Here is a 56005-nt window from a genome sequence, read left to right on the forward strand (position 1 = left end):
GTGCGCCACCTGCAATCACACAATCGATGCTGAAGGTCCATCAATACGGGATGATGTGTGCCCCGACACTCGTTCAATTCGCGGGCATTGAAGCACTGCGTTCTCGTCATAAAACGGTCCCTGACATGGTGACGAGTTATCGTCAACGCCGGAACTACTTCGTTAAGGCATTAAACGATGCGGGTCTCCCGACACACTTACCGGGTGGCGCCTTCTATGCCTTTCCGTACATCGGTCATACCGGACTAACGAGCGAGCAGTTCGCTGAGCAATTGTTACTCGCTGAGCGCGTCGCCGTCGTTCCAGGATCCGTCTTCGGAGCAAGCGGTGAAGGTTATGTCCGGGCGAGTTATGCGAGTTCGATTGAACAACTGCAAGAAGCGATCGCTCGGATTCATCGCTTCATGAAAAAATGGCAGGCTCAAGATGAGGCAGCATCGTCTCATTCACATTAAAAAATGATCCGCCTTGCTCAAAGAAGCAGGCGGATCATTTTTTAGTCTACATAGAGAACGAGAAACATTCGATGGTCGTCTTCCGCATGATACGGCGAGATCGGACCGAGTTGTGGCGCAAAGACTTCTAAGCGATACGGTGAATCCTTGAAGTCAAGCGGTGTCCGCTCTTTGATCAAGCGTCCCATTTCGTCCGCTAGTTCTTTCACTTCAACCAAACTACGCGAGCGTTCCATCGGTGCTTCGAAGACGAATGCCTCGATCCCCTCAATCGTCGCACATCGGAGAAAACGCCGGAGTGACGGCAATGCTGCTTCCATGTTATCCTCTATCGTTTGGTTCTCCTCGTACACAGGGGCTCCCCAGAGGCGTGCCTCGCTTCCTGTCGCACTTCGGAAATGATCAATCGTCTCTTCCGTGATGGGATCACGCGTCAACGCGAAGCGTGTTTTATCCCGCTTCAGATTCTTTTCATTCGTCCGGTCGATTTCTGTCAGTAAATCAAGTTGAAGTGGTCGTGCTAACCGAAACAGTTCGCGTTGCAGACGTGCTAAGGAATGACCAATCGGAACAATCGTGTCTTTCGCTTTCGGTGGTTTGTCCCCTTCATAACCGTTCATGACACGTGCGATTTGTCCGGCCTCATGCACGAGTCGATAAAACGAACCGTCCTGATCATCATTTACTGTACCGAGCGTCTCATGCTGTGCTGCAAGATCCGTCACGTATTGGTTCGCAAGACAGGTCGAGATCATCAAGACGTCGACAAGTTCAAAACGAAGGGCTTCTAAATCATTTTGTTCCAGTGCTTCTCCGACTTCACCGACTTCTTCCGTCAGGCGCGCGAGACCAGATAGCGGTCGAAAATAACCACCGAGTGAGCGAATCGTCGCATCAACCTTTTGTTGCAGTGTCTTCATCTGTTCCATCTGTCTGACCCTCCACGATTGCCTGGCGTACGTGCATTTCTGTCTCTTGTTTAACGCGTTGCGTAAATGCCTGGTTTTTCTTCCATTCTCGGATTCCGACAGATGTCGCAGCAATCAACGCAGCAATTAGTCCAATTTCTCTTTTACGCATCGAGATCTCCTCCTTTTGAATGACTCGTAACCTATCTAAACATGATATGATGATATCAATTAATTCTACATAATTCAGTAAGAGGTGTTGCTTGTGTCGACTGAACGTCTTTGGCAAATGGCCCGGTTCCTGACGGTGATCTTCGCCTTCTTAGTTGGTGGATGGTTACTCATCCGCCTCTCGTCCATTTTGTATCCGTTTGTCTTTGCGTTTCTGCTTGCCCTTTTGAGTCGACCGCTCGTCGATTTTTTCCAAAAGCGGTTACGAATCACTCGCGGATGGGGTGCGTTGTTGTCCATCATTTTGATCAGTGGCTTATTAGTTGGTTCGCTCGCCTTGATCATCATGCAGTTGATTCGCGGTCTTGTATTTGTCGCCAACCAATTACCGGCGCAAATCCAAGAGTTGAGCCTGTATTTTCAAAAGCTGTACAATGAAAAACTGGCACCCATCTGGAACGATGCTTCTGAAGCCTTACGCTCACTAGAGCCATCGCAACAAAATACGGTTCAAAACAGTATCCAATCTCTCGGTAGTTCACTTGCGAGTGCGATTGGCGAAGGCTCAAAAAGTATCGCCATGATGCTACAGACGGTCCTTGCGACATTGCCATCGATTGCATTGATTTTCGTCATCGTCTTACTTGCTTGGTTTTTCATCGCAAAAGATTGGCACCAGTACGAGATGCGATTGAAGCGCTATGAGATGCTTCCTTGGTTCGCTCGTTTCGAGTCGGTCTTCCTGAGCTTACGATCTGCCTTATTCGGCTATCTCAAAGCGCAGCTCACGTTGATCACGATCACGTTCTTCATCGTCTTGATTGGTTTGTTCATCATTGGTGTCGAGCATCCGTTCGCAGTTGCTTTTATCGCTGCCTTTTTTGATATCTTGCCGTATCTTGGCACCGGTTCCGTCTTCCTGCCTTGGATTGCCTATTCGATCATCACGGGTAATACAACACTTGCGATTGGACTCGGGATTCTATACGCTCTCGTCATTCTGCAGCGTAACATCATGGAACCGAAAATCGTCGGCGATAATATCGGGATTCAACCAATCACGGCGTTGATTGCGCTGTTCGTCGGGATCAAATTCTTTGGTGTCTTCGGACTGATTCTCGGACCATTGATCGCTGTCATCTTAAAAGCACTCTACAACGCCCAGATTTTTCATTATATCTGGGACTTCGTCAAAGGATCACCCACACCATTTCGGTGAGGGTGATTTTTTTGGTACAGCTGCATATAACGGATATCCTTCCGGATCCACCGGTCGACTCGCCGGCAAATAATCACACGGAAAACGGGCGCCCGTCGCAAGCAGACAAGCGTCGAGCCAATCATCGACCGCAACATGCGACTGACGCTGTTCCCATAACGGCGGACAATCAAAACGCTCGAGCAATTCAATCCGTTCCGCAATGCCTTCGGTCGTTTTCTTTGAAAAGCGTGCCGGATGACCGGCGAGTCGCGCGAAACAGACTTCCGGATGGGCTTCAATCATCTCCGTTCGATATACGCTGCGAACTTCTCTGATTTTCGGTAATAGATACCACGCTTGTTTTGAAAGCCCGATCCCCGCATGTTGTTTGGCTAAATCATTTGCTTCCATATAGCTAGAAGCTGTCAGTGCACTGAGGAACGGGGCATTGAAGACACTGCTCGTTCGCCCAGGGCGTAATTCCTGTCGCAACAGTTGATCCGTTTCCCGTCGTCCTTCCATCAAGCCGATCGGCATATCGATCCAGATCCGGTCAGCTAGCGGAATCTGAGTAAGCGTCGGTTCGACGAATCCCGTATAACGACCATTTTCGTACATAACGACGACCCACCCCGCCTTTGCCGCATCAATCCCGATGACGTGCATTCGTCTTCTCCCGGAAAGAACGCAGTAGTGATAAGACGGTGAAGATACCGATGAACGTCGCGAGACCGAGCGATAGACGGTCGCGCGCATCCATATACCAGACGACGGCAAGAATCGTCAACAAGACGCCGAGTAGATTCCAACGTCTCATTTTTCTTGCTCGACGAACCGGTACAGACTACGGACCATGACGCCCGTTGCTCCTTTTGGACCAATCTCAGACGCTTGATTCTGTTCCGATGTTCCTGCGATATCGAGGTGTAGCCAAGGTGTGTCACCAACGAATTCGCCGACGAACGCACCACCGAAGATCATGTGTCCCATGCGTCCCGGTGAGTTGTTCAAGTCTGCGACTTCCGAACGGCGGACTTGTTTGATGAAGGCATCGACATACGGCATTTGCCAGACCATCTCATTCGTCTCTTTCGTCACCTGCTCAAAACGCTCATAGAGTGATGCATCATTCGTCAACGCACCTGTGATTTCCGTTCCAAGGGCGACTAGGACACCACCTGTCAGTGTCGCGAGATCAATGATCGCTTTTGGCTGATACTCTTTGACGTACGTGACCGCATCTGCAAGAACAAGTCGTCCTTCCGCATCCGTGTTCAAGACTTCAATCGTTTTTCCTGCCATCGATGTGATGACGTCATCCGGCTTGAAGGCATCCCCGGAAATCATGTTGTCGGTTGCTGGAATGACACCGATGACGTGAACATCTGGCTTCAGTTGACCGAGTGCTTCGAACAGACCAAGAACGGCTGCTGCGCCCCCCATATCGCCTTTCATTCCGACGATCCCGTCTTTCGGTTTGATCGAATAACCACCTGTATCGAACGTGACGCCCTTCCCGACGACCGCGATTGGTGCTTCTGCTGATCCTTTATATTCAAGGACAATCAATTTCGGTGGAATGACGGATCCTTGGTTGACGGCAAGCAAGGCACCCATCCCGAGTGCTTCCATCTCTTCCTTATCGATGATCCGGAGATCATGCCCATGCCGTTCCGCGATGAAACGTGCTTCGTCCGCAAGCGCTGGCGCTGTCAAAAGATTCCCTGGCATCGTTACGAGACGACGCGCTAAGTTCGTCGCTTCACCCAAGGCTGTACCACGAAGGACGGCTTCGTTATCAGAAGGTAAGACCGTCAGTTGTAACGTATATGCTTTCGAAGGCGACGTCTTATAATGTTTGACCTCATATGTAGCGAGGGTGAATGTCTCGGCAATCAGCTCGACCGGTTGCCCTGGGAATGTTGTTGCGTCAACTGTGACATGTTCTAAGCGACGTGCTTTGACATGCTGTGCCGCTTTCCCGAGCAAGCGACGTAAATCGTCTTGCGAGAGCTGATCAACTTTTCCGAGTCCAACGAACAGTACACGTGCGACGTCGCCCGCTAACGTTGGCAATAGACGCAGTTCTCCTCGTTTCGTTGAGATATCGCCTTGACGAACCCACTCTTTTAGTTTGTCACCATACAGTGCTTGTAACCGTTCATCGAGCGGTTGATTTCCAGAAATCCCGACAACGAGTACATCTACGGATTGATTCGTTTGCATATAAAACTCCCCCTTTGACTAGTATCTATTAGTATGAAGTGTTTTCAGTCATTTTCCAACTGATAGCCTCTCGACTGACCGCAAACGCTTTCACTACTTCTGTTCGACAATTTGTCGAAATGCTTGGTTTCAAACAATTGTTGCCCGTTTCACAATATGATAGGATTATACAGGTGAAATGTTGAGACACTTCAAGAAACGATGCGTTTGCTGTTCCGAGAAATGTCTACGTTTTCATTCAAGGGAGAGTGCGCAGAAGGCTCGTTAAGAGAGAGGCGTTTATGGGTATCTATAGATAGCTAAGAAACGAAGTCGTCGCGTTAAAAAAACTTACTGAAAAGAGGGTAATGCACATGGCACAACATATCAAGGGAATTGGCGCTTCTGCAGGGATCGCGATTGCAAAAGCATTCGTGATGGAAACACCGGTCTTTGAGATTCCATCGCACAAAATCGAGGATGCAGCTGCGGAAAAAGAACGTTTCCAAGCAGCGATCGCAAAATCGAAGACAGAACTCGAAGTCATTCGTGAAAATACCTTACAAGAATTAGGTCCAGATAAAGCGGAGATCTTCTCGGCTCACCTTCTCATCTTAGAAGATCCGGAAATCGTCAGTCAGGTGAACGCAAAAATCGAGGACGAGCAAGCAAATGCTGCAAAAGCACTCGATGAAGTCGCAAACATGATGGTCATGATTTTCGAATCGATGGATAACGAATACATGCGCGAACGTGCAGCAGACGTTCGTGACGTCACGAAACGGACGATGGCTCACCTTCTCGGTATCACGTTCGTCACTCCAGCTCAAATCAACGAAGAAGTCATCATCATCGCGGAAGACTTGACTCCTTCGGATACAGCTCAATTGAACCGTAAATATGCTAAAGGTTTCGCAACGAACATTGGTGGCCGGACATCGCACTCTGCCATCATGTCACGTTCACTCGAAATCCCAGCAGTCGTCGGAACAAAAGTCGTCTTGACGGACGTTAAACACGGCGATCTTCTCATCCTTGATGGTGCAGAAGGTGACGTCATCGTCAACCCAAGCGAAGAGCAAGTTGCTGAGTATGAAGCAAAACGCGCAGCATACATCGCACAAAAAGAAGAGTGGAAAAAACTCAAGAACGAAAAAACAATGACGGCTGACGGTCATCACGTCGAGCTCGCTGCAAACATCGGTACACCAAACGATGTCAAAGGCGTTTTGGATAACGGTGCAGAAGCAGTCGGTCTCTACCGTACGGAATTCCTCTACATGGATGCAGAGACATTCCCAACGGAAGATGAGCAGTTCACAGCTTACAAAACGGTTCTCGAATCTATGGGCGATAAAAAAGTCGTCATCCGGACACTTGATATCGGTGGCGATAAAGAATTGTCGTACCTTGATCTCCCACACGAGATGAACCCGTTCCTCGGTTACCGTGCGATCCGTCTCTGTCTCGATCAAACAGACTTGTTCCGTACACAATTACGCGCACTTCTTCGTGCGAGTGCATACGGTAAACTCGCTGTCATGTTCCCGATGATCGCAACGATCGAAGAGTTCCGTGCTGCAAAAGCACTTCTCCTTGAAGAGAAAGCAAACCTCCAAGCTGAAGGCGTTACGGTATCGGAAGACATCGAAGTCGGTATGATGGTCGAAATCCCAGCAACGGCAGTCATGGCTCGTCAGTTCGCAAAAGAAGTCGACTTCTTCTCTGTCGGAACGAACGATTTGATTCAATACACGATGGCGGCAGACCGGATGAACGAAAAAGTATCATACCTGTACCAACCGTTCAACCCAGCGATCTTGAACCTCTTGAACAACGTCATCACTGAAGCACACAAAGCAGGCAAATGGGTCGGCATGTGTGGTGAGATGGCAGGAGAAGAATTGGCACTTCCGATCCTTCTTGGTCTTGGTCTCGATGAGTTCTCAATGTCAGCATCATCTGTCCTTCGCGCACGTAGCTTGATGACACGCCTCAATAAATCAGAGTGTGAAGCAATCGTTGAGCAAGTACTCGATATGGATACGGCAGAAGAAGTCGTCGACTTCCTCAGCACGACTTTCGACATCAAAAAATAAGTTTTGTCAGACGAATCTGGAACAATCCAGGTTCGTCTTTTTTTGTCTAATTCAACAAAAAAACAACGCCTCTTTCTTATAAGAAAGAAGACGTTGTTGAAATGGTGATTATTGAGCTTGTTTCTTCTTCGCGGGAGTAGCTTGTTCCGACAAAATCGGACGCTCGTTCCCCATCAAGAAGATAAAGATGACACCGAGTACTGCTGGAATCAACGCCCAGAAATAGACGGTTGAGATCGATTCTGCAAGCGACGTCTTGATTGCTGTCGCAACTTCTGGTGGCATCTTCGCAAACGCAGCAGCCGTTGGGAACTGTCCACCGGACGGCGCTCCACCTTGCGGCAACCGATCCGCTACAGCTGACGCGAACGTCCGTGATTGGATGATTCCGAGAACCGTGACACCAAGCGTCATCCCGATTGTCCGGAATGTCGAGCCCATCGAGGTCGCTGCGCCACGACGTTGCATCTCGATGCCATTGATACTCGCTAGATTCAACAGAGAGAAACTAAAGCCAACACCAAAGCCAAGAATGATCATATAAATCGTTATCGCTGTCCGCGATGTCTCAAGCGTCATCGTACTAAGGAGATAGACACCGAATAGGAAGAAGACCGCTGAGACGATCATGACGTTCCGGAATCCAAACTTGTTCGGCAACTGTCCACCAAGTTGCGCCGAGATGACCGAGGCGATCAACATCGGCATCAGGATCAGACCGGAGTTCGTCGCGCTTCCACCAAAGACACCTTGCACGAAGATTGGAATGAATACACTCGCTGAGATGAAGACGAATCCATAAAAGAACGCCACGCCTTGTGTTGCCGCAAATAAGCGACGGCGGAATAGACTGAACGTAATGACGGGATCCGCGGCACGTCGTTCAGCAAATGCGAAGGCAACGAACGCGACGAACGCTGCTCCGAACAGACCAAGAATTTGTGGCGAAGACCATGCATACTCTTTGCCACCCATTTCGAGCGCGAGTAAGAATAACACCAATCCGGCGACAAGCGTAAAGGCACCGACGTAGTCGATTTTCTGTGTCCGGTGCACCGATGATTCCTGATAGAAGACCGTCACGAGACCAAGGGCAATCAAACCAAGTGGAATATTAATGTAGAACACCCAGCGCCAGTCGAGGGAATCCGTCAATACGGCACCAAGCAACGGTCCGAAGATACTCGAGATTCCAAAGACTGCTCCGAACAATCCACTGACTTTCCCCCGTTTTTCCGGCGGGAAGATATCAAAGATGATCGTAAAGGCAATCGGCATCAACGCTCCACCACCAAGCCCTTGCAAGGCACGATAGGCAGACAATTCAATGATCGAGTCTGCCATTCCACATAAGATACTTCCCACCATGAAGAGGAGCATCCCAAAGAGGAAGAAGCGTTTTCTTCCATACATGTCACTCAATTTACCGAAGATCGGCATTCCGGCAACGGTTGCGATCATGTAAGCCGACGTGACCCATGCATACTGATCAAACCCATTCAGTTCGCTGACAATCGTCGGCATCGCTGTCGCAACGATCGTGTTATCCATTGCTGCGACTAAAATCCCAATCAATAATCCGATGACGACAGGTGTCGTATTCGTTTTTGTTGTAGTCGAAGACATCGACGCACCTCATTTCTCAAAAAATTAGCTAACTCTTATAATAGCTAACTCATTGTATCATCATATGTGCAAAATCTCATTATCAAATGTGCTCTATGATCGTTTCACACAAAAAAGACGGATCGCTCAGGGCGATCCGTCGCTTTTCTTCTTTACTCTACTCGATACGAAATCGCTTCTCCGGCTTCGACCGTCCGTCCGACATCAACATCAACTTTTCGATCCCCACTATTCGTGACGATGATCGGCGTCAGTAATGATGGTACGAGTGGTCGTACTTGTTCAAGATCGACATTGAGGAGTGGCGTCCCCGGTTCGACACGATCGCCGGCTTTCGCCAACGCCTCGAATCCTTTTCCTTCGAGTGACACCGTATCAATACCGATGTGAATCAAGATTTCATCTCCATTATCCGCAAGAATACCGATCGCGTGTTTCGTCGGGAAGAACGTCGTGATCTCACCAGAGACTGGAGAGACGACATATCCTTCCGTTGGTTCGATCGCATATCCGTCACCCATCATGCGACCGGAGAACACTTGATCTGGTACATCATCGAGAGAACGAATGATACCGCTCAGTGGTGCGACATATCCATCTTCAGGCACGTAAGCCCCACCACGATCCCCAGCGAGTGGACCGGCATCTGCTGTACCAGTTCCAGAAGTCCGTGCTTCGTCTCCCGTTGGTACTTGTGGAATTGGATCTGCTTCTGGTGTTTCTTTCGGTTTATAATTTGGATCTTTCATGATATCTGCCATTTCTGTCTTGATCCCATCGGATTTCGGTCCAAAGATTGCTTGGACGTTATCTCCGACTTCAAGAACACCAGCAGCACCGAGTTCTTTCAAGCGATCCTTGTTGACGCCTGATTTATCATTGACCGTAATCCGAAGTCGTGTGATACAAGCATCTAAGTGTTTAATGTTTGATGGACCACCGAATGCTTGTAGAATTTCATACGGTAGATCGCCGGCTTGTGCCGTTGAGGTAGCGGCACCTTCCTTAATTGCTTCGCGCCCCGGAATCTTCAGATCAAACTTCGTGATGACGAAGCGGAATCCGAAGTAATAGATGACGGCGAAGACAAGACCGACTGGAATGACGAGCCACCACGAGGTTCGGTTCGGTAGAATCCCGAACAACGTGTAGTCAATCAATCCACCGGAGAACGTCATCCCGATCTTGACGTTCAGTAAATCCATGATCATGAATGAAAGACCTGCAAAGACGGCGTGAACGGCAAACAAAAGTGGTGCGACGAATACGAAGGAGAACTCGACTGGCTCCGTGATCCCAGTTAAGAAAGAAGTCAACGCAGCTGAGAAGTAAAGACCTTCGACGGCTTTACGACGATCCTTCGCAACGGTATGGTACATCGCAAGACAGGCTGCTGGAAGACCGAACATCATGAATGGATATTTCCCGGTCATATATGTCCCTGCTGTAAATGGTACACCGTCCTTCAACTGTGCGAAGAAGATCCGCTGATCCCCATTGATGATCGTTCCTGCTTTATCCGTATATTCCCCAAACTGGAACCAGAAGCTTGAGTACCAGATATGGTGAAGACCAAACGGAATCAACGAACGTTCGACAAGTCCAAAGATGAAGGCAGACAACGGTTCGTTCGCTTCGATGATTGTTTTTGAGAATGTGTTGATTCCACTACCGATCGGTGGCCAAATATACGACAAGGCAAACCCTGCGACAAGACTGAATAAGGCGGTTGCGATCGGAACAAAACGCTTCCCTGCGAAGAATCCGAGGAAATCAGGCAGTTTGATTTTAAAGAATTTATTATAACTGTACGCTGCTATCAAACCGGCAATGATCCCTCCGAATACCCCCATTTGCAAGGTCGGTATCCCGAGGACCGTCGCATACGACAAGTCACTCGCTTTCTGTGCTTCCGTGATTTTTTCTGGTGTGATCTGTAAGAAAGAACTGATGACCTTGTTCATGATCAAGAAACCGACGATCGCTGCTAGACCGGCGACCCCTTCCCCATTCGCAAGACCAATCGCGACCCCGACGGCAAACAGTAACCCGAGGTTCGCAAAGATGATATCACCCGCATCCTGCATGACCCGCCAGATGACGACTAGCGAATCGTTCTCGAGGAACGGTAAATATTGCGTCAAGTTCGGGTTTTGAAACGCTGTCCCGAACGCGAGCAATAGCCCCGCTGCCGGCAAAATCGCTACCGGTAACATCAAGGCCTTACCGATCCGCTGTAAGACACCAAACACGTTTTTCCACATGCGTATATTCCCTCCTTTTTTAAACAAACTACTTAATTCATACCCTAAAATATTCTAGTGCAAAACGATTCTAAAAGATTTTTCCAAAAAAAATGAGCCCTTCCGCAGAAGGACTCATTTTAAAAACATTAGACTGTTTTTTCTTGTTTACGTGATGCGATGACGGCTTGGATTTCAGACTTGATGTTGTCTGATTTCGGTCCGTAGATCGCTTGAACGTTGTTACCAACTTCAAGGACACCAGCAGCACCTAATTTTTTCAACTCATCTTTGTTGACTTTTGATTTGTCGAGAACTTCGACACGAAGGCGTGTGATACATGCATCCAAGTGTTTGATGTTCGACTCTGAACCGAGTGCATCAAGAATACCTTCAGCGAGTTCAGAACCTTGAGCAGATGAAGTCTCTTGCGCTGCATCTTCACGACCTGGAGTTTTCAGGTTGAATTTGCGGATTGCGAAACGGAATCCGACATAGTAGATGACAGAGAGTGCAAGACCGACGACGATGACGAGCCACCACTGCGTGCGTCCTGGAAGAACACCGAAGAGAAGGAAGTCAATCAAACCACCAGAGAATGTCATACCGATCTTAACGTTCAACAATTGCATCGTCATGAACGAGAGACCTGCGAAGACTGCGTGAACTGCGAACAAGATTGGAGCAACGAACAAGAATGCGAATTCGATTGGCTCTGTGATACCTGTCAAGAATGCTGTAAGTGCTGCTGATCCAAGAAGACCACCAACGACTGCACGGCGCTCTGGACGAGCTTCGTGGTACATAGCGAGTGCTGCTGCTGGAAGACCGAACATCATGAACGGGAATTTACCAGTCATGAACGTACCAGCAGTCAATTCAACGTTATCTTTCAATTGAGCGAAGAAGATCGCTTGGTCACCACGAACGACATCACCTGCTGCATTCGTGTACGAACCGAATTCGAACCAGAATGGTGCATAGAAGATGTGGTGAAGACCGAATGGAATCAACGAACGTTCGATGAGACCGAAGACGAACGCTGCAAGTGTTGGGTTCTTCTCCATCATGAAGTGGGAGAATGTGTTTAATCCGTCCTGAGCGAACGGCCAAACGAATACAAGTACAAGACCTGCGAACAATGAAACGACAGCAGTAACGATTGGAACGAAACGTTTACCAGCAAAGAATCCGAGGAACTGCGGCAATTCGAGATTATGGTACTTCCCGTACGCCCAAGCTGCAATCAGACCGATGATGATACCACCGAATACCCCAGTTTGAAGTGTTGGGATACCGAGTACGTTTGCATACCCTTGACCGTTAGCAACCATTTCTGGTGTAACGCCGAGCCAAACGCTCATTGTTTTGTTCATGATCAAGAATCCGACGATTGCCGCAAGTCCGGCTGCGCCGTCCCCTGCAAGACCAATCGCGACACCGACCGCGAATAAGAGTGCTAAGTTACCGAAGATGATATCCCCAGCTGCTTCCATCAATTTTGCAACCTTGATGATTGCATCATTTTTCAAGAACTCGAGTTTTGACGTCAAGTTTGGATTTTGCATCGCGTTACCGAATCCGAGTAGGATACCGGCAGCTGGCAAAATCGCTACAGGAAGCATCAACGCTTTACCGACACGTTGAAGAACAGCAAAAATCTGTTTGAACATGTGTGTTTCCTCCTTTTCCTGTTAAGAGCGAAGTATGATGAATAATGCCAATGATTGAGACGAAAAAAGTCAGACATCTGACCGATTTTTTACAGAAAAAAATCAGGCACGAGCGGATTGTAGACAATAGACTTACCCCGTTGAATAACGGAAATAAAGCTTCTTGCCCGACATCCCACTCATGCCTGATCGTATCAGTAACACGTAGTCCGTGCGGTCATTTACCTGAATCGTACTGCACTAAGCGTTGCAGATGCATCGTAAGATACGTCGCCTCACCGCGCGGTACCGCTTTCTTCAACTGACGTTCCATGATGGACATCAGCTCCCAAGCAGTATCATAGCATAGCGGATATTCTTCACGCAATAGCTTTTCTACTTTTTCTGGAGCCTCTAGATACTCCCCATTGGAAACCCTTTCAATCGCTGAACGAAGATGCCGAATCAGACGCTTGTAATCAAGCGATTTTCGATCGATTTTAATCTCCAGTCGCTGTTCGATATGACTAGCAATTAAACCGACGAGTTGATGATGGCGGTTGACTTCGAGTACGTCTTTGAAGTTCGTCGCTGAATGAATATGAAGTGCGATGAATCCTGTCTCAGCTGGAGGCAGGTAAAAATTCATCTCGGCACTGATGAACTCGACGATTTCTTCTGCAAGGGCGTACTCTTCCGGATACAAGGCTTCCGTTTCAGCAAGAAACGGATTCGTGACTTCCATTCCTTGTTCCAGTCGCTTGAACGTAAACGTCAAATGATCCGTCAATCCGATATGGATATGTTCGTCGACCTTTTTTCCGAAGCGTGTCTCGATCATCGAGACGATCTCGTTCATCAACGCGATGAAATTCTCATCGAGATGACCGACGAGCGCCTTATATTGATCCTGTTCTTCTTTATCCTTCAACGTGTAGACTTTTTCCAACTTGTCGAGATCTGTCAGTTGATCGCCTGGCTTCCGACCGAAGCCAATCCCTTTCGCGAGGATAATGACTTCCTGATTCGCACCAGTCGAACAAATGACGACATTATTATTCAATACCTTGATAACGTGGTACATTTGTTTATCCATTCGCTCTCAACCCAATCTGCTCTTACACATTTATTTAAAGACATTGTTTTTATTATAACGGTTTTTCAGACACGAAAAAAGCCTACTTACTCAAGTAGACTTTAAAACATTTGGTAACCGCTCTTACGCAAGAAGCGAATCGATAGACCGGCGATGATGATTCCGGCAAGACCAGCCGCGAACATCGTGATATCCGCTGTCTGTAGACCAGCAATCCGGTCCCCAAGATTCGGAATCGCTTCACGAGCATTCGTGAAGTATTCGAGCGTCGATTGGTTGTCGATCATCATGATGATGATGACCGGATAGAGTACAAGCATCACCCATGTACTCCGCAACAACATGTTTAAGATGAATCCGATACTAAAGAACATGACGAGATAAAGCACACTCCCGATCACGGCTTGAATGATATGCATACTGTTCCCCCTTTGAATCTCTTCTAGTATAACCGACAAAAAAGGCAAATGCACGAGTGTACATTTGCCTAAAACGTGAACTTAGAACTTCCCTTTTTTGATCGCAAGACCAAGCTTTTTCAGTTCGAAGAAGTGTTTGTTGTCGATGACTTTTTTCATGAACGATGCATTACGACCGTAAATCTTCTTACCAAAGACCATGCCGATGCCGTCTTTGTGACCAAGCGAAGCGACCGTTCCTTTGTTCTCGTACGTGAACGTCGATGTTTGACGGCCCGCGATGAGTGCTGCGATGTTCTCAGCGACTTTGTGTGCTTGTTGTGTCGCGATTTGTGCAGTCGGTGGGTATGGACGGTTCGAACTTGGGTCCATGACTGCTGAACAGTCACCGATCATGAAGACATTGTCGTGTCCTGGAACACGGAGATCTTCTTCAACGACGACACGGTTACGCATCGCTTCGAAACCAGATGCTGCAACGACAGGGTTACCGCTGACGCCACCAGTCCAGATGATCGTGTTCGCTTCGATCGTCTCAGTCGTGTCGCCTTGAAGCGGACCGAATGTGACGCTTCCTGGTCCACATTCCTTGATGCCGTTACCGAGTTTGAACTCGATGCCTTGGCGCTCAAGCCATTTGTGTGCATAGTTGACGAGATCTGCATCGAATCCTGGAAGGACTGTCGGTGCTGCCTCGATGTTGACGACACGAACGAGTTCGCGTGGAATGTCATATTGTTTGCACAGTTCTGGAATACGGTTGACGAGCTCACCCATGAACTCGATTCCTGTGAATCCAGCACCACCAACAACGATCGTCAAGAGTGAACGATCTTGTGATCCTGTTGTTTTGTACTGTGCGAATGAGTAATCGATATGTTCCTTGATTTTACGGACGCTGTTCAACGAGCTGATCGTCAGCGCGTGTTCCTTCAATCCTTTGATACCGAATGTTTCAGGAACGCCACCGAGAGCAACGACGACGTAATCGTAAGGAACTGTTCCGCCATCTTGTAAGAGAACCGTTTTAGCAGCCGTGTCGACTTTCTCAACGATACCTTTGACAAGTTTGACGCGTGACGGGTTGATGACATCATTGATGTAGATGCGCGCTTGCTCCGCAGACATCGTACCTGCAGCTGGTTCATGCAACCAAGTTGTTTGGTAATGATAGTCGTGTTTGTTAATCAACGTGATGTTCGCTTGATCGACGCCGAGTTTCTTTTGAAGGTTGACTGCTGTGATCAATCCACCGTAGCCCGCTCCAAGAATAACAATGTTAGGTGTGTTCATGTTCTGATACTCCTTACGAATCGTAGTTTTGTTGTGATTTTCTTCACATTCAATTACAGACGAATGCTCAAAAATTTTGTTCAAATAATGTTCACATGTCTATAAGCCTATTGAAACACTTTTCAGGAATGATTGCAAAAGAAAAATGTAATTTCCCTTAAAAAAATGTGAGATGTTCCGTACTTGCACCTTCACCCCCTACTTCCTATATAATGGACCTATCCAACGCTAGGAGGGAATCAGATGCACCAACCATATGATGTCACGATCATCGGCGGCGGTCCAGTCGGACTGTTCACCGCGTTTTATTCAGGAATGCGCCAGATGAAGACGAAGGTCATCGAGAGTCTACCTCAATTAGGTGGTCAACTCGCTACGCTTTATCCTGAAAAATATATATACGATATTGCCGGTTTTCCGAAAGTAAAAGCACAGGAACTGGTCGATCGGTTGCTTGAACAAGCAAATGAATTCGATCCGACATACGTGCTCGGTGAGACAGTCATCGCTTACGAACGGATGGATGACGGAATCATCCGCCTCGTCACGAATAAAGGCGAGCATTATACGAAGACCGTCATCTTGACGGCAGGAAACGGCTCGTTCGCTGCGCGTCCACTCGGAGTGGCAGATGCAGAACGCTTCGAAGAAACAAACTTACACTATTTCGTCAACGACATGGAACGCTTCAAGGATCGCCAAGTCGTCTTACTGGGTGGCGGTGACTCTGCAGTTGACTGGTCATTGATGCTTGAGCCGATTGCAAAATCCGTCACGCTCGTCCACCGTCGTGATAAGTTCCGTGCCCATGAACATTCGGTCGAACTGTTACACGATTCGTCCGTCAACGTCATGACGCCGTATACACTTGAATCGGTCACAGGTGAGACGCACATCGAGACGCTGACGTTCAAACATGCTGAAAGTGGTGAAGTCGTCGTCGTCGCTGCGGACGATGTCGTCTGTAACTTCGGCTTCGTCTCGTCACTCGGACCGCTCAAAGAATGGGAAGTCGAATTCGAACGCAATTCGATTCGTGTCAATTCGAAGATGGAGACTGCGATTCCAGGCGTCTTCGCTTGTGGTGATATCGCGACTTACGAAGGACGCGTCAAACTGATCGCAACGGGCTTCGGTGAAGCACCGATCGCCGTTAACCAAGCGAAGCTTCTCGTTGATCCATCTGCTCGTCACCCGCAACACTCGACGAGTCTGTTCGAAAAAGTGACGAATCATTCTTGATCAGTCACTTGACAGTCCATCTTTACGGACCGATCTAATATTCTCGCTTTCCTCAGGCGGGAGATAAGCCGCGGTATCCCGCACTCCGTGCGGCTTTCCGGGTCTTATCTATCCCTGACGGAAGCACATAACATGCTTCCTTTTCCTGTAGGAGTCGAGAATATATGGTTTCGCCCGTATCATGAATAATAAAGAACCTTCCAGATCAGCTTCTGGAAGGTTCTTTATTTGTTCGTAGCTCTCGCAATGTATTCATCAGTCTATCTCGTTCTTAGTTGGATAGGCATCCGATAAACCCGTTGCACGAGTTCGACCCCACCTCGCTCAATCATCGATTCTTCGAAGACCTGACCACCGAATCGCTCGTAAAACTGGCACGCTGGATTATCCCGCAAGACAGAAACCTGCATCATCTCATATTCCGCTAAGTCCTCAGCGATGCGTTGAAACAAAGCTTTTCCGAGTCCTTGTCCTTGCGACGCTTGCAAGACATAAATCGCATACAACTCCCCTTCACGCGCATCACTTCGATTCGCTCCACCTTGCGCAAAACCAACGACTTCTTCTCCTGACACGGCAACATACACGCGCTGATTGACTAATGTCTGTTCCCATTGTTTCGTCCGTTTTTCGTGCGATAACTGCACTAAATAAGTGTCCGGAATAATACCTTGATACGTCTCCCGCCAGGCATCAATATGAACGCGGGCGATAGCTGACGCATCTTCAAGACGTGCTTCACGAATCCTCATAACGGGATGATGAAGCGACGTGTCTCGCGTCCATTACGAACAGTCGGCTCGATTTCTTGTCCACCGTTCGCCAAGATGACACGGCGAGATGCTAGATTATCAACGCCACACGTCAACAGCACTTGATCGAGTCCACGTTGCCGTGCTTCTTCTAGCGCTAAACGGAGTCCGGTCGTCGCATATCCTTTCTGACGCTCGGATGGTCGGATGCCGTATCCGATGTGTCCGCCGTACAACTTCAAGTTCTCCGTCAAGTCATGCCGGAAGTTCAGCGCACCGACGATTCGTTGCCCGTCGACCATCCAGTACGTCGAATGGGTGACAAGACCCGGTCTGACTGTTGTCTCCATTTCCTTCAGTTCCGCAAAATAAGCGCCCAGTGGTTCATATGTGTCTCCGACTGCTTCCGGCACGATCGTTTCGCCCGACTCTCGCCAGTCTTCTAAAAAGGCACGATACTCTGTCTCCCACGCAAGAGCTGGTTTCATCAACTGCATCATTGGTGATTGCGCACCTCCTCTTCAATCAAACGATCGAGCCAGTCATCGACATGTTGGAACAGATAGCCCGCTTGTTTCGCAGCTGTCGTATCCATATAGAAATCGCGTTCTGGCGCAAGCGGCGATTCATCCTCTCCTTTTGCAACGAGTTGACTCGTCGTTCCCGCAACGCGGTCGATCTTATCCACTAGGTCTTGAATTGATAAGACACCGTCACTTGCAGCGTTGATTGGTCCGGTCAGTTCCGAACGACCACACCACTCAAGAAAGGCAGCAGCTTCGTAACTTGAGATATACCCCATCTTCGCGTATGTGTTTTCGGCAACGATCGGACGACCGTCAAGCGCCCGCTTGATATGAAAGACGAGTCGCTCCGTATAGTCATCTGGTCCGAGGACGACCGGAAAACGGACCGCAACGACTGGGAACGTCGCCCGTTGGAAGAAATAACTCTCCGCTTGGCGTTTCCCTTCGCCATATCCATGTTCCTTCTCAAGCTCATATTTCCCGGGAAACGGATTGTAGGCACGCTCCGTGATATTCGCACCACCGTCTTCATAGACAGACATCGTCGACGTCAACACGTAACGCCCGACTTTTCCTTCAAACGCGTCGATCGCAAGCTTGGCTTGATACGGCGTGAAGCAAATGTTGTCATAAATGACATCCCAGTGCTGTTGGCTTAAGTCCTTCATCGTACTACTTGACGTCCGGTCCCCTTTAAAGAATGTCAAGCCCTTCGCGACCGGTGGCGTATGCTCGCCGCGTGTGACGATTGTCACGTCATCTCCCGAATCGGCTAAGCGAATCGCAAGCCGGCGTCCGAAGTAGCGCGTTCCCCCGAAGATCAATACTTTTCTCATCCTGAAGCCCTCCCTGTTCGTAGTAGCATTCACTCTCTTAAATATTTCGAGTCAACTGAACAGGTCTCCTGTATAAGAGCAATAAAAAAAATCGTGGACGATGTCCACGATTGGATTCATTAACAGCCACCCGGTGTCCCGGCATTCGTTGCCGTCCGGAACGATGTCCCGCAACCGCATGTTGCGATGGCATTCGGATTCGTGATTGTGAATCCGCCACCGAGCATCGACTGTTTATAATCGATTTCCAGTCCTTTGACGACCGGGTAATCTTTTTCGTCCACGATGACGGTCACGCCGTGCTGTTCGAAAACGAGATCCGTTTCTTTCTGTTGGTCGAATCCCATTCCGTACGACAGACCACTACATCCACCACCTTGGACGAGCATCCGAAGATTCCGTTCATCTGCTGGTGCCTGCGCCATCATGTCCTGGACTTGTAGCGCTGCTGCCTCCGTTAAATGGATCATGTCATCACCTTCCTTTTCTTTAGTATACGCAACTTCTGAGCGAATCGAAACCTAGTTGCTTGAAACTATCTTGAATTCGTTGTATAAATGGTATGTACAACAAAATAATCGTTCCATCTTCAGGGCAGGGTGAAATTCCCGACCGGCGGTAAACAACTCTTCTTGAGTTGAAGCCCGCGAGCGAATAGGGCGCTATTTGCTGATTCTGTGTAATTCAGGAGCCGACAGTACAGTCTGGATGGGAGAAGATGGCGGCATGAGTTTGAATTTGATCGATTTTTGCAATAATCGATTAGGTTTATTTAATGCGGACTTCTCCCCTGTTGATCTCATCAATAGGGGTTTCTTTATGGACGCAGTCATGCCAATACTTCATCGAGAGGAACGAGCAAAAGGAGACAATACTCGTATGAAACGCACACAAAAAATGGTCACTCTGTCAATGTTAGGTTCAATCTCATTTGTTCTTATGCTTATCAATTTTCCACTACCGTTCTTACCGAACTATCTGAAGATTGACTTCAGTGATGTTCCTGCTCTCGTCGCAGCGATCATGTTCTCACCGGTCGCAGGTGTCATCGTCGAAGCACTGAAGAACGTGCTATACTACATCTTCCGCGGAAGTGGTGTTCCGGTCGGAGAATTCGCGAACTTCGCTGCTGGCGTCGCATTCGTGCTTCCTGTTAGCTGGTTCTACCATAAAAAGAAATCAACACAAGGTCTCGCAACTGGTCTCGTCGCTGGTACGATCACGATGGCACTCGGTCTTGCGATTCTCAACTATATCTTGATCCTTCCAGCGTATGCATGGTTCCTCGGTATGGACTACATGGCGGATCCAGCTGTCAAATGGACAGCGATCACAGCCGGTATCTTACCGTTTAACGTCATCAAGGCGTTGTTCATCTCGGCACTCTTCATTCCGTTGTTCTTGAAACTACGACCATGGATGATGCGCCGTCAACAATCTGCCTGATCCGAAAAGCTGCGCCCGCTGACGGACACGAATCCCCTCGTTCAGACGAACGAGGGGATTTTTTGGCTGTCCGTGCTCACAGCTCATTCTCTTCGATTTTTAGGTAAATCTTTTCAAGCAACTCTTCCGGCGTCTCGCCTACGACCGTCTCACCATCAACGAGACAAAAATGATCAAGCGAACAAATGCCGCAATAGCCGAGGCAACCGTATTCGACGACGTCGACGTTCGGGTCACGTTCGAGTTGCTCCATGACGACCTGTGTACCAGCCGCTAAGTTACTGATACAAAATTCAATAATCGGATTCACTTTTTTTCCTCCTTCAAGCAGGAAACGACCTGCCTCATGTCGTATTATACAAGGTCAGACTGATTTAGGGGAACTAAGGGGGATTTTACGTTATGAAGCAATTGGTCGTACTCGGCGGAGGATATGGTGGAATGCGGATTTGTGAGCGATTCAAGGACGAGGAAGTTGCCGTCACGCTCGTCGACCGTCTACCGTACCACGCACTCAAAACGGAATATTACGCACTCGCAGCAGGTACATTATCAGATCGGGATGTCCGGATTGAATTTCCGGAGGGGAAACATCTTACTTATAAATATGGACATGTCATTAAAATTTCACCAGAGACGAATACGGTCCACCTGCAGGACGGATCTGAATTATTCTATGATGACTTGATCATCGCCCTCGGTTGCGAGGATAAATACCACAACATTCCGGGTGCTCAAGAGTTTACATACAGCATCCAGACACTTGAAGAATCTCGAAAGACACAGCAAGCGATCTGTGGTCTGTCACCGGGGTCCGTCGTCTCGATCGTCGGTGCTGGTCTATCTGGTGTCGAACTCGCCAGTGAACTGCACGAGAGCCGGAAGGATTTGACGATTCGTTTGTTCGACCGCGGTCCATCCGTCTTGTCATTCTTATCCGACAAAGTCTCATCTTACGTCCAGGAATGGTTCGAGGAGCATGACGTGGAAGTCATCAACAATTCGAACGTCACGCTCGTCACAGCGGACGACGTGCGTAACGGCGACGATACGTACCCGTCGGACTTGACGATTTGGACGGCAGGTACGCAACCGGTCAAAGTCGTTCGTGATCTCGGCTTTGCTGCAGACAGTGGTGGTCGGATCAAATTGACGGAACATCATCACGTACCAGAATACGATAACGTCTTCGTCATCGGCGATTGTGCCAGCTTGCCTTATGCGCCAAGCGGTCAACTCGCAGAACATCAGGCAGAACAAGTCGTCGACGTCTTGCAAGCGAAATGGCAAGGGAAAAAATTGCCGAAACTGCCAGAAATCAAACTGCGCGGGATGCTCGGATCGCTCGGAAAATCAGACGGTTTCGGGATCGTCATGGGCAAGCAAGCGCTGACGGGGAAAGTCCCACGTCTCTTGAAGTCCGGTGTCTTATGGAAACACAAAAAGATTAAATGAGCAAAAGAGGTGTCCCAAGCTTTGGGATACCTCTTCTTCATTACCCCGTCTGACTTAACTTCGCATCGATCGCTGCCGTGATCGTCTTCAGCTTGACGTACCCCTCGTCAATCATCTCATCATCAAGCACGATCAGTGGATAAAAATAGACATCCTCTTTCAAGGCTTCCGTCCATTGATCCGATGTTGCTGTCTCGAAATCGACATAGCGTAGCGTCATTTCTTGCTCATATTTCCGTCCGAGGACAGCTTTTAGCCAACTGAACGTCTCTTCCGAGCTGGGTGCCCCGACACAACTCGGACAAGTGACCGCTGTCCCGTAAACCGTGATTTCCATCTTGAAGTCCCCCTTTTCAATTCTCTCCTCTTTAGTATACAAGTTTTCCAGATTGAGAACATTTTTCAACCCTGTTACAATGAAACTATACGAAAGGATGTGTTTACGCATGGAAATGTTTGATCAAGTGAATGAAGTTCTTGAAAAATTGCGTCCGTTCCTTCTTCGTGATGGAGGAGACGTTGAACTCGTAGATGTAGAAGACGGAATCGTAAAACTCCGTTTGATGGGAGCTTGTGGTAGCTGCCCAAGTTCAACGATCACATTGAAGGCCGGTATCGAACGTGCCCTTCTTGAAGAAGTCGCTGGCGTCGTTGAAGTCGAACAAGTCTTCTAATACATGAAATCCCGAACGAATTCTCGTTCGGGATTTTTTGATTCATAGAATCCATTCGGCTAACGTATCGACCATGTATGTCGGTTGACGATCCTGACCTTGAATGAAGACGGGTGTGTGGACGCCAGAATTGACGTGCATCGTCCGGATGCCTCCATTGATTCCGAATAGGATATCCGTATGGTAGTTATCCCCGACCATGATGACGTCTTCTTTTGACAGACCAATCATCTCCGTCGCGATATCGACCATGACCGGTTCCGGTTTGCCGATGAAGAACGGTTCCTTCTCCGTCGTCACGCGCAGTACGGACGTCAAGGCACCGTTTCCTGGTAAGAATCCACGTTCTGTCGGAATGGCGATGTCTCCGTTCGTTGAGATGAAACGAGCACCGGCACGAATCGCGAGGGCCCCGACAGCGAGTTTTTCATATGTGATCTGACGGTCGAGACCGATGACGACGTAATCTGCCGCTTCGGTTGCGACGACGTCTAACCCTTCCCGTTCAAGCGCATCAATCAGTCCTGTCTCACCGATGGCATAGACGCGCGCTTTCGGTGATAGATCAGCGATATAACGACCAGTCGCCATCGCACTCGTCAAGACGTGTTTCGCATCGGAATGAACACCCATCCCGCGTAATTTCTCCGCCACGGCTTCTGCCGTCATCGACGCATTATTCGTCACGAACAAATACGGAATCCCTTCTGCTTGCAGACGATTGACGAAATCGACCGCTTCTTTTACCGGTTCCGTTCCGTTATACATCGTTCCATCTAAATCAAATAAATAGCCTTTTGCCTTCATCCTGACTCACTCCTCGTTTGGTAAAAATGCAGACACCGGTCCGAGTTCTGTCTCGATATACCGGCGAATCGCTTCCGGGAAACGACGTAGTTCTGCTTCCTCTGTCTCAAGTACCGCCCGAATCTCCGCCATACTCGACTGTGTGAATGACCGGACGATCAACGTACGTAACGCAACGAGCTTCTTCAGACTCGTCGCGAGCGGTCCATCGATGACCTTCTCATCTTCTAAAATGAGAATGATATCTTCATAACTTCCCGGATCCCGCATGATGAATCCATCAATCATACTGTTTCCGATGTCGATGACACTTTCAATGACTAAAAAACCGATCCGTTCCATAGCCAGTGCCGTCGTCACCGGATCCCCCGTAACTTCCTTACTTTGTCGAAGTGCCGTCTCATAACAGACGACCGTCTCTTCGATTTTTTGACGATTGACGAAATACATCTTCATTCCCCCTCACATCCTCCATTTTATCGTTATCCGGCAATCCTGAAAAGCAGAAAGGTCATTTGCATCGCATTCCCCAATGTGTTATCCTCAATTTAGATTTTTACTGAAAATAGTATGTCACATTGGTGACGTGGAGGTTATATACATGGAACGGGAACTCGCACTGGAAATCGTACGCGCTACGGAAGCAGCAGCATTAGCTTCTGCTCAATGGATTGGTCGCGGTAAGAAAAATGAAGCGGATGATGCAGCAACGACTGCGATGCGCGAAGTCTTGAACACGGTCAACATGAACGGAACGGTCGTCATCGGTGAAGGCGAACTCGACGAAGCACCGATGCTCTTCATCGGCGAACGTGTCGGAACAGCAAACGGTCCAATCGTTGACATCGCCGTCGACCCGCTCGAAGGTACGAATATCGTTGCCAAAGGTCTCGGTAATGCGATGGTCGTCATCGCCGTCGCCGATCAAGGTGCCCTGCTCCACGCACCGGATATGTATATGGATAAATTAACAGTTGGACCGAACTTAAAAGGGCACGTCTCGCTCGACGATCCACTTGAAGTCATCATTGAAAAAGCAGCTCAATACAACAATAAACGGATTGAGGATGTCACTGTCATTATGCAAGACCGCCCACGTCACGATCACTTCCGCGAAGCTGCGATGCGGATGGGCGCACGGGTTCGTCTATTTGAAGACGGCGATGTCTCAGCTGGAATCGCACCACTCTCTCCTGCGACAGGAATCGATATCTTCATCGGAACAGGTGGTGCTCCTGAAGGTGTCATCACGGCTGCTGCCGTCAAAGCAATGGGCGGCGACATGCAGGCACGTTTACATCCGATGAACGAAGAAGAAACCGCTCGTGTCATCCGGATGGGGCTTGAAGATCCGCTTCAACTCTTGACGCTTGATGACCTTATTAAAAGCGACGATTGTATCTTTGCTGCGACCGGTGTCACGACGGGCGAAATGCTCGATGGCGTTAAGTTCTTGACGGATGATATCGTTGAGACGACATCCCTCGTCATGCGTTCAAAGACACGGACGATTCGAAAAGTCATCGCCGAGCATAGCTTATCGCGTAAACCATACTTGCAAAAAGTCCCCCAAACCCTTTAATCTGAAACAGATGTTAGGGAAATGAGGGAAGCTGAATGATGGAAGAACGTGATTTTTTATATGATGATGTCGAACAAACGAAGACACGCTTCGTCAGTTGGATTGGAGAAGCCAGTCGGTTTGATCTCGCCATCACCCACTCGGAGCATTTTTACGGTAAGATTCTCGTCTTGAATCTCTTATCGAATCGCTATGCGATCATCGGTGCGGACGATTTTGATGAACCTGGCTACATCGCGACGGCGTTTGACGTCGAAGACGATGCGGCAACGGAACTCGAGATGTATCTGCGCGCTTATATCGGTCTATGAAAAAAGCCTTCGTCCGCGGACGAAGGCTTTTTCTTATAAGAGACGATCGTTTCGTTCATTTAGTGTGTTCGGTCCGCTGAAGACGTTCGTATTGTCTGACTCGTCATGGGCACGACGCTCTGAATGCTGGTCTGCTTCATCACCGACGAGTAATACGAATTGACCGCTTTCGACCGCATGATTTGCACGATCAACGTCTTCCTTCGTCAAGCCACTTCCATGAATCGCGTCGCCATGAGAAGCCGTATCATCCTTTTTGAAGATACTTTTGATTTCCTGCCAGAGATTGCGATGATCTTCCTGTGACAGACGCGTAGATGTCTGTTGGTTGTTCAAATCCGCCAATTCCTCGATTTGTTCGAGATCGTATTTGTCGTGCGCTAAAACTTTTAAATCAGTCGAGACGACACCGGCAACACGGAGATCGTGCACGGCACTGACGACTTCTGGTACGGATGAGTAAATTCCAACGATTCGCATGGATAGTTCCCCCTATAGGTACATGATACTTATAGTAATAGCCGAATTCCGTCCACTAGAAACGCTTTTCTGTATGACAGTTTGATTACTCGCTTTCCGTCTTCTCTGGTGCAGGTGCGAACTTCCGTTTCAACTTCAACGTATTGGATGAAGAACCGTCGAAGCGAGGTGGTGCTTCTTCTCCTTCTACCAATCCGATCTTCTTGACGATGAAGTAGGCACATCCGAAGTTACAGTATTCGTAGAGATAATCCGCCACATGCGAAATCTTCGTATCGAATGTCGCTTTCTCGTGTTGATCCTCATAGAAGCCACGTAGCCGTAATTGACCGTGCCCCCAGTCCCCCACGATATAATCATATTTCTCAAGGACGTCGCTAAAACGACCGATGAAGGCTTCCTCATTAAAACCTTCGCGCTTCTCTTCGACGACCTCATAACGTTCCCGATTGACTTGTATCATTATTCCCACCTCCTGCTGTTCTTATCATAGCATATTCCATTTCGCCTGGCAGACGAAAAACCGTCCGAGCAACTGCTCGGACGGTTTTTGATCATTAGTCGATCGGAAGTGCTGTTTTATTCTTTTTCGCTGCGTTGACTTGCTCATCCGCGTGATACGACGAACGAACGAGTGGACCTGCCTCACAGTGCGAGAACCCTTTGCTGAGGGCGATCTGCTTCAGTTCAGCGAACTCTTGTGGTGTATAGTATTTGATGACGTCGAGGTGTTTTTTCGTCGGTTGGAGATACTGACCGATCGTCATGATGTCGACGTTATTTGCGCGAAGATCATCCATCGTTTCAAGAATCTCTTCCCATGTCTCACCAAGACCAAGCATCAAGCTCGACTTCGTTGGAATTTCAGGTGCGAGTTCCTTCGAACGACGAAGGAATTCAAGCGTCCGGTCGTAAGTTGCTTTCGCACGAACGGTCGGCGTCAGACGGCGGACCGTCTCGATGTTGTGGTTCATGATGTCTGGTTGTGCATCGATCAGCGTTTTCAATGCCTCAAAGTTCCCGCCCATATCTGAAGGCAAGACTTCGATTGATGTCTCTGGGTTCATCCGACGCACTTCACGGACAGTTTCAGCGTAAACGCCTGCTCCGAAATCATTCAGATCGTCACGAGCAACCGCTGTGATGACCGCGTGCTTCAGGTTCATCAAACGAACGGATTCCGCGACACGTTTTGGTTCTTCGAGATCGAGTTCGTTTGGACGTCCTGTCGTCACGGCGCAAAAACGGCACGCACGTGTACAGATACTTCCAAGAATCATGAACGTCGCCGTCCGGCGTACCGCCCAACACTCGTGGATATTCGGACACTTTGCTTCCTCACAGACAGTATGTAGCTTTTTCTCGCGCATCATACTTTTTAATTCTGTGTAGGTTTCATTCGTATTCAGCTTGATTTTCAACCATTCCGGTTTACGTTGGATTTCTCCGCGTCCCATGGTTTCGCTTCCCCCTTCATCCCCAAAAAGTCAATTAATGTCTGCTTTAGTATAACAAACAATCAGGGTTTGCGAACAGGCAATTCATTATATTCCGACTTCTCCGATAAGCGTTTGAACAACAAATCCCGTAACAATTCCGGCATGAAATATTCTTTTGGCATTTCTTTGATCGCTGGGAAGAGTGGACCGAATGTGAACATATCCGGCAAGACGACCGTATAGTTTCGCGTTGGCTCAAGCGGTTGATGTTCCGCCAAACCAGCATAATGCATCCGCCCCATCAACTTACCACGGAAACCGAGACCACGAACCTTTAGTTGTTCGAACTGATCTGTTCTGACTTCGTCGAGGAAAGTTTGGACTTCCACACCGGTCATCGTCACTTTACAGGGATTGATCGGGTGCGGACAGAGTCGATGTAAATCAAAGGCAGAGACAGGACCTGGTGGAAGTGACCCAAGCAGAATGCCTGCCGGGACACAAGCGATATCCGCATCACACCAGTCGCGCATCGTCTCGACAAGCAATTGTGAGAATGGCGACTCGCTGAACCAGTCATTGGCTAGACCCGATGTCTCGCCAATCGGCTCCTTCATCTGTTGTTCCGCGAGATATTGTTCCCGGTCGAGCAATTTTGCCGTCGCTTCATCCTCGGCGTAATCGTGCAAGGAGTGAAGGACCGCTTCCTTCTCACCCGTATCCGTATTCATGTAGATCTCACCTGCATATTGTCCATGTTTTCCCGCTTGCGTGATCAAGACACCATTCTTAACGACACCGTCATCAAGGACATGATGTGTATGCGCACCGATGATCAAATCAAGTTCCGGAAAACGCATCGCCAGTTCTTCGTCTTGATAGAAACCGAGGTGACTTAAGCAAATCAAGACGTCGACTTCTTGGCGCAAACGCTCGATTTCACGCGCTGCGACGTCAAACGGTTCTTCGATCGTCCAACCAAGTAAACCGTATAGTTCAATATACGGTGCCGTCAGACCAAAGACGCCGACTTTGCCAGTCGGTAATTCGTGAATGACACCTTGTTCGGCAAACGGCGCTTCTAAATTCGAGACGAGGACCGGAAAGTCCGCTTCCATGTAGAGATTCGCTAACCAGTCATGTGGAAACGTGATGCCTTCATTGTTCCCGATCGTCACTGCGGTCGGCATCAACGCATTCAATAAATGCGTATTGATTTTTCCTTTTGTTGCTTCCGTCGCTGGATCCACACGGTCCGCATGATCGCCGAGATCAAAAACGAGCGAATCGTACGTCCGGTGTTCCTTGACGAAGGACATGTAGCGAGGCCACATATCGAAGTGTGAGTGCAAATCATTATAGTGAATGATGTGTAACTTCATGCAGAAGCCCCCCTTGATGATTTAGAACAAAGAGATTTGTCGCGGCGCGAGTTCATAGTCGAGATCGAGAATCTCGATTAATCGTTTCGCATTCGGGGCAGCATCTCCTGCTGAGTTGTTATTAAAAAAGACATAGACATCCTTTGCTTCCGCTGCAACGTCGCGGACGTGACTTGCGAGTTCTTGTAGCTCGTCTTCCGAATACCGATAGAGACAGCGGACTTTTCGCCAATCTTCGCTGCTTTGACCGGGTTTCTTTAACCAACCGGCTTTATTTCGTCCGTGGAGGCGGATGAATGCCGTCTCCTGCGTCACGACCGGTACGAATGGTACGGAACCATCTTCCGTCTGCGGTTCGTCACAAATCGTATGAATGAACTGATGTTCCTTCAAAAAACGGAGCGTCCGCTCACGATAAACATCTGAATACCACGATGGATTCCGGAACTCGATCGCGACCGGCAGTCCAGCAAGTGATTTTCGGATCGTTTGCAAATATTCCAAGTGCATTTTGCTGACATCGAACCAAGGCGGCAACTGCACGAGGATCGCCGCAATCTTTCCACTCTTTCGCATCGGTTCGATCGACGCGATATATTGTTCAAAAATTGGTCCGAGCGGATCTTTGTTGTCCCGGTCGTGCCCACTCATCGCCCGGTGAACCTTGACGATGAAGCGAAACCCATCCGGCGTCTCGGATACCCATTTCTCATAGTTTCGTTCCGGTTGAATCGCATAGAATGTCGAGTCGACTTCGACCGCTGGAAAATGACCGGCATAAGCAGCCAGTTTCTCTTTACGATCTTGCGGGGTCAAGTAGAGACTATCATGATCTCCCCAGCCCGTGACACCGATATATATCATGCTCTCTTCCCCCTCGTGTGTTCTATTCTACCTATTCATCATAGCATAGCAGAATCCGGGATTTCTTCTTCGATGCTTCCTAAGCAAACACTCTTTTTTCAGAAAAAAGACATCCCTCCCCTCCCTACTCATGCAGGAAGGAAAAGGATGCCTAGTCACCGTTCTCATCATGAAGCAGTAGACTGTGCCTCGACGATTTTCGGAGCAGGAGCTCTTCGTTTTGGAACCGGAACGATATAGTTTCCGTACGGCAATAGACTGATCACATAAGAGACAGAAATCGAAGCCGCAAGCGTGACGATCATCGCACAAATGAACATACTCGCAGAGTCGAAGTAAGCGAAGAGATCCGTCCGACCGATTCCGCGAATGACGAGCGGGTGAATTAGGTAAATGCCCATCGAATGTGTTCCGATCGTCTGGAAGATGCGCATCGCTGTCGCATCCGTCTGGACACGGCGGAAGACGTAGTTCAAGACGACAAGGACGAACGGGATGTAGACAAGATTCGAGAGATTCGTCGACGTGTACGTTCGCTCTAAATCGATGCTGACCCAGATATCAAGGATGATCAATCCACTGATCAGCAATAAGATCGTCCGATGACGTTTTAAAATCTGCTGAATCTCTTCATAATAGACGGCGTATGTAATCCCCATCATGAAATAGGCAATCCAGTTAAGTAAGAAGGAGCGGCTATTGACGAGTCGATCCAGAAACTCGATGTCCGTCGTTAAGCTTCCTGAAGTCAGCCAGAAGTAGTTGACACCCATCGACACCACTGTCGCGACAAGTAGCAATGTTCCTTTCTTAAGTCGTGCAAGTACCGGAAATACGACATAAAACTGAAGCACCGTCAAAATGAAGTACAGATGGAAGTTTGCCGTTCCATAAAGGAAGTAATCCGATAGTGGCATACCCGGCTTTAGACTATCTTCTACATGATAACGATACACGAGGTAAATCGTGCTCCAAATCAAATAAGGAATGAAAATTTTAGAGAAACGGGACTTGACGAATGTTCCAAAATCAAATCCTTTGCGCTGGACCATCGACATCAACAGAAACGCACTGATGATGGCAAAGATCGGCGTACCAATCCGGGAAAATTGATCGATGTAACCAATCGCTTCATTTTCGAATTCCCCTTTCGAATGGTAAAGACCGGCGATGACATGGACAGCGACGACCATGATTGCCGCAATTGATCGAATGACAGGAATTTCTTGATAAAATTTCATTTTTTCACACCTTAATCATGTTTATAGATTTTTTCACAAAAGTTATTATAATCTATTTTCGTCCAAATTAAATGATAATATCCAAATTTTATCGGATGTAACGAAAAAGAATCTATTTTGAAATGAGGATTCGTCTTATACACATCTGCTAAAATGTCATACTGCTTTTCTGTTCTTAATAGCTTGAAGAAAAAAGAGAGAAGTGTTTTTGTTCGCTCGAAATCGCTTCCTAGGGAAAAAACAAGCAAGAGCGACCCTGCAGCGAAGCGAAGCGACGTGATGCTTTGTCCCAGGAAAACGATTCGAGATGAACAAAAAAAGCGCGATCCTTCTCTTTAGAGAAAAATTGCACTTTGTCTTTAATCTGAAAGAATCCCTTTTGAAATAAGAGACTCTTTTTTGTGAAGACTAGATTTTTTCGTAAGATAACGCGATACATCCGGAAGCAAAGACGCGTGTTTCGACTAACCGTAGCGTCTGTGGTTGATCAAATACCGGAAACATCCGTTTTCCACTACCGAGCAGAACGGGGTAGATCACGACATGATAGCGATCGACGAGTCCAAGCTCAATTGCTTCAGAAGCAAGCGTCGCCCCACCGATCGCAATCTGTTTTCCAGGCAATGCTTTTAGTGCTTGAAGTTCCTCGGCAAGCGACTGATTCGCTAGACGCGCATTTCTTGTGACGGAATCAAGCGTCCGCGAGAAGACGACCTTCTCAAGCGATTGCCAGGTTTTCGCATACTCAACGACAATCGGCTCGTCTTCCTGATCCGCTGTCTCCCAGTATTGCATCATCTCGTACAAACGACGTCCATAGACATGAGTATCGAACGCTTTCTCGTAGTCATTGAAATACTGATGTAATTCCGCGTCCGGTGAAGCGAAATCGATCCTACCTGACGCATCTTCGATATAACCGTCGAGCGAGACTTGAAAGGAATAGACGATGTCACGCATAGTAATCCCTCCTTTTTCACTCTTTACCCGAATAACCATTTCATGAAAAAAACTCCCTCATCCGTAGATGAGAGAGTAAGACGAATTATCCGATTGAACCTTCCATCTCGAACTTGATGAGACGGTTCATTTCGACCGCATATTCCATTGGAAGTTCTTTCGTGAATGGCTCGATGAAGCCCATGACGATCATTTCCGTTGCTTCCTCTTGTGAGATCCCGCGGCTCATGAGGTAGAACAATTGCTCTTCCGAGACCTTCGAGACTTTCGCTTCGTGCTCGAGCGAAATGTTATCATTGAGGATTTCGTTGTACGGAATCGTATCCGACGTCGATTGGTTATCCATGATGAGCGTATCACATTCGATGTTCGAACGTGCACCTGTCGCTTTACGTCCAAAGTGAACGATACCGCGGTACGTGACTTTACCACCGTGTTTTGAGATCGACTTCGAGACGATCGTCGACGATGTGTTCGGTGCTAAGTGAATCATCTTCGCACCCGCATCTTGGTGTTGACCTTTACCAGCGATTGCGATTGACAATGTCATACCACGTGAACCTTCACCTTTGAGGATGACGGCTGGGTATTTCATCGTCAGTTTCGAACCGATGTTACCATCGACCCATTCCATCGTTGCACCAGCTTCACAGATCGCACGCTTCGTAACGAGGTTGTAGACGTTGTTCGCCCAGTTTTGGATCGTCGTGTAACGGCAGTAAGCGTTTTTGTTGATGAAGATCTCAACGACCGCTGAGTGAAGCGAGTTCGTCGTGTAGACCGGTGCTGTACATCCTTCGACGTAGTGAACCGATGCTTCGTCATCAACGATGATCAACGTCCGCTCGAATTGACCCATGTTTTCCGAGTTGATCCGGAAGTAGGCTTGAAGCGGCGTGTCGACTTTAACACCTTTTGGTACGTAGATGAACGATCCACCTGACCAGACCGCTGTGTTCAAAGCTGCGAACTTGTTGTCTGTTGGCGGGATTAATTTTCCGAAGTACTCACGGAAGATATCTTCGTTCTCTTTTAACGCTGTATCTGTATCTTTGAAGACGACACCGATTTCTTCGAGGTCTTCTTTCATGTTGTGGTAGACAACTTCTGACTCGTACTGAGCCGAGACACCTGCCAAGTATTTTTGCTCTGCTTCTGGGATACCGAGTTTGTCAAACGTACGTTTGATTTCTTCTGGTACTTCATCCCATGATTTCTCTGCACGTTCCGACGGCTTGACGTAGTACGTGATGTCGTCGAAGTTCAATTCTGAGAGATCGCCACCCCACGCTGGCATCGCTTGTTCGTTGAAGATCTTAAGTGATTTCAAACGGAAATCAAGCATCCATTGTGGTTCTTCCTTCATTTTCGAGATCGTTTCGACGACTTCAGTCGTCAAGCCACGTCCAGAACGGAAGATCGAGATATCGCGATCGTGGAAACCATATTTATAATCGCCAATTTCCGGCATGTTCTTTGCCATGTTCATTTCCTCCTCTTACTTGCTTGTGACCGAAGTTTACTTCCCTTCTTCTACGCCGCGTTCGAGCGCCTTCCAGGCAAGTGTCGCACATTTGATCCGTGCCGGGAATTTCGTGACACCCGAGAGTGCCTCGACGTCCCCGAGGTCGAACGATTCGTCGTCATAGTCTTTTCCTTGGACCATGTCCGAAAAGATATCCGCGAGTCGTAAGGCTTCTTCGATAGTCTTACCTTTGACGAGTTGCGTCATCATTGAAGCAGACGCCATGCTGATCGAGCAGCCCTCCCCGTCAAATTTCGCATCACGGACGACATCGTCTTCAATCGCGAGCTGGAGACGAATCGTATCGCCGCACGTCGGATTGTTCATGTCGATCGTGACGCCCCCCTCGATCGCACCGCGATTTCGGGGAGTTTTATAGTGATCCATGATCACTTGACGATACAAGTGATCGAGATTGTTAAAATCCATGACTGAAATACTCCTTCGTTTGGCGAAGTCCTGTCACGAGTGCGTCAACCTCTTCTTTCGTGTTGTAGAGATAGAAGCTAGCGCGAGCCGTCGAGCTCGCTCCGAGCCAACGCATCAGGGGCTGTGCACAATGGTGACCGGCGCGAACCGCGATTCCCTGCATATCAAGGACGGTTGCGACGTCATGTGCATGGACATCACCGAGATTGAACGTGACGAGTCCAACGCGTTCTTCCGGACCGTAAATCGTGAGTCCGTCGATGTCACGCATTTGTGCCATCGCGTACTGCGCGAGTTCACGTTCGTGTGCTTCGACGTTCTCTAGACCAATCTCTTCTAAGAAATCAATCGCTGCCGATAAACCAACGGCACCTGCGATAATCGGTGTACCCGCTTCGAAACGATATGGAGACGGTTTGAACGTCGACTCTTCAAGACCAACGTAATCAATCATCTCACCACCGAATTCAACCGGTTCCATCGCATTGAGTAATGCCTTTTTCCCGTAAAGAACACCAACGCCTGTCGGACCACACATCTTGTGTGCGGAGAAAGCGAGGAAGTCACAGTCGAGATCCGTGACATTAATCCGTTGGTGCGGTGCACTTTGCGCAGCATCGACGACCATGACGGCACCGCGAGCGTGCGCAAGACGAGCGACTTCTTTGATCGGATTGATTGTACCGAGAACGTTCGAGACGTGTGCCATCGCGACGATCTTCGTCCGGTCAGACAGTTGTGCTTCGACCGCTTCGACCGTCACGCGACCATCCGCTGTCAAATCAACGTATTTCAACTTCGCTTTTTTGCGTTTAGCGACTTGTTGCCACGGAATGAGATTCGCATGGTGTTCGAGGTACGTGACGACGATCTCGTCGCCTTCTTCGACATGCTCCATGCCGTAGCTAGACGCGACGATATTGATCGCCGTCGTCGTGCCGCGGGTAAAGATAATTTCTTCATGGTGTTGCGCCTGGATGAAACGACGAACGTTCTCACGCGCACCTTCGTACGCATCCGTCGCTCGTGTTCCGAGCGTATGGACGCCACGGTGCACATTCGAATGAATCGTCTTATAGTAGTCGTCAATCGCATTGATGACGACGAGCGGCTTCTGCGACGAGGCCGCACTATCGAGATAGACGAGTTTCCGGTCGTTGACCTGTTGGTCGAGGATCGGAAACTGATTGCGGATGGATGCATCGATTCCCATATTAGTTTACTTTCCCTTCGATGACTTGAACGAGACGTTCTTTCACCGAGTCAATCGCAAGTTCCGAGACGACTGGCTGGAGGAATCCGTGAACGACGAGGCGTTCTGCTTCCTTCCGTGAAAGGCCACGGCTCATCAAGTAGTAGAGTTGTAGTTCATCGACACGACCGACAGATGCCGCGTGTCCTGCCATGACGTCATCCTCATCGATCAAGAGGATTGGGTTCGCATCACCACGTGCCTTTTCAGACAACATGAGGACACGTTCCGTTTGAACACCGTTTGATTTCGAAGCGCCGTGATGAATCATCGACGTTCCGTTGAAGATGGATGTTGCTGAATCTTTTTGGACACCGTGGATCAAGATGAAACCTTCTGATCCTTTACCGAAGTGATCCGTCCGGACGTTGAAGTTTTGTTTTTGCTCTCCACGACCGACCGTAACGGCTTTCGTATCTGAGAACGAATCGTTTCCGACGAGGTGTGTTTTTGTTTCTGTGACCGTGTGACCGTCATTCATGTGACCGAGTGCCCATTCGAGCTTCGCGCCTTGTTTGACGACACCACGACGGTTCATATACGTGATCGCGCCCTTGCTGAGCGTATCTACACCACCGAAGAGAACTTTTGCGTTGTCTTCGACGAAGACTTCTGTGACGACGTTAACGTTGTGCGCTTCGTCACCGTAAGAGACGAAGTTTTCGATATACGTCAGTTCACTGTCTGCATCTGCGACAATGATCGCGTGATGGTAAAGTGCTGCGCCTGATTGCTCAAGCGTGTAGATCGCTTGCATTGGTACAGAAAGCTTGACGCCTTTTGGTACATAAAGGAACGTACCACCGTTGCGAAGTGCTGCGTTTAATGCCGCAAGACGATCTTCGTTCACTTGAACACCTTCCGTCATGAAGTACTTCTCGACGAGTTCCGGGTGTTGTTTTAATGCGTCTTCGAGCGTCGTGAAGATGACGCCGTTCGCCGCTTCACTGTTTTGCGCGTGAACGAGTTGTCCGTTACGCGTGACGAGCATATGATCACGGTTTTCGCCGATCAATGCTTCGATATCTGAAGAAAGACCAGTGACGGTTTCGAGTTCCGTCGTACCTTCTGTGAAGTTCCAGCCTTCGATCTTGATTTTTTCTACTTTTGGCAATGCGAGCGTTGGGGCAAGATCAAGCGCGTCTTGACGCTTTGCGACCATCCAAGATGGTTCCCCTAAGCGAGTCGCACGTTCTGCCACTGCCTCGCGATTTACTGCAAGATTCAGTTCTACAGTCATCATGCTTCCTCCCTCGTCTTACGCTTTTGTTTCGATTTCGACGTCTTCGATGCCGAGTTCTTTTTTAACCCAGTCATAACCTTCTGCTTCGAGACGGTGTGCGAGTTCTTTACCACCAGACATGACGATTTTTCCGCCCATCATGATGTGGATGAAGTCTGGCTCGATATAGTTCAAGAGACGTTGGTAGTGCGTGATGATCAAGCAGCCGAATTCAGGTGAACGCATTTCGTTGACACCTTTTGCGACGACTTTAAGTGCATCGATATCAAGACCTGAATCGATTTCATCAAGAATCGCGATTGCTGGTTTAAGCATCATCATCTGAAGAATTTCGTTACGTTTCTTTTCTCCACCAGAGAAACCTTCGTTGAGGTAACGGTGTGCCATTTCTGAAGGCATCTCGAGAAGACCCATTTGTGAATCAAGCTCACGGATGAACTTCATGAGTGAGATTTCATCGCCTTCTTCACGACGCGAGTTGATCGCTGAACGAAGGAAGTCGGAGTTCGTGACACCACTGATTTCGCTTGGGTACTGCATTGCGAGGAACATACCCGCTTGTGCGCGCTCATCAACTTCCATGTCGAGGACGTCTTCGCCGTCGAGTGTGACTGAACCAGATGTCACTTCATACGATGGGTGACCCATCAATGCTGATGCGAGTGTTGATTTACCTGTCCCGTTTGGTCCCATGACCGCGTGGATTTCCCCGCCTTTGATTTCCAAGTTGACGCCTTTCAAGATTTCCTTGCCGTCGATCGCGACGTGTAGATCTTCAATCTTCAAGTGTGAAGCCTTCATGTTAGAATCCCTCCATCTATTCATTTCGTGACTGACGATTCAGAACACGAGCGTTACTAATTTAGTATCATTCTAATCTTAAAGAAACATCGCGTATTATTCAAGCGTCATCGCTCGCTGATTTTTCTCAAAATCATGCGTTTTGTTGAGAATCATTCGAAAGTTTCACCGGTTCCTCGAGTTCCTCGATCGTCGAAGCCCGATGAATCCGTTGTGACAGTAAGAGCAGTGGTATTCCGAATAATGTCAAGCCCGCTAATATCCCGAAAATCGGTAACGGACGGTCCGCTCCATATAAACTTAACAAATGTCCTCCAGCGATCGGACCGATTGATTGTCCGATCGACGTCAAGCCCATCGCTCCGAAATAACTGCCCCGTAATTCCGGCTTCGCGAACCGATCGGTCAAGATGTCGGTCATCGTGAACATCATGACTTCCCCGCACGTGAAGATGAACATCGCGACGATCATCAACCAGATCGCGTTCGCATTTCCCATGATGAACAATCCGATCGCAACAGTCGCAATCCCGGTCGTGATCGAGACGAGTGGTGACGTCTTGACACCAAACTTCATGATCGGATATTGGACGATTAAGACGGTGATCGCATTGATCGTGATTAAGATCGCATAGAGTGTCTTCCCGCCTTCAAGGAGTGACGTCTCCGTCAAGAACTGTGGCAAGGTCGAGTTGAACTGGCTGTAGCCAAAGACGCCGAAGATGATGCCGGCAAGTGCCAGCGTAAAGGCGATATCCGTCCGCAACAGACGAACCGTTGCTCCGAACGAGACCTTTTTCCCACCATGCGTCTCGGTGATCGGATGGCGTTTGAATAAGATACCGATCATCACCCCGTACACGATATAGACGAACGCCGTGATGTAAAACGTCGCGGACGTGTTCCCCGCACTCAGCAGTAAAGCGATTCCCGGTCCGATCGCTGCTGCGATGTTGATCATCGCGTAACGGATATTGAAGACGAACAATCGGTTCGCTTCGTCCGTCGTATCACTGATCAAGGCACGGGCGGATGGTTCAAAAATCGAGCGACAGACACCGTTCAAGGCACTGAGCGTAAAGAACGCCCAGAACGTCTCGACTTGTGCTAGCGCGATGAAGACGACCGCGAACCCAATCGTTCCGGCAAGCATCATCGCCCGCCTTCCATAACGGTCCGACAAGGTACCGCCGATGAAACTCATGACGAGACTGGCGATCGCCGAAATACTGAGGACCCAGCCGACATCGACCGGATCAAACTTCAGGACGGTCGTCATGTAGATGGCGAAGAACGGCATCGTGATGAACGTTCCGAGACGCGAGAAAAACGTCCCGAACAAGACCCCGAGTGTCAACGGATGCAGTTGACGTATGCGTTGCATATGATTCCCCCTAACCCCTGTTTCAGACAAATGAAAAGCATCCTTCCATTATATAGGAAGGATGCCGGCTTCGGTGAACTTATTTGCTGACTGGAACGACAGCACCTTTGTACTTGTCGAGGATCCAATCTTGGTTTTTCTTTTCGTGCAGAACGTCAAGAAGTGCTGTGACACGCTTGTCTTTCTCATCGCCATCACGTGTGACGATGATGTTGACGTATGGTGAAGACTCATCTTCTGAAGCGATCGCGTCTTTCAACGGGTTCAGACCGTTATCGATCGCATAGTTCGTGTTGATGAGGACGGCGTCGCCTTCATTGTTTTTGTAAGCTTGCGGAAGCAGTGATGCTTCGATGTTCGTTTTGAACTTGAGTTTCTTCGGGTTCTCCGCGATATCACCGAGTTGTGCATCTGTCGTTTTACCGTCTTTGAGTTTGATCAATCCTTCATTTTGAAGGAACGTCAAGACACGACCCCGTTCCGCGACGTTTGAGCTCGTCAGGATCGTTGCACCGTTTGGTAACTTATCGAGTGACTTGTATTTCTTCGAGTAAATACCGAGTGGTTCAACATGGACGCCACCTGCGTTCGCGAACTTATACGATTTGTTTTCTTTCTCTTGTTGCTCAAGATACGGTACGTGCTGGAAGTAGTTCGCATCGATTTCTTTTGAAGCGAGTGCTTTGTTCGGAAGTACGTAATCTTGGAACTTCTTGATTTCAAGTTTGTAACCTTTTGCTTCGTATTCTTTTTTAACGTGCTCAAGAATCTCAGCGTGCGGTACGTTTGATGCACCAACGACGAGTGTCTTGTCGTCGCTACCTGATCCTGATGATTTTTCGCCACATGCAGCAAGGCTGATTGCTAAAACGGATACAGCGGCAGTACCTACGAATTTTTTCCAAACTTTCATGAATGATTCCTCCAATATGATTAAGTTTTGAATTAACGTTTATCGATTGCGCGGATCAGCAAGTCACCGATGATTTGGATGACGAAGACGATCGCTAAAATTAAGAGTGTCGCAATGACGATGACATCGTTTTGAGAACGCTGGAATCCTTCGATGAAGGCCATGTCCCCAAGTCCACCTCCACCGACTACTCCGGCCATTGCCGTATAACCGACAAGTGAGACGAGTGTGACCGTGATACCAGAAACGATGGCAGGCAACGCTTCCGGGATTAAGACTTTATAGATGATTTGGAACTTCGTCGCCCCCATCGATTCAGCTGCCTCGATGACACCTTTATCGACTTCGCGTAACGCGAGTTCAACCATCCGACCGTAAAATGGTGCAGCACCGAAAATCAGTGCCGGTAATGCTGCCGTTGGTCCGAGGAACGAACCGACGATCGCTGTCGTAAATGGAATCAATAAGATCAGTAAGATGATGAACGGAATCGAACGGAAGACGTTGACGATCAAGCTCAACACTGAATAGAACGCCCGATTCTTGAACAATAACTCTTCGTTTGTCGCATACAATAGTAAACCAATGATCAAACCGAGAACGAATGTCGAAACCCCAGCGATTGCCGTCATATAGACGGTACTGCCTGTCGCTTCCCACACCATGTCCCAATCTAGGTTGTCAAAGAATGAAATCATCGGTGATCCACCTCCACTTCAACATCACTGGCTTGAAGCTTCGTGATGACCGCTTGTGTTGCTTCTGTTTCCCCGATCAACTGAATGAACAGTGTACCGAGTGCCCCTTCCTGTGATTGACCGACGTTTCCGCCGATGATGTTGAACAGGACCGGTGAATCCTTCATGACTTCCGCGAGGATCGGGCTTTCCGCTGTCGATCCGACGAACGTCAACTGAACGATTTTTCCGGTTGGGTACCGTTCGCGTAGTTTCGCGAACGTCAACTCGTTTTCCGAAGGCGACGTCAATTGTTTGACGAACTCCTTCGTCATCGCTTGCTTCGGATGACGGAAGACTTCTGCGACCGGTCCTTGCTCGACGATTTTACCGGCTTCCATGACGGCGACCCGGTGACAGATTTTTTGAATGACGTGCATCTCGTGTGTGATCAAGACGATCGTCAGTTTCAGTTTTTCATTGATGTCGACGAGTAACTCAAGGATTGAATCCGTCGTCTTCGGATCGAGTGCACTTGTTGCCTCGTCACATAAGAGAACGTCCGGGTTCGATGCCAGTGCCCGAGCGATACCGACACGTTGTTTTTGACCACCCGATAATTGTGACGGATAGGCTTTTTCGCGTCCGTCCAAACCAACGAGTTGGATCAGTTCCGCGACCCGTTCCTTGCGGTGTGCTTTCGGGAAGCCACCGAGCTCGAGTGGGAACATGATGTTCTCTTCAACCGTCCGTGACCATAGTAAGTTGAAGTGCTGAAAGACCATCGAGACATTCTTGCGGACGCCTCGTAATTCTTTTGGTTTCAGTGATGTCATCTCAACACCATCGATTTGGATCGAACCACTAGTTGGTGCTTCGAGCATATTCAGCAATCGGATCAGGGTCGATTTCCCTGCTCCGGAATAACCGATTATTCCAAAAATTTCACCGCGCTCGATTGTCAGATCGACATTCGCGACGGCTTCGACCGCTCCGCGCTTTGAGCGATAAATCTTTCCTACGTCTTGTAAACGAATCACAACTGTCCCTCCTAAAATAAAAAAAGTGCGCGCGTTTTAGAGCAAACGCGCGCACTTTTCAGTACACAAAACCATTTGCTCTCATCTCCCAGACTTTTGTCTGCTGGAATTAGCACCACTTCGGATTAGATCCGCGGTTGCCGGGTTTCATCGGGCCAGTCCCTCCACCACTCTCGATAAGAGTTTCGGTATTAAGTTTGTAGAATATATTCTGAATATTAGCAGGGGTTATTTTTGTTGTCAAACAGTTTTTTCAGAAACTTTTTCGAGGAACGTGAAAGCACGTGTTAAGTCTTCTTTCAAATCTTCTGCGTCTTCAAGTCCAACTGAAATCCGAACGAGACCGTCTGTGATGCCGAGTTCTGCCCGACGTTCTGCTGGGATTGACGCATGCGTCATCCGTGCCGGCACCGAAATCAGACTCTCGACGGCACCAAGACTCTCAGCGAGTGTGAAGAAGTGTGTCGCCTCGACGAGTTTTTCTGCGTTCGCTGCTGAACCGACATCAAAGCTGATCATCCCACCAAATCCAGTCGCTTGTTTCGCTTGGATGTCGTGACCAGGATGCGATGCAAGTCCTGGGTAGAAGATGTTCGAGACGATGTCTTTCGCTTGTAGGAACGCAACGAGATCATGTGCTGTCTCTTCGATCGCATCCATTCGGATACCGAGTGTACGAAGACCACGGACGAGCAAGAAGCTGTCTTGCGGTCCAAGCACGCCGCCTGTCGAGTTTTGGATGAAGTGCAGCTCTTCGCCGAGCGCATCATCTTTGACGACGACAAGTCCAGCGACGACGTCCGAGTGTCCGCCGATGTATTTCGTCGCACTGTGCAAGACGATATCTGCACCGAGTGCGAGTGGTTGTTGATGATACGGTGTCGCGAACGTGTTGTCGACGACGAGTTTAAGATCGTGACGTTTGGCAATCGTTGCAATCGCTGCGATATCCGTAACTTTCAACAACGGGTTCGTCGGTGTTTCGACGTAGACGATCTTCGTGTTGTCCTGGATCGCTGCTTCCGTCGCCGCAAGGTCCGTCGTATCGACGAATGTCACTTCGATGTTGAACTTCGGTAAGACGCGTTGCATCAAGCGGAACGTACCACCGTAGACGTCATCCGTCATGACGATGTGGTCGCCAGACTCAAGCAAGTGGAAGACGGCATGGATCGCTGCCATCCCAGAACCGAAGGCAAAACCACGTGCGCCACCCTCGAGATCCGCAATCAATCGTTCGATGCTCGTCCGTGTAGGGTTCGCTGTCCGTGAATATTCATATCCGTCCTTGAGTTGACCGATTTTATCCTGCTTGTATGTGCTTGTTTGATAGATCGGAGGTGTGACGGCTCCTGTTGCCCGGTCGACACCTGTTCCTCCATGAATCAATGCTGTCTTCTTACGCATGAGTTTCGTCCACCTTTTCAAAGATTTGTTGGCTCAAGTAGCGTTCGGCACTGTCTGCGAAGACGGTGACGATCGTACTGCCGGGGTGACGCTTTGCGATATCAAGCGCAGCAACAAGCGCTGCACCTGCTGAACTACCAACGAGTAATCCTTCGCGAGCAGCGAGTGTATGAACTGCGTCAAATGCATCACGGTCAGAAATCGTATGAATCTCGTCGACGAGTTCACGCGGAACGAGACTTGGCCATTTTGCTGTACCGATACCTTCTGTCTTATGCGGACCGGCTGGACCACCATTTAAGACGGAGCCTTCCGGTTCGACGATTGCTGCTTTTGTACCGAGACGTTGTTTTAAGAAGTCCGCTGTTCCGGCGAACGTACCACCTGAACCACAACCGGCAACGAACCAGTCGATGTGCGGCAAGTCCGCAATCAGCTCAGGACCGAGTGTCCGCTGATACGTGACTGGGTTCTCTTCGTTTTCGAATTGTAACGGAACGTAACTGTTCGGAATTTCCTGACCGAGTTCTTTTGCCCGGTCGATAGCCCCTTGCATATCGAGTTCAGTCGGCGTGTTGACGACGGTTGCGCCGAGTGCCCGCATCAACGTCTGTTTTTCCTGACTGAATTTTTCCGGAACGACACAGATGACTTTGAGATCGTATTTCTTAGCGGCGAGCGCCAAGCCGATGCCGGTATTCCCGGCTGTCGGCTCGATGATCGTACCGCCTGGTGTCACATGTCCGTTTTCGATTGCTGCATCAACGAGTTGAATGCCAAGGCGGTCTTTGACGCTGCCCCCAGGGTTCATCCATTCGAGCTTCGCCAAAATGCGCGTACCAGCAGGCAAATCGAATGAAGTGATCTCGTAGAGTGGTGTGTTTCCGACGAGGTCGCGGACGTTGTTCGCGATCATCCGAAGACGATGTCCCATTCATCACGACCGGCAAGCATTTTCTCGGCATAGTGCTTCGCTCCTTTGAGGTCATGTGCGCTCGCAAATCCACATTGGACTTCGTTTTGCGCTGGAATCTCTTCTGCTGCGAGGACGTCTTTCAACGTCTTCTCAACGAGTTCGCTCATTTTTTCGACCGAGTCGAAATTCATCATCGCCATGTAGAAACCTGTTTGGCATCCCATCGGCGAGACATCGATGACATCATCCGAGTAGTTACGGATGTTTTCAGCAAGTAAGTGCTCGAGTGTGTGCATCGCACGCATCGGCATTTGCTCAACGTTTGGTTGCGTAAAACGGATATCGTATTTGACGACTTGGTCGACTTTACCTTCTTTATAACCCGCGACGCGGATATAAGGTGCTTTGACTTTCGTATGATCCAGGTTAAAGCTTTCGACGTTCATTTTTTGAAGTGCCATGATTTATTCCCCCATTTTCTCGGCTTCTACGAGCCAGACGAAGTGATTGTATTGTATAAATTTAACAGTGAATCCCCGTGCTGTAAACAATTCTTCCATAACTGGAATCAACGGGTAGAACTCGCGTTCGAGATCTTCCGCTAACGCGTCGAACCCTTGAGCACGTGCTTCACGAATCGTTTGCAGGCGTGCCTCTTCTGAGACGAACATCGTATCCGCGTAGACGATTTTTCCGTCTGCCGGTAAATGTGATGCCATCAGTTCGATTGCTTCTCCCTTTTCCTCATCTGTTAGATGATGAAACGCATACGTCGAAACAAAACTGCGTGCTTCCTTCGCCTCGAACGAGAGGAAGTGACCGTCCTGTACATCAAGCGATGGAATCTTTTCCGTCAGGATTGCCCGCATCTCCGGACTTGGTTCGACGGCGAGTACGGCGTCGTGACGTGCCAGAAGACGTTGTGTCAGGTTCCCTGTGCCTGCTCCGAATTCAATGACCGGCGACTGCGCTTTATCCGCTACTGTATCCAAAATCTCATCGTATCGACGAAAAACCTCTTTATACTCCGGATCATGTCCGGTTACTGTCTCGTCATACGTTGATGCCCATTCTGTGAAAACATCCATAAAACGTACTGTCATGCCTTGTCGTCCTCCATCTCACCAGTTAATTCCGAGTAATCGGATATGAATTAAAGTAATTTTCCTTATTCGCATTGTAGCAAGGAGATTCTATCCTGGCAAGCGACCGGCTCGAAAAACTTCCAGAAAACAAAAAAAAGGCGTTGCCGGCGAACCGACAACACGAATAATGTGGTTAGAAATGCTACGAAGGAAAACCCAGCTCCATTCGGAATTGTTCGCTCTTCCGCGTGGAGGACGGCGCCTGTTCGACATGATCGCCAGCTTACGTTCACTTCCTGATCGGTCCTTTCGATCCACCACCCGTTCATTGCACCGCTTCGTCTTTGGGGGACGACTTAAGGGGAAACAATACACCGGCTTAGGATGGGAGAAAGGGTTCAGGACTTGAATCGTATTGAACGATCATCTCTGCTAGACTTCCTATAATGCATTTCTAGAAGTTGTTATGAATATACCATTCATATTTCTGCGTTGTCAACGGATTATTGTAAATATTCCGACAATTTAACAAAAAGAAAAATCCAATCGGACTTTTCTTACCGTTCTTGACAGAAAGCAAAGACGTTTTGAACGGACTGGAAGGCATAAAGTCGCTCTACGACTTGATTTTCTTCAATTCGCAACAACGCAGGAACACTCATGACACGGGCTTCTTCTAAGAAATCCGGAATGAAATTCCCGTTCGCCTTCTGAATCGATTGACCTGATTCCGTCGCTTCAACGATATCGAGCATACGTTCCGCAATGGCGCATGTCCCGCACATCGGTGCATAGACATACAATAGCCCGTTTTCTGGGACGGTCGTGACCTCTTGCATGACGGTCGCTCCTTTCTTCGTGGTATCTGTCGTCAGTATACAAAAAAAAGAGAGCGGACGAAACGCAAGCGCCTCGTTCACTCTCTTTTCGTTAAGTATTACTCGTTGATCATCGATTTGTACGCCGCAGCGTCCATCAATGCCTCGACTTGTGAAGCATCTTCGATTTCGATGTCAACCATCCAAGCGCCTTCGAATGGTGACTCGTTGACGAGTTCTGGGGAATCCGAAAGGTTTTCGTTGATGGCAACGACTTTACCAGAGATCGGTGCGTATAACTCCGAGACTGTCTTGACCGACTCGACTGAACCGAATGGCTCGTTTGCTGAGATCGTATCTCCGACTTCAGGCAATTCGACGAAGACGATATCCCCGAGTTCGTGTTGCGCGAAATCCGTGATTCCGATGCGCGCCTTGTTTCCTGATACTTCGACCCATTCATGTTCTTCCGAATAGCGTAAGTTGTCTTTTACTTGACTCATTTCCGATTCCCCCTGTGGACTAATTTGGACTAACGTGTTCAGTATACCAAAATCGACTCTGAACTTAATACCATTTTCCTTGATACATTTCTTCCTTGAAGCCGATCGTGACGTCTTTTCCGTCTGTAACGATTGGACGCTTCAACAACATGCCGTCACTTGCGAGCAACTTGTATTGCTCGTCTTCCGATAGCTCTGGAAGTTTGTCCTTGATCCCTTGCGAACGGTATGATTGACCGCTCGTGTTGAAGAATTTCTTCAACGGCTCTCCACTCTTTTGATGAAGTTCCTGGATCGTCGTTGCAGATGGTGTCTCCTCGACGATGTGTTTGTAATCCACTTCGACACCGTGCTGTTCGAGTGCTTTTTTTGCTTTGACGCACGTACTACATTTCGGATAGCCGTACATCGTGACTGTTTTTGTCATGTTCCTCACCTCACCTTCAAGAGTAGCAGATGGATCACTTCTGCTTCAAGCGTGCGAGCGCCCCGTCAATCTGATCTTGATGATGGGCGTCATGGGCAACGAACGATTCGACGAAGCCTTGCGGTCGAAAATCCTCATAGGTTGCTTCAAATTGCTCGTCAGACAGACGATCGAGGTGATTGACGATATCACGCCGGACACTGATCGCTTTCTTCAACAAAGCAAGCGGATCGATATGATGCGCATATTCGACCGCCAGTCGATTGAACTGATCAAAATCCGTCTCGACGAGCGTCAACGGTTCATCCGGTAACTTCGAGATGGCATGATCGTAATAAAACCGGTCCCATAAATACAGATGACTGACGCACTCAAGGACGGTCCACTTATTAAGCGCAAGCGGCAGATCCCATTCTTCCGGCGACAAACGTTCAAGGGATTGATAGTAGGCAATCGCAAATTGCAGTTCAACCAATTCTTGGCGCATCTCGTTTTCCTCCTCCAACCAAAAACTTCGCCTTTACAGAGATTTTCCCTGCAAAGGCGAAGCGGTAAACCTGACTTAGACCGTATATTTGTTTGACTCGATGAGACGTTTTGCGATGTCGCGTTTCGTACCGATGACGTTGATTGGCTGGTAACGGCTGAATTTTTTCAGCGCCGAGAGCAACATCCGGAGTTCGTCGCCGCTTGCTGCCGCGTAGAGTGTCTCTTTCGCGTCACGCTCGACAGCTTCGAACGCTTGTTGTGCGAAGACTTCCGTGTAACGGACTTTCAGTTCGCTCTTCTCGATTCCTTTGTCGGCAATCGCTTTGTCCGTCCGGACGATTGCTGACTCCAGCGCATAGATCGCACTCATGATGTCGGCTGTATTCGCTAAAATCTCTTGCTCGCCTTGGAGTTTGTCCTGGTATTTCTGGACCGCTGTTCCGGCAGTCAACAAGAAGATCTTCTTCATCATCGCGAGTAAGTGGCGTTCGCGATCAAGTGGTGCTGTTCCGATTTCTGTCGGCATGAAGCTCATCACTTCTTGTTGCAGACGCTGTGCTTCCGCAAGCAACGGCAACTCGCCTTTCATCGCTTTCTTCAGCAACGTTCCTGGAACGAGAAGACGGTTGATCTCGTTCGTTCCTTCGAAGATCCGATTGATCCGTGAATCACGGTACATGTTCTCGACTTCATATTCTGCCATGAAGCCGTAACCACCGTGAATTTGAACCGCTTCATCGATGACGTAATCAAATGTTTCCGAAGCGAAGACTTTATTCATCGAGCATTCGATTGCGTACTCCGCGATCGCATCAGCGATTTTCTTACCGTCCTTGCTCTCTTCTTCTGACAACTGATCGAGGCTGTCTTGGAACAGACCACCTGTCCGGTAGACTGAACTTTCCATCGCATACGTCTGTGCTGCCATCGTCGCGAGTTTTTCTTGAATCAATGGGAACGAGCTGATCGGTGTCTTGAACTGTTTCCGTTCATTCGAGTACTGGACTGCAAGATCAATCGCTCGTTTTGACGAACCGACAGCACCGACAGCCAGTTTATAACGACCGACGTTCAAGATGTTGAAGGCGATGACGTGACCGCGTCCGATCTCACCAAGGACGTTATCGACTGGTACTTCTGCATCTTGTAAGATCAACGTCCGTGTCGATGATCCTTTGATTCCCATCTTCTGTTCCTCGACGCCTGTCGAGACGCCTGGATACGATCCTTCGACGAGGAAGGCTGTGAACTTGTCACCGTCGATTTTTGCGTAGACGACGAACAAGCTTGCAAAACCAGCGTTCGTGATCCATTGTTTTTCACCGTTCAAGATGTAGTGCGTACCGGCTTCGTTCAAGACAGCCGTCGTTTTAGCACCAAGAGCATCCGAACCAGAGCCTGGTTCCGTTAACGCGTACGAAGCGATCCACTCCCCTGAAGCGAGCTTCGGCAAGTATTTATGCTTTTGCTCTTCGTTTCCGAAGAAGACGATTGGCAACGAACCGATTCCGACGTGTGCGCCGTAGCTGAGGGCGAATGAACGACCGCGCGCGAACTTCTCCGTGATGATCGAAGACGAAATCTTATCCATCTGATAGCCGCCGTATGCTTCCGGAACGTCTGCACCGAGTAGACCAAGCTCGCCTGCTTCACGGAGGAGACCGACTGATAATTCGAACTCGTGTTTTTCGATTCGGTCAAGGACAGGAACGACACGATCTTCGACGAACTTCGCTGTCATGTCACCGACCATTTTGTGTTCTTCCGAGAAATCCTCTGGTGTGAAGAGACGTTCTGGTGCTAACTCATCTAATACAAAACTGCCACCTTTGATTAATTCGTTTGTCGTTTGGCTCATTGTCCTGTTCCTCCTTCAACTAGTTCGAATACGCCTGCTGCGCCCATTCCGCCACCGATACACATCGAGACGACACCATACTGGACATTCCGGCGTTTCATTTCATGCAAGAGCGTCAATGTGAGTTTTGTTCCTGTACAACCGAGGGGGTGACCGAGGGCGATCGCTCCACCGTTGACGTTGACGATGTCTTCGTTTAATCCAAGCTCGCGGATGACACCGAGTGACTGCGAAGCGAACGCTTCGTTCAACTCGATCAAACCAACGTCCTCAAGCGTGATGCCTGCGAGGTCCAGTGCCTTCGGAATCGCGACGACTGGTCCGATCCCCATCACTTCCGGACGAACACCACCGACCGCGAATGATTTGAACTTACCGAGAATCGGTAACCCTTGGCGTTCTGCTTCTTCTCGTTCCATGACGAGGACAGCAGCCGCACCGTCTGACGTCTGCGAAGAGTTCCCTGCTGTGACGCTACCGCCGAGGCGGAACGCTGGGCGAAGTTTTGCAAGACCTTCCGGTGACGAATCCGGGCGAACGCCTTCATCGTGTTCGACGACGAATGTCTTCTCTTCGATTTTCAGTTCATCATTGACGAATTGTTCCGTCACCGTTACCGGGATGATCTCGTCTGCGAACTTACCGGCTGCGATTGCTGCCGCTGCTTTTTGGTGACTCTTCAACGCAAACGCATCTTGATCTTCTCGTGAGACATTGTAGGTCGCAGCGACTTGCTCCGCTGTATGCCCCATGCTCATGTAGTATTCCGGTGCCGTGTCGACAATCGACGGATTAGGTCGGACGACGTGACCTGGCATCGGGACTTGACTCATCGATTCAAGTCCACCAGCGACGACCGCAGTTGCTTGCCCCGTCATGATCTTCATCGCTGCGTCAGCGATCGATTGTAGTCCACTTGAGCAATAGCGATTGATCGTGATTGCCGGTACCTCATGTGATAATCCACCGAGGACTGAAGCGTATCGAGCGATGTTCATCCCTTGCTCTGCTTCCGGTAAGGCACATCCGAGGATGACGTCATCGACCGCTCCCGTGTAACCGGACCGTTTCAACGTTTCCTGGATGGCGATGCCTGCTAATTCATCCGAGCGCATCGATTTGAATGCGCCCTTTTTTGCTTTTCCGACCGGTGTCCGTGCACCGGCGACGATTACTGCTTCCTTCATCCGAATCCCCCCAGTCCTCAGTTACGAAGCGGCTTGCCTTTGACGAGCATGTGCTGCATCCGTTGTTGTGTCTTCATCTCACCGATCAGGCTCAAGAATGCTTCCCGTTCGATGTCGAGCATATATTGTTCATCGACGTAGCTACCGAAGGCGACGTTTCCACCGGCGATGACGTGTGCCAGTTTACTAGCGATTTTCAAATCGTGTTCCGAGATATAGCCACCGTAGAACATTTCGCGTGTCGCGAGTTCAAGCGTTGCTTTCCCAGCACGACCGACGACTGGAATCTTCGCTTTCGCTGGTGCCGTGTAGCCGGTCCGGTCCAGTTCAAGGACGAGTTGTTTCGCATCATACGTCAAGTGATCCCGGTTCATCGAGATCTGATCAACGGAGCGGACATATCCGAGTTCGCGTGCTTCAAAGGCTGATTTTGAGACTTTTGCCATCGCGACGTTTTCGAACGTTTTTTGTGCTGCTTTCTCGATATTAACGAGTCCGTCTGGTGTGTTTTCTAACAGTCGACGATACGTGTTGACGTTTCCGCCGCCTCCTGGAATCAGACCGACACCGACTTCGACGAGACCCATATACGTTTCAAGCCCGGCTTGCAGACGAGCTGCCGGAAGCGAGATCTCCGTACCACCACCAAGCGTCATTCCTTGTGGTGCAGCGACGATCGGACGCGATGCGTAACGAATCTTTTGAATCGATTGTTGGAACTTGTTGATGATCCAGTCGAGTTCGAACCAGTTCTCATCTTCCGCTTCCATCAGCATCATCGCTAGGTTCGCACCGACACAGAAGTTCTTGCCATCGTTCGCGATGACGAGACCACGGTGGTTTTTCTCAACGAGATCGACCGACTGTTCGATCATCTGCATGATGTCGACACCGATCGCATTGCTCTTCGAAGTGAACTCGAGGACTGCGACATCGTCACCGATATCAAGCAAGCGTGCCCCATTGTTCTCAAGGAGAACACCGTTTGACTTCCGGACGTCGCGAAGGCGGATTTCCTTCGGATTGACCGTTGCTCCGACGTAGTCTTGTGTCGTTGCGTCATAATGACGACCGGACGCATCATAGAAACTCGTTTTTCCTGCTGCGAGCATCTCATCGACCCATGCCGGTACTTCGTAACCATCTTGTTTCATCTTCGCGACCGTTTTCTCGACGCCGAGTGCGTCCCATGTCTCGAACGGTCCCATCTTCCAGCCGAAGCCCCATTTCATTGCTTCATCGATCGCTTTGATGTCGTCTGCGATCTCACCAGTCAGCTGAGCCGAGTAGAGCAATGTTTTCGCATGGATCGGCCAGAGTAAAGCACCGACACGATCTTGCGCGAAGACGACGGCTTTCAGCTTGTTTTTTGCGCCCGGAAGTGCTTTAGCTTGTCCGATTGACGGCTCGGTAAGCGCTTTCTTTTCAACGTACTCAAATGTCTCGAGATCGAGTTCAAGGATCTGTTTTCCGACTTTCTTATAGAACCCTTGACCTGTCTTCGCACCGAGTGCTCCTTGTTCGACAAGGCGACGCATCTCAGTCGGAACCGCGAACGTCTCCTTCTCTTCGCCTTCCGGCAACAAGTCATAGACGTTGTTCGCGACGTGAACGAACGTGTCAATACCGACGACGTCGAGTGTCCGGAACGTCGCTGACCCCGGGCGACCAAGGAGTGGACCTGTGACCGAATCGACCTCCCCGATCGAATAGCCACCTTTTTTCATCTCATCCATCGTCACGAGGAGACCGTATGTCCCGATCCGGTTGCCGATGAAGTTCGGTGTGTCCTTCGCGATGACGACACCTTTCCCAAGTCGTTCTTCTGCGAATTGTTTCATGAAGTCAACGACACTCGGATCCGTGTCTGAAGTTGGAATCAACTCAAGTAACTTCAGATAACGTGGTGGGTTAAAGAAGTGTGTCCCGAGGAAACGACGATTGAACGACTCCGAACGTCCTTCACGCATCGCTTCAATTGAAATGCCTGATGTGTTCGAGCTGACGATCGCGTCTTCCCGAATGAACGGTTCGATTGTTGCAAACAATTGCTGTTTGACGTCGAGTCGTTCGACGACGACTTCAACGATCCAGTCTGCTTCTTTCAGACGCTCTAAGTCGTCTTCTAAGTTTCCGACCTCGATGAAGTCGATCAATTTTTTCGACGCGAGTGGTGCTGGATTTTGTTTCAAGAGTTTTTCGCGGTTATCGCGCGCGATGCGGGAACGGACGCGCGGATCACTCAGCGTCAAACCCTGCTTCTCTTCTTGTGCCGTAAGTTCTTTTGGTACGATATCAAGCATCAATGTCCGTATGCCAGCATTCGCAAGATGTGCCGCGATGCCTGCACCCATCACCCCTGAACCGATGATGACGGCGAATTGGATGTGTTTCGTCAACTGGATTGTGGTCGGCTGACCGATTTGACTCGCCATGATATACCCCCTGAGTTTAAATTGAATGAACAACCATTCATTATACTGACAAAAAAAGAAGCCAATCGGTTTTCGTTTGCTTCTTCTACATCTTCATCATAAATGAATAATGATTCAGTAGCAATAAAAATTCAGTCAATGGACAAATTTTCCTGTTAGACTGATAAAAAGGAGTGGTTGAAAATGAGTCAAACCGAGCATGTATGGAATCAAAAAGCCGCTGACTGGGCGGATCGTGCTGACGATATGTGGACGAACGGCAGCCGAAAAACGATTTTACCCTTCTTACGAAAAACGATCACTGGTGGTCGTTTGCTTGATCTCGGTTGCGGTGACGGGGCAGCCTGTCGCTTACTGACACTGGACTTTCAGACAGTCGGACTTGATGTCTCAGACGAGATGATCCGAATCGCCCGTGAGAAGTCACCCGAGCAGACGTTCATCGTCGGTACGGGGGAAGCATTGCCGTTCGCTGATCATGCGTTTGATGTCGTCCTCGCTGTCAACTCACTCGAATGGTCGACACGTCCCGTTCAAGTGCTGCAAGAAATCGAACGCGTCGCCCCGCTTGTCGTCATCAGTCTACTCGGTCCGACAGCCGCACCACGGCAACTTGCTTACCGTCGTCTCTACGGTGAGGAAGTTGCGATGGGGAATACGATGATGCCGTGGGAACTGCTGCAACTAGCGAAAGAGCGGGGCTGGACGTTACTCGATGAAGCGGTCATCCAAAAAGAAGGAGCCGTCATGACGGGGCACCGGTTACTTGATCAAGCCCATGCTTTCTCGTGTTTGTTTGCTTTTCAGACGACGACTGTGAGGGAGAGATAACTATTTCATATACAACCTTTTATACATTTATTTTGATTGCGTTAGGTATCAATCTCTTATTTTATATCGATTCACTTGATGTTTTAGAACGATGGCAATACTTTTTATTGTATATGATTTTTCTAATGGGTATACCTGAACTCGGAAGACGCATTTTTCGACGCTATCAAGAAAAACGATTCCATCCGCAGACTTCTATCTTTCTTGTCATTCTAGTATTTGCAGGCATGCTGTTTTTAGGAAATATCATTTTGCCGTAATGATCGATGAAACTCTATCATAAATAACCTCACTGTCTTCTCACCCGCTTTCCTCAGGCGAGACACAAGCCAGTCTTCCTCATCCCTCGGATGACGAATCCGGGTCTTGTTTGTCTCTGACAGCGCGAGGTGAAACATCGCGCTTTTTCCTGTAGGAGTCGGGTGAAGACATATGAGGTAGCTTAAATGTAATAAACGGTCTCTCACTAGAAGTTAAGAGACCGTTTTTAGTTGATTTCATTCAATTTGAGACTGCAAGTCACATTGTCTTCATCACACCGGTAACGGTAATGATAAGTGTGAACCAAGAACGTCTACTTACTAAAATTCGTTTAGTATTTTAAGAAGTATTTTTACAGATTCAATCCTCCAAGTCATATTTCAAACGAGAAAAAGAACGACTTACCTTAAAATCGAAATCAATAAGAGTAGTTACATCGTAACTCTTTTGGCGATAGATCTCTTTCATGAGTTGCAGGAAAATATAGCGACACGTATATAAATCATCTCCAGTGTCTTCTCTCATCGAAGCATAATCAATTTCTTCACCTAGCGAATCATACACAATCGTTTCAAACTCTAAATTTGTATGCCACATAAAATCTAAAAATCCTTGTAGAACTGCTTTTTTATACATATCTAGTGGAAAAGTAGACAAGATTTTATTTTTATAATAAATCTCTACTACTTTTTTTTGATAGAAAAATCGAATGATAAAGTTAGAAGAGACTTCCTCGCTCTCATATTGTAAAGACCAGTTTGATTCTTCAACGTCATATAGTTCACTTGTCGATACACTTTTTATTAAAGCGTGCCAAAACATGTATAGCTCACTTACATGTGCATTAAAAGGGAGCTGTTCATCATTTATATAAAAAACAACTTTTCCAGAAGGATACCCGTCAGCTCGACCAAATGCATAATTAAATACATCGTTATCTTTTAAATCGGTCATCTTTATGAAACCTGGGTATTCTTGATTAATATCTAGTTCTTTTTTTTCAGGAGGAATTTTAATGAAACTCTTAACTTCCAAATGCATAATAAAATCATCCTTTCATTTATGAGCATACTTCCTACCTGAGGACAGCGAAGAATCCGAAGACATCCAATATACTCTGCGTCTTTATCATCCATGCGTTCGCTGATGAACTTTTCTTAACCAGTTCTCTACCTGTTTACTTCCTGTCCGTTCTTCCCATTTCAGTCGGAAATAGAGTGTCTGTAGCATCTGTTTGACGTTACGATACGTCGTCCACTCCGCATCTCCCCATGTCACGTCACTCTCAAGCCACTCCTTAATATTATGTTCGATTCGTTGTAATAGGACATCTTCCGACAGTCCATGGCGACAAGCTTGCAACCATGCCGTCACCATCCGGTCCGCTTCTTCATCGACATAGAGATAATCGGACCGCGTCAACTGACGAATCATCGCATCAATCGCTCCGAGTTCCTCCTCTGGACGACTCGCTGGGTGCGTAAACCAAACCGCATAGACATCTGCGATATGTGCCATGCTGTGTGCCCACCCCATTCCGTCAATGAATCCACGGACATCCTTTTCTTGCTCCAGATAAGTTTGTAAGTAAGTGGACAGCCGATCCAACTGACTTTGCGTCAATAAGTGTCGGGTTTTATCCATCACTAATAGTTCAGCGAGTGCCAGTGCTGAAAACGATCGTGTCAGGACAGCCGTTGTATCCGACGTTCCCATCCGATACATCAATCCATGCCCGCTTAAAATAAAATCGAAAATTCGATTGGTGTCTTCTATCGTAAATGACTCTGATGCGATGTAGGTCGCTAACTGCGGATAGATCAATCCATCCCGTAACTCAGAATCCGTCGAACCGATATGTAGAAGTAACTCATCGAGTAATGCAGGCGTTACACTCGCGTCTTGTTGTAGCAGTTCCTTTAATTCTTGTTCTGTGCATGCCATTCTGTCCTCTCCTCTCTGAATCAAAAAAAGACGATGCAACGTTGCATCGCCTTCTCTTCTTATCCTTTGACCATTCCTTTGAGAACGAAGGCAACGTTTGCCGGTCGTTCTGCTAAGCGGCGCATGAAGTAACCGTACCAGTCACGTCCATAAGGAACGTAGACACGGACTTTATAGCCTTGTTTGACGAGTTCGAGTTGACGCTCGACCCGGATACCAAATAACATCTGGAATTCGAACTGGTCTTTTTCGATCCCATTTTCTTTAGCGTGACGGATGACTTGCTCGATCATCGCATCGTCATGTGTTGCGACGGCAGCATAGTTTCCGAGTGATAATTGTAACTTCACGAGCTTGATGTAGTTATGATCGACGTCTTCCTTCTCTGGAAATGCAACCGTTGCCGGCTCTTTGTAAGCCCCTTTGACAATCCGGAGATTCGTCTCGAAGCGTCCGACACGTTTGATGTCATCTTCCGACCGGTAGAGGTATGACTGGATGACTGTTCCGATGTTATCGAAAGATTGGCGCAATTCTTCAAACAATTGAATCGTCTTTTCACAACGTGGCTCATCTTCCATATCGATCGTGACGAAGACACCGAGTTCTTTCGCCCGTGTTAAGATCCGTTCCATGTTCGAGCGAATCAAGTCGTCCGAGATATCGAGTCCGAGTGATGTCAGTTTCAACGAGAGTTGCGAGTCTAATTTTTCTTCCGCAATCATCTCAACCGCACGAATACATTCTTGTGTCATCATCTCTGCTTCTGCCACCGTTGAGATAAACTCCCCTAAATGGTCCATCGTGACGCATAACCCTTTTGCGTTCAATTCCTGGATCGCCCGTTTTGATGCTTCCAATGAATCCCCTGCCACGAAGCGACTTGCTCCGAATTTAAGCCCGTATCGCTTGGCGAGACCGTTCAATGTCTTGTTTTGCGATAAGAAGATAAAACCATCCCGTAGTACTTTTTCCATCACTCATGATTCCCCCTAAATAAATGCTAGGCTGTTTTACCGTATCGGTTCACATCTCTGCACTCATATTATGCCATAAAGCGCTTACATACGCTCTTTATTTCGTTTATTTTTGAGAATCCGTTGAGCAACAAGTCCTACGGCAAAGAATAGGACATACAGCCCGATCGCAACGAAAAATTGCCAGGAGAACGGATCGCGAAGGCTTGAGCCGATATTGTTGTAAACGAACGCACC

General features: G+C 48.6%; 60 protein-coding genes and 2 riboswitches (2 of these 62 running past the window's edge). Of the genes, 10 read left to right on the forward strand and 50 right to left on the reverse strand.

The window, feature by feature from the left end; genetic code table 11:
- On the forward strand, positions 1 to 455 hold the final stretch of the coding sequence (locus KNQ11_RS09005; RefSeq protein WP_149427745.1) for an aminotransferase. The gene continues 736 nt to the left of window position 1, outside the view; only the last 455 of its 1191 coding nucleotides appear in the window; its start codon lies beyond the left edge, outside the window; its stop codon occupies positions 453 to 455.
- Positions 456 to 496: 41 nt separating this feature from the next.
- Here KNQ11_RS09005 and KNQ11_RS09010 read toward each other — a convergent pair whose 3' ends face one another.
- Positions 497 to 1384 (reverse strand): MazG nucleotide pyrophosphohydrolase domain-containing protein, encoded by an 888-nt coding sequence (locus tag KNQ11_RS09010; protein WP_251139648.1) that lies wholly within the window; start codon positions 1382 to 1384, stop codon positions 497 to 499.
- Positions 1350 to 1535 (reverse strand): hypothetical protein, encoded by a 186-nt coding sequence (locus KNQ11_RS09015; protein ID WP_064299469.1) that lies wholly within the window; start codon positions 1533 to 1535, stop codon positions 1350 to 1352. Before KNQ11_RS09015 ends, KNQ11_RS09010 begins: the two co-directional genes overlap by 35 nt.
- Before the next feature lie 93 nt (positions 1536 to 1628).
- Between KNQ11_RS09015 and ytvI the strand changes: the two genes are divergently transcribed.
- Positions 1629 to 2753: a sporulation integral membrane protein YtvI gene (ytvI, locus tag KNQ11_RS09020; RefSeq protein ID WP_214771183.1), complete on the forward strand. Its 1125-nt coding sequence runs from the start codon at positions 1629 to 1631 to the stop codon at positions 2751 to 2753.
- Here the strand turns inward: ytvI and KNQ11_RS09025 are convergent.
- Genes KNQ11_RS09025 through KNQ11_RS09035 form a run of 3 tightly spaced genes read right to left on the reverse strand, consistent with a single transcriptional unit; the run spans position 2733 to position 4961 of the window.
- A complete protein-coding gene (locus KNQ11_RS09025; RefSeq protein ID WP_214771186.1) occupies positions 2733 to 3401 on the reverse strand; it encodes a DUF429 domain-containing protein in 669 nt (222 codons plus the stop codon). The genes ytvI and KNQ11_RS09025 overlap by 21 nt on opposite strands.
- Positions 3382 to 3552 (reverse strand): hypothetical protein, encoded by a 171-nt coding sequence (locus KNQ11_RS09030; RefSeq protein WP_156323189.1) that lies wholly within the window; start codon positions 3550 to 3552, stop codon positions 3382 to 3384. The genes KNQ11_RS09025 and KNQ11_RS09030 overlap by 20 nt, the downstream gene beginning before the upstream one ends.
- Complete coding sequence (locus KNQ11_RS09035) at positions 3549 to 4961, reverse strand: leucyl aminopeptidase (protein WP_214771188.1); 1413 nt, start codon at positions 4959 to 4961, stop codon at positions 3549 to 3551. Before KNQ11_RS09035 ends, KNQ11_RS09030 begins: the two co-directional genes overlap by 4 nt.
- Positions 4962 to 5314: 353 nt before the next feature.
- Here KNQ11_RS09035 and ptsP point away from each other — a divergent pair, with 353 nt between their 5' ends.
- Positions 5315 to 7039 (forward strand): phosphoenolpyruvate--protein phosphotransferase, encoded by a 1725-nt coding sequence (gene ptsP / locus KNQ11_RS09040; protein WP_023469128.1) that lies wholly within the window; start codon positions 5315 to 5317, stop codon positions 7037 to 7039.
- A gap of 108 nt (positions 7040 to 7147) precedes the next feature.
- Here ptsP and KNQ11_RS09045 read toward each other — a convergent pair whose 3' ends face one another.
- The 6 genes from KNQ11_RS09045 to KNQ11_RS09070 all read right to left on the reverse strand — a co-directional run bounded on the left by KNQ11_RS09045 (position 7148) and on the right by KNQ11_RS09070 (position 15368).
- Entirely contained in the window at positions 7148 to 8665 is a 1518-nt protein-coding gene (locus KNQ11_RS09045) for an MDR family MFS transporter (RefSeq protein WP_214771190.1), read from the reverse strand.
- Positions 8666 to 8817: 152 nt separating this feature from the next.
- A complete protein-coding gene (ptsG, locus tag KNQ11_RS09050; RefSeq protein ID WP_214771193.1) occupies positions 8818 to 10929 on the reverse strand; it encodes a glucose-specific PTS transporter subunit IIBC in 2112 nt (703 codons plus the stop codon).
- 128 nt (positions 10930 to 11057) lie between these two features.
- A complete protein-coding gene (gene ptsG / locus KNQ11_RS09055) occupies positions 11058 to 12581 on the reverse strand; it encodes a glucose-specific PTS transporter subunit IIBC (RefSeq protein ID WP_029342409.1) in 1524 nt (507 codons plus the stop codon).
- Between the two features lie 217 nt (positions 12582 to 12798).
- Positions 12799 to 13656 carry a glucose PTS transporter transcription antiterminator GlcT gene (gene glcT, locus KNQ11_RS09060; protein WP_023469132.1) on the reverse strand — a complete coding sequence of 286 codons (858 nt, stop codon included), beginning with the start codon at positions 13654 to 13656 and terminating at the stop codon, positions 12799 to 12801.
- A 101-nt stretch (positions 13657 to 13757) separates the two neighbouring features.
- Positions 13758 to 14075, reverse strand: a complete 318-nt coding sequence (locus KNQ11_RS09065; RefSeq protein WP_023469133.1) for a YuiB family protein — start codon at positions 14073 to 14075, stop codon at positions 13758 to 13760.
- An 81-nt stretch (positions 14076 to 14156) separates the two neighbouring features.
- A complete protein-coding gene (locus KNQ11_RS09070; protein ID WP_029342410.1) occupies positions 14157 to 15368 on the reverse strand; it encodes an NAD(P)/FAD-dependent oxidoreductase in 1212 nt (403 codons plus the stop codon).
- Positions 15369 to 15611: 243 nt separating this feature from the next.
- Between KNQ11_RS09070 and KNQ11_RS09075 the strand changes: the two genes are divergently transcribed.
- The gene (locus tag KNQ11_RS09075; protein ID WP_023469135.1) at positions 15612 to 16610 is read left to right on the forward strand and encodes an NAD(P)/FAD-dependent oxidoreductase; all 999 of its coding nucleotides are present in this window, start codon (positions 15612 to 15614) and stop codon (positions 16608 to 16610) included.
- A gap of 260 nt (positions 16611 to 16870) precedes the next feature.
- Here the strand turns inward: KNQ11_RS09075 and KNQ11_RS09080 are convergent, their stop codons facing one another.
- The 4 genes from KNQ11_RS09080 to KNQ11_RS09095 all read right to left on the reverse strand — a co-directional run bounded on the left by KNQ11_RS09080 (position 16871) and on the right by KNQ11_RS09095 (position 19195).
- The gene (locus tag KNQ11_RS09080) at positions 16871 to 17362 is read right to left on the reverse strand and encodes a GNAT family N-acetyltransferase (RefSeq protein WP_214771195.1); all 492 of its coding nucleotides are present in this window, start codon (positions 17360 to 17362) and stop codon (positions 16871 to 16873) included.
- On the reverse strand, positions 17359 to 17862 hold the full coding sequence (locus KNQ11_RS09085) for a GNAT family N-acetyltransferase (protein ID WP_214723849.1): 504 nt from the start codon (positions 17860 to 17862) through the stop codon (positions 17359 to 17361). Before KNQ11_RS09085 ends, KNQ11_RS09080 begins: the two co-directional genes overlap by 4 nt.
- On the reverse strand, positions 17859 to 18725 hold the full coding sequence (locus KNQ11_RS09090) for an NAD-dependent epimerase/dehydratase family protein (RefSeq protein WP_058264691.1): 867 nt from the start codon (positions 18723 to 18725) through the stop codon (positions 17859 to 17861). Before KNQ11_RS09090 ends, KNQ11_RS09085 begins: the two co-directional genes overlap by 4 nt.
- Before the next feature lie 119 nt (positions 18726 to 18844).
- Positions 18845 to 19195: a HesB/IscA family protein gene (locus KNQ11_RS09095; protein ID WP_029342414.1), complete on the reverse strand. Its 351-nt coding sequence runs from the start codon at positions 19193 to 19195 to the stop codon at positions 18845 to 18847.
- A 111-nt stretch (positions 19196 to 19306) separates the two neighbouring features.
- Positions 19307 to 19449: riboswitch (FMN riboswitch) on the forward strand.
- 155 nt (positions 19450 to 19604) lie between these two features.
- On the opposite strand from KNQ11_RS09095, the gene KNQ11_RS09100 reads away from it, so the two are divergent.
- Positions 19605 to 20171, forward strand: coding sequence for an ECF transporter S component (locus tag KNQ11_RS09100; protein WP_029342415.1), 567 nt, complete (start codon positions 19605 to 19607; stop codon positions 20169 to 20171).
- 76 nt (positions 20172 to 20247) lie between these two features.
- On the opposite strand, the gene KNQ11_RS09105 is transcribed toward KNQ11_RS09100, so the two are convergent.
- Positions 20248 to 20481 carry a YuzB family protein gene (locus KNQ11_RS09105; protein WP_023469141.1) on the reverse strand — a complete coding sequence of 78 codons (234 nt, stop codon included), beginning with the start codon at positions 20479 to 20481 and terminating at the stop codon, positions 20248 to 20250.
- Between the two features lie 92 nt (positions 20482 to 20573).
- Between KNQ11_RS09105 and KNQ11_RS09110 the strand changes: the two genes are divergently transcribed.
- Positions 20574 to 21626 (forward strand): NAD(P)/FAD-dependent oxidoreductase, encoded by a 1053-nt coding sequence (locus KNQ11_RS09110; RefSeq protein ID WP_055968842.1) that lies wholly within the window; start codon positions 20574 to 20576, stop codon positions 21624 to 21626.
- A 40-nt stretch (positions 21627 to 21666) separates the two neighbouring features.
- Here the strand turns inward: KNQ11_RS09110 and KNQ11_RS09115 are convergent, their stop codons facing one another.
- On the reverse strand, positions 21667 to 21963 hold the full coding sequence (locus KNQ11_RS09115) for a DUF1462 family protein (RefSeq protein WP_149427750.1): 297 nt from the start codon (positions 21961 to 21963) through the stop codon (positions 21667 to 21669).
- Positions 21964 to 22072: 109 nt separating this feature from the next.
- Between KNQ11_RS09115 and KNQ11_RS09120 the strand changes: the two genes are divergently transcribed.
- Positions 22073 to 22300 (forward strand): NifU family protein, encoded by a 228-nt coding sequence (locus tag KNQ11_RS09120; protein WP_012371190.1) that lies wholly within the window; start codon positions 22073 to 22075, stop codon positions 22298 to 22300.
- A 42-nt stretch (positions 22301 to 22342) separates the two neighbouring features.
- Here KNQ11_RS09120 and KNQ11_RS09125 read toward each other — a convergent pair whose 3' ends face one another.
- Both KNQ11_RS09125 and KNQ11_RS09130 read right to left on the reverse strand, forming a co-directional pair.
- Entirely contained in the window at positions 22343 to 23107 is a 765-nt protein-coding gene (locus tag KNQ11_RS09125; protein WP_023469144.1) for a TIGR01457 family HAD-type hydrolase, read from the reverse strand.
- A gap of 6 nt (positions 23108 to 23113) precedes the next feature.
- Positions 23114 to 23557 carry a DUF86 domain-containing protein gene (locus KNQ11_RS09130; RefSeq protein ID WP_023469145.1) on the reverse strand — a complete coding sequence of 148 codons (444 nt, stop codon included), beginning with the start codon at positions 23555 to 23557 and terminating at the stop codon, positions 23114 to 23116.
- Between the two features lie 151 nt (positions 23558 to 23708).
- Here KNQ11_RS09130 and glpX point away from each other — a divergent pair, with 151 nt between their 5' ends.
- Together glpX and KNQ11_RS09140 are read left to right on the forward strand one after the other, a co-directional pair.
- Complete coding sequence (gene glpX, locus KNQ11_RS09135; protein ID WP_029342420.1) at positions 23709 to 24689, forward strand: class II fructose-bisphosphatase; 981 nt, start codon at positions 23709 to 23711, stop codon at positions 24687 to 24689.
- Positions 24690 to 24724: 35 nt separating this feature from the next.
- Complete coding sequence (locus KNQ11_RS09140; protein ID WP_023469147.1) at positions 24725 to 25000, forward strand: DUF3055 domain-containing protein; 276 nt, start codon at positions 24725 to 24727, stop codon at positions 24998 to 25000.
- Positions 25001 to 25033: 33 nt separating this feature from the next.
- Here KNQ11_RS09140 and KNQ11_RS09145 read toward each other — a convergent pair whose 3' ends face one another.
- The 27 genes from KNQ11_RS09145 to KNQ11_RS09275 form a co-directional block, all read right to left on the reverse strand.
- On the reverse strand, positions 25034 to 25480 hold the full coding sequence (locus tag KNQ11_RS09145) for a general stress protein (RefSeq protein WP_029342422.1): 447 nt from the start codon (positions 25478 to 25480) through the stop codon (positions 25034 to 25036).
- An 85-nt stretch (positions 25481 to 25565) separates the two neighbouring features.
- Positions 25566 to 25943, reverse strand: coding sequence for a YutD family protein (locus tag KNQ11_RS09150; RefSeq protein WP_023469149.1), 378 nt, complete (start codon positions 25941 to 25943; stop codon positions 25566 to 25568).
- Between the two features lie 94 nt (positions 25944 to 26037).
- Complete coding sequence (lipA, locus tag KNQ11_RS09155) at positions 26038 to 26937, reverse strand: lipoyl synthase (RefSeq protein ID WP_023469150.1); 900 nt, start codon at positions 26935 to 26937, stop codon at positions 26038 to 26040.
- A 62-nt stretch (positions 26938 to 26999) separates the two neighbouring features.
- Positions 27000 to 28301, reverse strand: coding sequence for a bifunctional metallophosphatase/5'-nucleotidase (locus KNQ11_RS09160; RefSeq protein WP_214771209.1), 1302 nt, complete (start codon positions 28299 to 28301; stop codon positions 27000 to 27002).
- Between the two features lie 21 nt (positions 28302 to 28322).
- Entirely contained in the window at positions 28323 to 29165 is an 843-nt protein-coding gene (locus KNQ11_RS09165) for a DUF72 domain-containing protein (protein ID WP_133207652.1), read from the reverse strand.
- A gap of 167 nt (positions 29166 to 29332) precedes the next feature.
- Positions 29333 to 30406: an acyltransferase gene (locus KNQ11_RS09170; protein ID WP_214723857.1), complete on the reverse strand. Its 1074-nt coding sequence runs from the start codon at positions 30404 to 30406 to the stop codon at positions 29333 to 29335.
- A 408-nt stretch (positions 30407 to 30814) separates the two neighbouring features.
- Positions 30815 to 31366 (reverse strand): dihydrofolate reductase family protein, encoded by a 552-nt coding sequence (locus KNQ11_RS09175; protein WP_214723859.1) that lies wholly within the window; start codon positions 31364 to 31366, stop codon positions 30815 to 30817.
- A gap of 85 nt (positions 31367 to 31451) precedes the next feature.
- Positions 31452 to 32849: a Fe-S cluster assembly protein SufB gene (gene sufB / locus KNQ11_RS09180; RefSeq protein ID WP_023469154.1), complete on the reverse strand. Its 1398-nt coding sequence runs from the start codon at positions 32847 to 32849 to the stop codon at positions 31452 to 31454.
- Between the two features lie 36 nt (positions 32850 to 32885).
- Positions 32886 to 33320 carry a Fe-S cluster assembly sulfur transfer protein SufU gene (gene sufU, locus KNQ11_RS09185; protein WP_023469155.1) on the reverse strand — a complete coding sequence of 145 codons (435 nt, stop codon included), beginning with the start codon at positions 33318 to 33320 and terminating at the stop codon, positions 32886 to 32888.
- On the reverse strand, positions 33310 to 34533 hold the full coding sequence (locus KNQ11_RS09190) for a cysteine desulfurase (protein ID WP_035396382.1): 1224 nt from the start codon (positions 34531 to 34533) through the stop codon (positions 33310 to 33312). Before KNQ11_RS09190 ends, sufU begins: the two co-directional genes overlap by 11 nt.
- Before the next feature lies 1 nt (position 34534).
- Positions 34535 to 35812 (reverse strand): Fe-S cluster assembly protein SufD, encoded by a 1278-nt coding sequence (sufD, locus tag KNQ11_RS09195; protein WP_047393415.1) that lies wholly within the window; start codon positions 35810 to 35812, stop codon positions 34535 to 34537.
- 18 nt (positions 35813 to 35830) lie between these two features.
- Positions 35831 to 36616 carry a Fe-S cluster assembly ATPase SufC gene (gene sufC, locus KNQ11_RS09200; protein WP_023469158.1) on the reverse strand — a complete coding sequence of 262 codons (786 nt, stop codon included), beginning with the start codon at positions 36614 to 36616 and terminating at the stop codon, positions 35831 to 35833.
- 133 nt (positions 36617 to 36749) lie between these two features.
- The gene (locus tag KNQ11_RS09205) at positions 36750 to 38000 is read right to left on the reverse strand and encodes an MDR family MFS transporter (protein WP_214771212.1); all 1251 of its coding nucleotides are present in this window, start codon (positions 37998 to 38000) and stop codon (positions 36750 to 36752) included.
- Positions 38001 to 38079: 79 nt separating this feature from the next.
- Entirely contained in the window at positions 38080 to 38913 is an 834-nt protein-coding gene (locus KNQ11_RS09210; protein ID WP_050678660.1) for a MetQ/NlpA family ABC transporter substrate-binding protein, read from the reverse strand.
- Between the two features lie 32 nt (positions 38914 to 38945).
- Complete coding sequence (locus KNQ11_RS09215) at positions 38946 to 39611, reverse strand: methionine ABC transporter permease (protein ID WP_064299452.1); 666 nt, start codon at positions 39609 to 39611, stop codon at positions 38946 to 38948.
- Complete coding sequence (locus KNQ11_RS09220; protein ID WP_023469162.1) at positions 39608 to 40630, reverse strand: methionine ABC transporter ATP-binding protein; 1023 nt, start codon at positions 40628 to 40630, stop codon at positions 39608 to 39610. The genes KNQ11_RS09215 and KNQ11_RS09220 overlap by 4 nt, the downstream gene beginning before the upstream one ends.
- 78 nt (positions 40631 to 40708) lie before the next feature.
- Positions 40709 to 40813: riboswitch (SAM riboswitch) on the reverse strand.
- Between the two features lie 57 nt (positions 40814 to 40870).
- Positions 40871 to 42037, reverse strand: a complete 1167-nt coding sequence (locus KNQ11_RS09225; protein WP_214771215.1) for a bifunctional cystathionine gamma-lyase/homocysteine desulfhydrase — start codon at positions 42035 to 42037, stop codon at positions 40871 to 40873.
- Positions 42030 to 42953 (reverse strand): PLP-dependent cysteine synthase family protein, encoded by a 924-nt coding sequence (locus KNQ11_RS09230; protein ID WP_149428156.1) that lies wholly within the window; start codon positions 42951 to 42953, stop codon positions 42030 to 42032. Before KNQ11_RS09230 ends, KNQ11_RS09225 begins: the two co-directional genes overlap by 8 nt.
- Positions 42950 to 43414, reverse strand: coding sequence for an S-ribosylhomocysteine lyase (locus tag KNQ11_RS09235; RefSeq protein WP_023469165.1), 465 nt, complete (start codon positions 43412 to 43414; stop codon positions 42950 to 42952). The genes KNQ11_RS09230 and KNQ11_RS09235 overlap by 4 nt, the downstream gene beginning before the upstream one ends.
- 3 nt (positions 43415 to 43417) lie before the next feature.
- On the reverse strand, positions 43418 to 44056 hold the full coding sequence (locus KNQ11_RS09240) for a class I SAM-dependent methyltransferase (RefSeq protein ID WP_023469166.1): 639 nt from the start codon (positions 44054 to 44056) through the stop codon (positions 43418 to 43420).
- Positions 44057 to 44595: 539 nt separating this feature from the next.
- Positions 44596 to 44877: a thioredoxin family protein gene (locus KNQ11_RS09245; RefSeq protein WP_023469167.1), complete on the reverse strand. Its 282-nt coding sequence runs from the start codon at positions 44875 to 44877 to the stop codon at positions 44596 to 44598.
- A gap of 98 nt (positions 44878 to 44975) precedes the next feature.
- Positions 44976 to 45359: a glycine cleavage system protein GcvH gene (gcvH, locus tag KNQ11_RS09250; protein ID WP_029342437.1), complete on the reverse strand. Its 384-nt coding sequence runs from the start codon at positions 45357 to 45359 to the stop codon at positions 44976 to 44978.
- Positions 45360 to 45423: 64 nt separating this feature from the next.
- Complete coding sequence (locus KNQ11_RS09255) at positions 45424 to 45786, reverse strand: arsenate reductase family protein (RefSeq protein WP_023469169.1); 363 nt, start codon at positions 45784 to 45786, stop codon at positions 45424 to 45426.
- Positions 45787 to 45820: 34 nt separating this feature from the next.
- Positions 45821 to 46273: a DinB family protein gene (locus KNQ11_RS09260; RefSeq protein ID WP_064299449.1), complete on the reverse strand. Its 453-nt coding sequence runs from the start codon at positions 46271 to 46273 to the stop codon at positions 45821 to 45823.
- Positions 46274 to 46348: 75 nt separating this feature from the next.
- On the reverse strand, positions 46349 to 48133 hold the full coding sequence (locus KNQ11_RS09265) for an acyl-CoA dehydrogenase family protein (protein WP_023469171.1): 1785 nt from the start codon (positions 48131 to 48133) through the stop codon (positions 46349 to 46351).
- Complete coding sequence (locus tag KNQ11_RS09270; protein ID WP_214771217.1) at positions 48130 to 49320, reverse strand: acetyl-CoA C-acetyltransferase; 1191 nt, start codon at positions 49318 to 49320, stop codon at positions 48130 to 48132. The genes KNQ11_RS09265 and KNQ11_RS09270 overlap by 4 nt, the downstream gene beginning before the upstream one ends.
- 17 nt (positions 49321 to 49337) lie before the next feature.
- Positions 49338 to 51755: a 3-hydroxyacyl-CoA dehydrogenase/enoyl-CoA hydratase family protein gene (locus KNQ11_RS09275; RefSeq protein ID WP_214771220.1), complete on the reverse strand. Its 2418-nt coding sequence runs from the start codon at positions 51753 to 51755 to the stop codon at positions 49338 to 49340.
- A 183-nt stretch (positions 51756 to 51938) separates the two neighbouring features.
- Here KNQ11_RS09275 and KNQ11_RS09280 point away from each other — a divergent pair, with 183 nt between their 5' ends.
- Positions 51939 to 52586, forward strand: coding sequence for a class I SAM-dependent methyltransferase (locus KNQ11_RS09280; RefSeq protein WP_214771223.1), 648 nt, complete (start codon positions 51939 to 51941; stop codon positions 52584 to 52586).
- 621 nt (positions 52587 to 53207) lie between these two features.
- Here KNQ11_RS09280 and KNQ11_RS09285 read toward each other — a convergent pair.
- The 4 genes from KNQ11_RS09285 to KNQ11_RS09300 form a co-directional block, all read right to left on the reverse strand.
- Entirely contained in the window at positions 53208 to 53888 is a 681-nt protein-coding gene (locus KNQ11_RS09285; RefSeq protein WP_214771226.1) for a hypothetical protein, read from the reverse strand.
- Positions 53889 to 53975: 87 nt separating this feature from the next.
- Positions 53976 to 54791 carry a DUF2785 domain-containing protein gene (locus KNQ11_RS09290; protein WP_214771229.1) on the reverse strand — a complete coding sequence of 272 codons (816 nt, stop codon included), beginning with the start codon at positions 54789 to 54791 and terminating at the stop codon, positions 53976 to 53978.
- Positions 54792 to 54850: 59 nt separating this feature from the next.
- Entirely contained in the window at positions 54851 to 55768 is a 918-nt protein-coding gene (locus tag KNQ11_RS09295; RefSeq protein WP_023469178.1) for a proline dehydrogenase family protein, read from the reverse strand.
- A gap of 84 nt (positions 55769 to 55852) precedes the next feature.
- Positions 55853 to 56005, reverse strand: partial view of a TVP38/TMEM64 family protein gene (locus tag KNQ11_RS09300; RefSeq protein ID WP_023469179.1) — the 3' portion only. 522 nt of this gene lie beyond the right edge of the window; 153 of the gene's 675 nt are visible here — the last part of the coding sequence; its start codon lies off the right edge, out of view; it ends in the stop codon at positions 55853 to 55855.

Source organism: Exiguobacterium sp. s39 (genome assembly GCF_018618925.1).
Taxonomy (GTDB): Bacteria; Bacillota; Bacilli; order Exiguobacteriales; family Exiguobacteriaceae; genus Exiguobacterium_A; species Exiguobacterium_A abrahamii.

Excerpts from the sequence above, each read along its gene's own strand:
- KNQ11_RS09080 (WP_214771195.1), bottom strand. The coding sequence starts at position 17,362 with ATGAGGATTCGTGAAGCACGTCTTGAAGATGCGTCAGCTATCGCCCGC.
- KNQ11_RS09015 (WP_064299469.1), bottom strand. The coding sequence starts at position 1,535 with ATGCGTAAAAGAGAAATTGGACTAATTGCTGCGTTGATTGCTGCGACA.
- KNQ11_RS09120 (WP_012371190.1), top strand. The coding sequence starts at position 22,073 with ATGGAAATGTTTGATCAAGTGAATGAAGTTCTTGAAAAATTGCGTCCG.
- KNQ11_RS09115 (WP_149427750.1), bottom strand. The coding sequence starts at position 21,963 with ATGGAAATCACGGTTTACGGGACAGCGGTCACTTGTCCGAGTTGTGTC.
- KNQ11_RS09260 (WP_064299449.1), bottom strand. The coding sequence starts at position 46,273 with ATGCGCCAAGAATTGGTTGAACTGCAATTTGCGATTGCCTACTATCAA.
- KNQ11_RS09245 (WP_023469167.1), bottom strand. The coding sequence starts at position 44,877 with ATGCAAGAGGTCACGACCGTCCCAGAAAACGGGCTATTGTATGTCTAT.
- KNQ11_RS09255 (WP_023469169.1), bottom strand. The coding sequence starts at position 45,786 with ATGACAAAAACAGTCACGATGTACGGCTATCCGAAATGTAGTACGTGC.
- KNQ11_RS09295 (WP_023469178.1), bottom strand. The coding sequence starts at position 55,768 with ATGGAAAAAGTACTACGGGATGGTTTTATCTTCTTATCGCAAAACAAG.
- sufC (WP_023469158.1), bottom strand. The coding sequence starts at position 36,616 with ATGAAGGCTTCACACTTGAAGATTGAAGATCTACACGTCGCGATCGAC.
- KNQ11_RS09010 (WP_251139648.1), bottom strand. The coding sequence starts at position 1,384 with ATGGAACAGATGAAGACACTGCAACAAAAGGTTGATGCGACGATTCGC.
- KNQ11_RS09075 (WP_023469135.1), top strand. The coding sequence starts at position 15,612 with ATGCACCAACCATATGATGTCACGATCATCGGCGGCGGTCCAGTCGGA.
- sufB (WP_023469154.1), bottom strand. The coding sequence starts at position 32,849 with ATGGCAAAGAACATGCCGGAAATTGGCGATTATAAATATGGTTTCCAC.
- KNQ11_RS09160 (WP_214771209.1), bottom strand. The coding sequence starts at position 28,301 with ATGAAGTTACACATCATTCACTATAATGATTTGCACTCACACTTCGAT.
- KNQ11_RS09150 (WP_023469149.1), bottom strand. The coding sequence starts at position 25,943 with ATGATACAAGTCAATCGGGAACGTTATGAGGTCGTCGAAGAGAAGCGC.
- glcT (WP_023469132.1), bottom strand. The coding sequence starts at position 13,656 with ATGGATAAACAAATGTACCACGTTATCAAGGTATTGAATAATAATGTC.
- KNQ11_RS09110 (WP_055968842.1), top strand. The coding sequence starts at position 20,574 with ATGAAGCAATTGGTCGTACTCGGCGGAGGATATGGTGGAATGCGGATT.
- KNQ11_RS09290 (WP_214771229.1), bottom strand. The coding sequence starts at position 54,791 with ATGGCATGCACAGAACAAGAATTAAAGGAACTGCTACAACAAGACGCG.
- glpX (WP_029342420.1), top strand. The coding sequence starts at position 23,709 with ATGGAACGGGAACTCGCACTGGAAATCGTACGCGCTACGGAAGCAGCA.
- KNQ11_RS09265 (WP_023469171.1), bottom strand. The coding sequence starts at position 48,133 with ATGAGCCAAACGACAAACGAATTAATCAAAGGTGGCAGTTTTGTATTA.
- KNQ11_RS09175 (WP_214723859.1), bottom strand. The coding sequence starts at position 31,366 with ATGCGTGACATCGTCTATTCCTTTCAAGTCTCGCTCGACGGTTATATC.
- KNQ11_RS09070 (WP_029342410.1), bottom strand. The coding sequence starts at position 15,368 with ATGAACACACCTAACATTGTTATTCTTGGAGCGGGCTACGGTGGATTG.
- KNQ11_RS09240 (WP_023469166.1), bottom strand. The coding sequence starts at position 44,056 with ATGACAGTACGTTTTATGGATGTTTTCACAGAATGGGCATCAACGTAT.
- KNQ11_RS09025 (WP_214771186.1), bottom strand. The coding sequence starts at position 3,401 with ATGCACGTCATCGGGATTGATGCGGCAAAGGCGGGGTGGGTCGTCGTT.
- sufU (WP_023469155.1), bottom strand. The coding sequence starts at position 33,320 with ATGGATTTTAACAATCTCGATCACTTGTATCGTCAAGTGATCATGGAT.
- KNQ11_RS09170 (WP_214723857.1), bottom strand. The coding sequence starts at position 30,406 with ATGAAATTTTATCAAGAAATTCCTGTCATTCGATCAATTGCGGCAATC.
- KNQ11_RS09065 (WP_023469133.1), bottom strand. The coding sequence starts at position 14,075 with ATGCATATCATTCAAGCCGTGATCGGGAGTGTGCTTTATCTCGTCATG.
- KNQ11_RS09230 (WP_149428156.1), bottom strand. The coding sequence starts at position 42,953 with ATGATCGCGAACAACGTCCGCGACCTCGTCGGAAACACACCACTCTAC.
- ptsG (WP_214771193.1), bottom strand. The coding sequence starts at position 10,929 with ATGTGGAAAAACGTGTTTGGTGTCTTACAGCGGATCGGTAAGGCCTTG.
- KNQ11_RS09205 (WP_214771212.1), bottom strand. The coding sequence starts at position 38,000 with ATGCAACGCATACGTCAACTGCATCCGTTGACACTCGGGGTCTTGTTC.
- KNQ11_RS09275 (WP_214771220.1), bottom strand. The coding sequence starts at position 51,755 with ATGGCGAGTCAAATCGGTCAGCCGACCACAATCCAGTTGACGAAACAC.
- KNQ11_RS09145 (WP_029342422.1), bottom strand. The coding sequence starts at position 25,480 with ATGCGAATCGTTGGAATTTACTCATCCGTACCAGAAGTCGTCAGTGCC.
- KNQ11_RS09210 (WP_050678660.1), bottom strand. The coding sequence starts at position 38,913 with ATGAAAGTTTGGAAAAAATTCGTAGGTACTGCCGCTGTATCCGTTTTA.
- ptsG (WP_029342409.1), bottom strand. The coding sequence starts at position 12,581 with ATGTTCAAACAGATTTTTGCTGTTCTTCAACGTGTCGGTAAAGCGTTG.
- KNQ11_RS09270 (WP_214771217.1), bottom strand. The coding sequence starts at position 49,320 with ATGAAGGAAGCAGTAATCGTCGCCGGTGCACGGACACCGGTCGGAAAA.
- KNQ11_RS09190 (WP_035396382.1), bottom strand. The coding sequence starts at position 34,533 with ATGGGAATCGATGCATCCATCCGCAATCAGTTTCCGATCCTCGACCAA.
- KNQ11_RS09165 (WP_133207652.1), bottom strand. The coding sequence starts at position 29,165 with ATGATATATATCGGTGTCACGGGCTGGGGAGATCATGATAGTCTCTAC.
- KNQ11_RS09035 (WP_214771188.1), bottom strand. The coding sequence starts at position 4,961 with ATGCAAACGAATCAATCCGTAGATGTACTCGTTGTCGGGATTTCTGGA.
- KNQ11_RS09100 (WP_029342415.1), top strand. The coding sequence starts at position 19,605 with ATGAAACGCACACAAAAAATGGTCACTCTGTCAATGTTAGGTTCAATC.
- KNQ11_RS09085 (WP_214723849.1), bottom strand. The coding sequence starts at position 17,862 with ATGATGCAGTTGATGAAACCAGCTCTTGCGTGGGAGACAGAGTATCGT.
- KNQ11_RS09045 (WP_214771190.1), bottom strand. The coding sequence starts at position 8,665 with ATGTCTTCGACTACAACAAAAACGAATACGACACCTGTCGTCATCGGA.
- gcvH (WP_029342437.1), bottom strand. The coding sequence starts at position 45,359 with ATGAGTCAAGTAAAAGACAACTTACGCTATTCGGAAGAACATGAATGG.
- KNQ11_RS09140 (WP_023469147.1), top strand. The coding sequence starts at position 24,725 with ATGATGGAAGAACGTGATTTTTTATATGATGATGTCGAACAAACGAAG.
- KNQ11_RS09030 (WP_156323189.1), bottom strand. The coding sequence starts at position 3,552 with ATGAGACGTTGGAATCTACTCGGCGTCTTGTTGACGATTCTTGCCGTC.
- sufD (WP_047393415.1), bottom strand. The coding sequence starts at position 35,812 with ATGACTGTAGAACTGAATCTTGCAGTAAATCGCGAGGCAGTGGCAGAA.
- lipA (WP_023469150.1), bottom strand. The coding sequence starts at position 26,937 with ATGGGACGCGGAGAAATCCAACGTAAACCGGAATGGTTGAAAATCAAG.
- KNQ11_RS09225 (WP_214771215.1), bottom strand. The coding sequence starts at position 42,037 with ATGCGTAAGAAGACAGCATTGATTCATGGAGGAACAGGTGTCGACCGG.
- KNQ11_RS09095 (WP_029342414.1), bottom strand. The coding sequence starts at position 19,195 with ATGATCCATTTAACGGAGGCAGCAGCGCTACAAGTCCAGGACATGATG.
- KNQ11_RS09235 (WP_023469165.1), bottom strand. The coding sequence starts at position 43,414 with ATGGCACTTCAAAAAATGAACGTCGAAAGCTTTAACCTGGATCATACG.
- KNQ11_RS09125 (WP_023469144.1), bottom strand. The coding sequence starts at position 23,107 with ATGAAGGCAAAAGGCTATTTATTTGATTTAGATGGAACGATGTATAAC.
- ptsP (WP_023469128.1), top strand. The coding sequence starts at position 5,315 with ATGGCACAACATATCAAGGGAATTGGCGCTTCTGCAGGGATCGCGATT.
- KNQ11_RS09215 (WP_064299452.1), bottom strand. The coding sequence starts at position 39,611 with ATGATTTCATTCTTTGACAACCTAGATTGGGACATGGTGTGGGAAGCG.
- KNQ11_RS09285 (WP_214771226.1), bottom strand. The coding sequence starts at position 53,888 with ATGCATTTGGAAGTTAAGAGTTTCATTAAAATTCCTCCTGAAAAAAAA.
- KNQ11_RS09090 (WP_058264691.1), bottom strand. The coding sequence starts at position 18,725 with ATGAGAAAAGTATTGATCTTCGGGGGAACGCGCTACTTCGGACGCCGG.
- KNQ11_RS09280 (WP_214771223.1), top strand. The coding sequence starts at position 51,939 with ATGAGTCAAACCGAGCATGTATGGAATCAAAAAGCCGCTGACTGGGCG.
- KNQ11_RS09130 (WP_023469145.1), bottom strand. The coding sequence starts at position 23,557 with ATGTATTTCGTCAATCGTCAAAAAATCGAAGAGACGGTCGTCTGTTAT.